The following is a 57230-nucleotide window of genomic DNA, read 5'->3' as shown; positions in this document are numbered from 1 at the left end:
CCAACTGCAGCATCGCCCGCTCGCCCAACTCGGCGATGCTGACCTGCATCGTTGTCAAAGCAGGGTGAACAAAGCGCGCCAAGGGAATGTCATCAAAGCCGGCCAGCGCCACTTGCGCAGGCACTTTCATGCCCGCCTGCGAGAACGCGTACAGGCACCCCAGGGCCATCATGTCGTTGGCGGCAAACACCGCATCAGGAAGTGCAGCGCCTGCCAACAATGCCAATCCGGCCTGATGACCGGAGGCTTCATCGAAATTGCCAGGCAGCTCGATAGCTTCCACCTCGCCATCGAACGCCGCCATCGCCTCACGGAAACCGAGCAGGCGCTGCTGCGCATCATGGTTGTGCGCCGGCCCGCAGATGAAGGCGATGCGGCGATGCCCGCCTTCAAGCAGATGTCGGGTCATGCTCAGCGCACCGGCATGGTCATCGATGCTGAAGAGCGGGTACTGCGCATTGGCCAACGGCGTGTTGATCAAGACCGTTGGCAACGCTGGCGGCAGGTTGTCGACCAGGAAATCGGAGTCACCTGCGTAAGGCGAAAGGACCAGCAAGCCGTCAACGCGCCCGCGCATGGCCTGCAGCACCGAACCTTGCTGTTGCTGGTCGCCGTGATAGCTGGACACCAACAGGTGCCGGCGATGGGCGCTGGCCACACCGTCGATGCCGCGCATCAGCTCGGAAAAAAACTCACCGTACAGGTCGGGAAGTACCACACCGACTGTCTGGGTACTGCGGCTGCTCAGGCTGCGGGCCGCAGCGTGCGGGGTGTAGCGCAGCCGGCTGGCCACTTCCAGCACCAGCTTGCGGACCGGCGCGGCGACATTGTCATGGCCATTGAGGGCACGTGACACGGTTGCGACGGAGACATTCGCCTCACGGGCAACATCCTTGATCGTTATTGCCGACTTCGCCACTGGCCTACCCACCGCAGTACAGGGTCGGGCGGACTGTAAACGTTTTCAAACGCATTTGTAAACAGTTCGTTAGCTGAACTTGGCCCGCCTGGACAACATCTGTCCCGACCACTTCCACGGGAACCCTGCAATGACCCATTCCCTTCAGCCAGCCCCGCCCAGCTCCTGCGGCGTCAACGCCTTGATCGACAACGCGTGGATATCCGTCTCCATCATCTCGCCGAGTGCGGCATACACCGCACGATGCCTGGCGAGCGGCGCCTTGCCGGCGAAGGCCTCACTGACCACCATGACCTTGAAATGACCACGTCCATCGCTGGCCCCGGCATGGCCGGCATGACGGTGGCTATCGTCCTTCACTTCCAGCTGCAGCGGCGCAAAAGCGGCCTGCAGGGCCGCCTGGATCCGCTCGACCCGGCTCATGGCAGCACCTTGCGGAATGGACGCACGTCCACACGGGTGTAGACATCAGCAGCCACATACGGGTCGGCATCGGCCCAGGCCCTTGCGGCGGAAAGGTCTTCAAAACTGGCGATCACCACGCTGCCACTGAAACCAGCCGGACCCGGGTCTTCCGCGTCAATTGCAGGACAGGGACCGGCCAAAAGCAGTCGCCCCTGGTCAAGCAATGTCTGCAACCGCGCCAGGTGTGCCGCCCGCGCCTGCAACCGCGCCGCCAGCACATCCTCTCCGTCATAGCCCTCGATTACGTACCACACTGGCCTTTCTCCGCTTGTCTGCTGAATGGAAGGATGCCAAGTCTAGCGTCACAAGGCTGGACACCGCCCTGCCCGGGCGATTACTCTTTAGTCCATTGCACGCAGTCGGCCAGTAGCCGCCCGGTGCGGTAGTGGGTCAGGCCCGCCACCCAACCACTGGAGCGCATCACTTCCCGGACCGCGTAGACGACCTCCTCGTAATGACGTTGCCGCTGATCCTGCGGCGCGCCTTGTTGTTCATGTGTGGAAGCGCGCCAAACAAGCGCGAGTAGCTCGTAATACATGGGCTGGAATGCTCCCGGGCGGGAACCTGGGGCGCGTCCGGTTCGCAATACCCCGAATGTCGACCTGATGACTTCCGAACTCGCGCACGACGCGAACCCGCCAGCGCAGCATCCCTTACCGCAGCAGCAGGAAATGCCGCTGGCGATGGTGCATGGCCAACCGGTACTGCAGATCCCACAGGATCTGTACATTCCACCGGATGCACTGGAAGTCATTCTCGACGCCTTCGAGGGCCCGCTGGATCTACTGCTTTACCTGATCCGCCGGCAGAACCTGGACATCCTGGATATCCCGGTCGCCGAGATCACCAAGCAGTACGTGGAATACATCAATGTCATGCAGGAGCTGCGCTTCGAACTGGCGGCCGAATACCTGGTGATGGCGGCGATTCTTGCTGAAGTGAAGTCGCGCATGTTGTTGCCGCGCCCACCCAGCATCGAAGGCGAAGAAGCAGATCCACGCGCCGAACTGGTGCGCCGTCTGCAGGAGTACGAACGCTTCAAGCAGGCCGCCGAGGATATCGACAGCCTGCCCCGGCAGGACCGCGACACCAGCCTGGCGCACGCCTTCGTGCCAGAGCGTGTACTGGTCAAGACTCCGCCGCCGGTGGAATTGAAGGAAATGCTGCTGGCGCTGCATGACGTACTCAAGCGCGCCGAGCTGTTCAGCGGCCACGCGATCAAGCGCGAGGCGCTGAGTGTGCGGCAGCGCATGGGTGACGTGCTCGGCCTGCTGGAAGGCGACAAGTTCTACCGTTTTGAAAGTCTGTTCACCGCCGAAGAAGGCAAGCTCGGCGTCCTGGTCACCTTCCTTGCAGTACTGGAGTTGGCCAAGGAGCAACTGCTCGACATCGTGCAGGAAGCCCCGCTCGCCCCGATTTATGTGAAGTCCCTGGCCACTGGCAACACCAACGCACCGCTGCAGTTCTCCAGCGAGTTCGATGACGCTGACACTCCCGCCTGAGCAACCGACCCAACGCATGGATCAACCGCTGATCAACCGCATTGTCGAAGGCGCCCTGCTTGCTTCCAGCCAGCCGGTCACCTTGGCGCAACTGCAGGGGCTGTTTCCCGAAGATGAGCCGGCACCGCCGGGCAGCATCGAACGGGCATTGGAACTGCTGCGCGAAGGCTGCGCGGGCCGCGGCGTGGAACTGACGGAGGTGGCCTCTGGCTACCGCTACCAGATCACCAGCGAAGTGCACGGCTGGGTGTCGCGGCTATGGACCGAACGCAAGACCCGTTACACCCGTGCCACGCTGGAAACCCTGGCCTTGATCGCCTACCGGCAGCCCATCACCCGCGGCGAGATTGAACAGGTACGCGGCGTGGCAGTGAGCAGCAACATCATCCAGGCCCTGGAAGAGCGCGAGTGGATCCGGGTCATCGGCCACCGTGACGTGCCTGGCAAGCCCGCCTTGTTCGGCACCACCAAGGGCTTCCTGGACTACTTCGGGCTCAAGCGCCTGGACGAACTTCCGCCACTGTCCGAACTGCGCGACATCGGCGAGCTGGAACCGCAACTACCGCTGGATGGCGACGGCCAACCAGCTGCCCCGCTTGCCGCTGGTGCCGCCTCGCCGCAAGGCCTGGATGCCGCCAACGACAGCGACCCCACACCCGCAGCTACGCCAGGATCCCCGGATTCGAACGCAGCTGCATCCAACACCGCCTTCACCGGCGAACCCGACGCCGCGCCGGGAGAGCGCGCGGCGGAAGTGGAAAAAACTGAAAACAACGCCGTCGCGACGACGACCGTGGCTGTTGATGTAGCCGATTCCGAACCACAGGCCGACGCGGAAAACGCCGGCCGGAGCCAAACAGATGAGTGACACCCCGCGTAAATCTTCGTTGAACAAGCTCTCGCTCAAGCGCGAAGCCGACACCGACCAACAGCCCAAGCTCGAAGAGCGCCTGCACAAGGTCCTGGCCCAGGCCGGCCTCGGCTCGCGCCGTGCGCTGGAACAGCGCATCGCCGATGGCCTGGTCAAGGTCAACGGCGAAGTCGCCAAAACCGGCATGTCGATCAAGAGCGGCGACAAGATCGACCTCGACGGTCGCAGCTTCGTCGCCAGCGCGCTGACCGACCCGTCGCGCGTGCTGATCTACAACAAGCCCGAGGGCGAAGTCACCACCCGTGACGATCCCGAAGGCCGCCCAACCGTATTCGAAGCGCTGCCGCCGTTGAAGGGCGCACGCTGGATCGCCATCGGCCGCCTCGACATCAACACCACCGGCTTGCTGCTGGCTACCACCGACGGTGAACTCGCCAACGCGATGATGCACCCGTCGTTCGAGGTAGAGCGCGAGTACGTGGTACGTGTGCGTGCGCCGGAAGGCGAAGAGAAGGTCTCCGACGAAATCGTCGAACGCCTTGGCCGCGGCGTGCTGCTGGAAGACGGCGGCGCCAAGTTCGACGAGGTCGAGCGCATTGGCGGCACCGATTCACACGACTGGTTCCGCGTGGTCGTCAAGGAAGGCCGCAACCGTGAAGTGCGCCGCCTGTGGGAATCGCAGGGCTGCCAGGTCAGCCGCCTGAAGCGCACCCGCTACGGCAAGATCGAGCTGCCGCGCGACCTGATGCGCGGCAAGTCGGTGGAACTGACCACCCAGCAGGTCGACGCACTGCGCGCCCAGCTGAAGCTGGAAGAAGGCACCCCGTCGGCACTGACCCTGCAGCCGGTGATCGGCCAGCGCAAGGCGGTCAAGACCACCCTGCGCGTGTCGCGCGATGGCGGCCGCGGCAATGCCTACGTCAACGGCCACAACACTGCCGATGAAGGCCGCGAACTGCGTCGCTTCGACAACGTGCGCGAAGACCGCGGCGGCCGTGGCCGTGGCAACAGCGGCGGCTACAAGGGCGGCCTGACGGTCAGCGGCGAAGCCGCAGCCAAGCAGTCGCAGAAGCCGTTCAAGCAGCGCAAGCCCGCAGGCGACCGCAGCCTGCCGGACGGCAACCCGGCCGCGTTCCGCACCTGGTACGTGCCGGACGGTGTCAGCACCGGCCCGAGCGGCCACCGCAATGCAGGTCCGGGCGCAGCGCGCGGCGCGGGCGGCAATCGTGGTCCGGGCCGTGGTCCGGCCGCCGATGGCCAGGCCCGTCCCTACGGCAAGCCGCGTCCGGGCGGCGCCCCGGGTGCCAGCCGTGGCGGCCCCGGCCAGGGTCGCCCGCAGGGCGCAGGCCAGGGCCAGCGCAAGCATCCGTACGGTCACCCGGGCAATGCCCCGAGCTTCCCCTCCGATCACGCCACCCCGAGCTACAGCCCCTACGGCGCACGCCCGGCCGGCGGCCGTCCGAGTGGTGGCAACCGTGGCCCAGGCGGCCCGGGTGGTCGTCCCTCTGGCGGTCCGCGTCCGGGCGGCAACCGTCCCGGTGGCGCAGGCCGCCCGGGTGGCGGCGGCCGTCCTGGCGGCGGCAACCGCGGTCCGCGCGGCGCCTGATCCACAACGCAGCTGACGCGCCTCACCGCGCAACGCCGCAAGCAAACGCCCGGTGCAACTTGCACCGGGCGTCTGCGTTTCAGGCCCGCAAACGAACGGTCAATGAACGCGCCCTGGCAAAAATACCCAAAATGGGAAATTTGGTATATTTTGCGAACACACAGCCCGGAAACCGCCATGGACCTGTCACTGAACCTGCTGGATCTGGAAAAGACGCCCGCCAGTGACGTCAAAGCCAAAGGCTGGCCTGATCTGATGCGCAAAGTCGCCAAACGCGGAGCCGTGGTGGTTACCAACCACAACCATCCGCAAGCGGTGGTGGTCTCTGCCGAGGAATACCAGCGGCTGGTCGCGCAGGCGTCCGGCGCGTCGACGGCAGCGCAGCGCGCGCAGTCACTCCAGCAACTGCAGGCCGAGTTCGATGCCCATCTTGCCGTACTCGATGACGGCACGGCCTTGAGCAGGGCCCTGGGCCGCCCTGGCCGCCGCGGCTTGAAGATCACCCCGGGCCAGTCGCGCTGATCGATGGCGCGCATCCTGGTACTGGCCGGCGTCAATGGTGCCGGCAAAAGCTCCCTGCTGGGCATGATGCTGGCGCATGATGGCGCCACCTGGTTCAACCCCGACGCCTTCACCCGGCAACTGGTGGAACGGGATTGGCCGTTGGCAGAAGCCAACGCAGCCGCATGGCAGGAAGGCACCCGCCGCCTGCGCGAGGCAATGCAGTCCAATCGTGACTACGCTTTCGAAACCACGCTCGGCGCCAACACCATTCCCAAGCTGTTGCACGAAGCCTGCAAACAGCATGAGGTATCGGTTTGGTTCTGCGGCCTGGAAAGCATCGAACTGCACCTGCAACGCGTGGCCCAACGCGTTGCAGCCGGCGGCCACGATATTCCCGAAGACAAGATCCGCCAACGCTACGACAGCTCGCGCCTCAACCTGATCGAGCTATTGCCGCACCTGACGACGCTGCACGTGTATGACAACAGCCGTCCGCCCGATCACGACGGTCTGGTCGAGCCGCTGCTTGTGCTGGAAATGGACAAGGGGCGGATTCTCTGCCCGGTCAGCCAGGGCGAGTTTGCACAGGTGCCGGAGTGGGCCAAGCCGGTGGTGTGGGCGGCACTCAAGGCTTTCCCCGTTGCAGCTGAAGAATGAAACCCAAAACAGGGCATTGGGCCAGCCCATTGCTTCGGCCCTGGGCACTGCTTCCAAGCTCTCCCTTCTCCCGTACGCGGGAGAAGGTATCCCGCAGCGGCGGCTGGGGGCGAGCGTCCTCCAACCGCCCTGGCGTTCATCGCCTGGGCCTCAGCGGCGTTCGATCACGAACTTTCCGAAGCCGATGCCCAGACTCCAGCCACGACCGGTACCCGCCAGCGCCAGCGAAATATCGCCCTTGGTCATCGCCTGCGCATCGGTCGCCCGTGAGGCACTGGCATGCACCTCGGCCGCCGCATAGGTGCCCAGCAAGTCATTGAGCGCATAAGCACCGGTAAACCTGCCGCGACCGTCAGTGATGGTGGTGCGGCCCACCGTCAGGCCACCGCCTTTGGCGGTGATCTTTACCGGAATGCTTGCACCATTTTCACAGGTGATCGTGCCAGTGCCGCTGGAAGTCTTGTAGAACGCCGACCAACCACTCAGGTTGTAGCGCAGCTCGCAGTCGATATTGCCCGCAGCCTGCGCCGCCGGGGCAAGGCCCAACGCCAGCACTGCAGCCATCGCCATCATCTTCTTCATCGCGCATCCTCTGCTTGATTGAACCGGCATCGAGCCTGACAGCCCCCCTGCGCCTTGCAAAGAGCCTGCAGACCCGACGCGCGGCCGGCGTTCAGCGAAGCACTACCGGCCCGCCCAAGGTAAACGCATCGGCATCCAGCATTGCCGGGAAGCGCTCGCGATGCGCCGCCAACGCCTGCGCCGAGATGGTGGTGGTGACCACCTGCTCGCGCTCGCGGATCTCCAGCTGCGGCTGGCCGAGGAAATCGATCACCGCGCTGTCGCCGGAATAATGCAGGCCATTGCCGTCCACGCCAATGCGGTTCACCACTGCCACGTAGCAGAGGTTTTCAATCGCCCGTGCACGCGCCAGGGTCTGCCACGCATAGGCACGCGCCGACGGCCAGTTGGCGACGAAGATCTGCAGGTCGAAATCCATCCGCCCTGCCCGCTCCACATCAAACCGGTTGCGGCAGAACACCGGGAAACGCAGGTCGTAGCAGATCTGCGGATTGATCCGCCAACCCTTCCACTCCACGCATAGCCGTTCGTTGCCGGCCGCATAACGCTTGTGCTCGCCGCCAAAACGGAACAGGTGGCGCTTGTCGTAGTAGTGCAACTCGCCTTCGGGCGTGGCCCACAGCAGACGGTTGTAGACGCAGCCATCCACCCGCAGCTGCACGCTACCGGTCACTACCGCGCCCAACGCGCGGGCCTGTTCGGCGATCCATGCAACGGTCGGGCCGTCCATGTCTTCAGCCTGGTCAATCGCGTCGTTGGAAAAACCACTGGTGAAGGTCTCCGGCAGGATCACCAGATCGGTGTTGCCCGCCAGCGGCGCCAGCAGCGCACCGTAATAGTCGCGGTTACCCGCCGGGTCGTGCCAGCGGGTGTCACCCTGCACCAGGGAAATACGCAGGTCCTGCATTGTCGTCATCGTCCTGAAAGCCATGAAGAAAGAACAGCGCTGGTCGCCACGGCCGCGCCCAGTACCGGCACCCACCACTGCAACCGCGCGATCCAACGATTGACCGGCTGGCACCGCTCGACATCATCAAGCAACGCCAGATACGCACGGGTATAGCGACCAAAACTGCCACGAAACGCCAAGCGCCCCTCATCCACCGATACGCCACGCGCCTGCAAGCCGGGTTGAACCACGGAAAGGAACAGATAGCCCTTCACCACACCCGCAAGCAGGAACGTGCAGAACGCCACGAGGAAAACGAACAAACCGGTATCCATGGTGGTTTCGAATATCAGAGCGCGCGCAGGCGCTCGATGGCCGCATCCAGCGTCGCATCGTTCTTGGCGAAGCACAGCCGCACCAGACGCTGGCCAGCCGGCGGGGTTTCGTAGAACGGCGACAACGGGATCGCGGTAACGCCCTTCTCGATGGTCAGCCAGCGCACGAACTCATGGTCCGGCAGGTCGCTGATCGCCGAATAGTCCACCAACTGGAAGTAACCGCCCGGCACCGGCAGCGGCTTCAAACGCGTACCCAGCAACTGCTCGCGGAAGCGGTCGCGCTTGGCCTGGTAGAACGCGCCCAGCTCCAGGTGATGCTCGGGCTCGTCACGAATCATCGCGGCAAAACCGTACTGCGCCGGGCTGTAGGTGGTGAAGGTGTTGTACTGGTGGACCTTGCGGAACTCGGCGGTCATTGCCGGCGGCGCGATGGCGTAGCCGATCTTCCAGCCGGTGCAGTGATAGGTCTTGCCGAAGCTCGAGATCACGAACGCACGCTCACGCAGCTCGGGGTAGCGCAGTGCCGACTCATGGCGGGCACCGTCATAGATGATGTGCTCGTACACTTCATCGGAGATCAGGTAAATGTCGGTGCCGCGCAGCACGTCTGCCAGCGCCTGCATGTCGTCGGCAGTCAACATCGCGCCAGATGGGTTGTGCGGCGTATTCACCATCAACATGCGCGTCTTCGGGGTGATGGCCGCGCGTACACGGTCCCAATCCACCGCGAAGGTCTGCGGGTCGAGCGGCACGTGCACAGCGCGCGCGCCGGCCAGGTCGATCGCCGGCTCATAGCAGTCATAAGCAGGGTCCAGCACGATGACTTCCTCACCGGCACGCACCACGGCATGGATGGCATTGAAGATCGCCTCGGTGCCGCCGGAGGTGACGGTGATCTCGCTGTCCGGATCAACCTGTGCGCCATAGCAATCCAGCGCCTTCTGCGCGATCGCCTGGCGCAACGGCGCCACGCCGGTCATCGGCGCGTACTGGTTCAAGCCCTCGCGCATGGCCTTCGCGGTTTCGTCGATCAAACGCTGCGGGGCGGAAAAGTCCGGAAAGCCCTGGCCAAGATTGACCGCGCCATGTTCGGCGGCCAGCTGCGACATCACGGTAAAAATGGTGGTGCCCACCTTGGGCAACTTGGTCTGCGGATGCATGGGTACGTACACGCCGGGGGAGAAAACCCCGAGTGTACGCAAAGCTGGCACGCCAGGCTTCCCAAACCATGCCCTCAGGCCCCGGGACAACACCCTGGCAGCGCTATACTGCGCGGCCCGATGCGCCGCCCTGCCTGCGCCACCTCTCCAAGGACGGAAGCGCCCGATCCGATGATTGACACCACGAACACCCTGCCGCTGCTCGATGCCCGCGGCCTGCGCTTCACCCGCAATGACGATCCGGTATTCGGGCCGCTGGACCTGCACGTGGATGCGGGCGAAGCGCTGTTGGTGCAGGGAAGCAATGGCGCCGGCAAGACCACCTTGCTGCGCGTGCTGGCCGGACTGCTGCGCCCGGACGAAGGCAGGATCGAGATCGACGGCCGTCCCGCCAACAGTACCGACCGCTCCCGCTATATCGCTTACCTGAGCCACCTCACCGCGCTCAAGCAGGACCTCGGTTGCCTGGAGAACCTGCACTTCCTGTGCGGACTGCAAGGCCGCCGTGCGCGGCAGATGCCGGGCAATGCCCTGGCAATCGTCGGCCTTGCCGGCTACGAGGACACCCTGGTCCGGCAACTGTCGGCCGGCCAGAAAAAACGCCTGTCGCTGGCCCGTATCTGGTTGTCACCGGCGCCGATCTGGCTGCTGGACGAGCCCTACGCCAACCTCGACCTGGATGGCATCAACCTGGTCAACCGGATGATCTCCGCGCATCTGCGCGGCGGCGGCGGTGCGCTGGTGACCACCCACGGTGCCTACGCGGCACCACCGGTCCGCAATCGCACGCTTACCTTGGGCAACGCAGCAGCACCGGAGGACGCAGCATGAGCCTGCCCGGTCCACAACCAACGCTGTTCTCTGCCGCGCGTGCCCTGTTGGCCCGCGACCTGAAGCTGCTGTGGCGTCGCCGCGGCGATGCTGCGCAACCGATCCTGTTCGCCTTGCTGGTGGTAGCGCTGTTCGCGCTGGCACTGGGCGGCGAACCCCGGTTGCTGCAGAGCGTTGCCTCGGCGGTGCTGTGGCTGTCGATTTTGCTGGCCGGCCTGCTGTCGCTGGATACCTTGTTCCGCAGCGACGCCGAGGATGGTTCGCTGGAGCAATGGCTGTTGTCGCCGGTACCGCTGGCCTGGCTGGTCGCCGTGCGGGTCTTCTCGCATTGGTTGACCACCGCCTTCCCGCTGGTCCTGGTCAGCCCCTTGCTGGCCGAACTGATGCACCTGCCGCGCGAGCAGCTGCCGGTGCTGCTTGCCGCGCTGGCGCTGGGTACCCCCCTGCTGAGCCTGCTCGGGGCGGTGGTAGCCGCATTGACCGTGGGCATGCGCCGCGCCGGCATCCTGCTGGCGCTGCTGGTGCTGCCGCTATACGTCCCGGTACTGGTGTTCGGTGCAGGCGCGGTGGCGGCAGCGGCACAGGGTTTTGATCCCGGTGGTGCGCTGCTGATGCTGGCGGCCGGTTTGCTGGTCAGCGCAGTGCTCGCCCCTCTGACCGCGGCAGCGGCAATCCGCATCGCCAACTCCTGAGCCCAAAACAGCGCTATTCTTGACGTTGACTTCACAAATCAAACCAAGCACATGGCTGAGCGGCCCGACACGGAAGTTCCGAGCGTAGACAAGCCTACCTTGCCGCCCCGTCCCGTGGTCGAGCTGCAACGCCGCGGCGAACTGCGGGTGGAGAAGTTCCTGGCGGCCGCCACCGAGGTCTTCAACGAAAAGGGCTACCAGGCGGCACGCCTGTCCGACATCGTGAAGCGCGCCGGCGGTTCGATGGCCACCCTCTACCGCGCCTTCGGCGACAAGGAAGGCCTGATCCACGCCCTGATGGAGCAGAGCATCAACGACTTCGGCCGCAGCCTGGACACCTTGCTGCAATCGCCGCTGCCGCCCGCCGAGGCGCTGGAGGACGCCGCCAGCCAGATGGCCGAGGAAGTCCTCTCGCCCAGACGCCTTGCCTGCCATCGCGTGGTGATTTCCGAAGGCATGAACCAACCCGCGCTGCGTGATTGGTTCCATGCCCATGGCGTGGCGCCAATGGAAGTGTTGCTCAGCCAGTACTTCGCCCGCGAAACCGCAGCCGGTCGCATGTATATCGAAAACCCGGAACAAGCCGCGCATTTCTTTTACATGCTGGTGATCGGCGGCCTGGTCCTGCGCTCGGTCAATGGGCGCGTTGTCCTCAGTGACCTGCCCAAGGCACAACAACAGGCGCGAGACGCAGTCCGTCTGTTCATGGCCGGTGCGCTGCCGCGAAACTGATGCCAAGCCGGCTTCACTCGCGCCAGCAAACGACGCACCTGCAGCAATTGGAAGATGGGCGGGCGGGACTCGATCCTCACCCGCCCCTTTTGTGCAAAGCATCAAAACAGAATCGATACGGCATGCGTGAGCACCTTGAGCCGCATGACACGAGGCATGACCCTGCCGTGTAGATGCACCCACCTGCGACGCTGCTGATCAGCGGCGCGCCGCAGGCACCGGATCAGCCTGACGCACGTCGGCCACGACCCGCCGGTTTTCTGAATTTGCGGTATCTTGCGCTAGTCTGAAAACAGCAACGGTGGTGCAGCCCGCACCGCCCAGCCGGTCGGGCCGCTGATCGCGGCCCGGTCATCGTCTTCCTCAGCGAGCGAGCGGATGTTCAAAGGTTTAGTTGGTTGGTTTCACAAGCTGGGCTCACCGCCCTACTTCGACACCTTCGCCGCCCGTTGGTCCACCTGGTGCTATATCGCCGCGCTGCCTCTGTTCGGCTTCGGCCTCTGGCAGGCCTTGGCGGTGGTCCCGGCTGACTACCAGCAGGGCGACAGCTTCCGCATCCTGTATATCCACGTGCCATCGGCATGGATGAGCCTGTTCGTGTTCGGGCTGATGGCCCTCTACAGCGCAATCGCGCTGATCTGGCGGATCAAGCTCTGCGAGATCCTGGCCATGGCCTGCGCTCCCATCGGTGCAGCGTTCACCCTGATCACCCTGCTCACCGGCAGCATCTGGGGCAAGCCGATGTGGGGTACCTGGTGGGATTGGGACCCGCGCCTGACCACCGAACTGATCCTGTTGTTCATTTATCTGGGCGTGATGGGGCTGTACGGCGCCATCGATGATCGCCGCGCGGCCGCCCGCGCCGCCGGCCTGCTGGCCATCGTCGGCGTGGTGATGTTGCCGATCATCCGCTACTCGGTGGTGTGGTGGAACTCGCTGCACCAGGGCCAGACCATCCGCGTGTTCGGCGACTCCAGCATGGACAGCAGCATGATCCTGCCGCTGTGGATCATGGTGCTGGCTACCAAGTTCTGGTTCGTCGGATCGCTGCTGTCGCGCGCCCGCGCCGACAACCTGCGCCGCGAAATCGGCAAGGCCTGGCTGCGCGAACGGCTGGAGAAGTCGGCATGACCTATTTCAAATACGTGGCACTGGCCTACGCCGTGTTCTTCATCGTATTGGCCTGGGACTTCATCGTGCCACGCCTGCAGATCCGCCAGCAGTTGCGCGAGGCACGTGCGCGCATCACTCGTGCCAGCCGTGGCAGCGCAGCAGCCGTTGATGAGGAACTGAGCCGATGAGCCCCACCCAGCGCCGCCGCCTGTTGCTGGTGTTGCTGGTCCTGCTGGTTGCCGGCGCAGCGGTCGCCCTGGTCAGCACTGCCCTGCAGCGCAACATCGCCTATCTGTACACGCCCGCCGAGGTCAACGCCGGCCAGGTTGCCCCGGACGCACGTTTCCGGCTTGGCGGCATGGTGGCCAAAGGCTCGTTCAAACGCGAACCCGGTGCGCTGCTGGCGCGCTTCGAGGTCACCGACGGTGACGCGATGCTGCCCGTCACCTACGACCGCATCCTGCCCGACCTGTTCCGCGAAGGACAGGCGGTGGTCGCCACCGGGCGCATGGTCAACGGCGTATTCGTCGCCGAAGACGTGCTGGCCAAACACGACGAGACCTATATGCCCAAGGAGCTGGCCGACAAGATGGGTGTGGCGCACGACAAGCACCAGGTTCCGGCCACCACCCCAACGACGGAAACGCCCTGAGTGCTCGGTGAAATCGGACAGGTATTGCTGATCCTCGCCCTGCTGGCAGCCCTGCTGCAAAGCGTCCTGCCACTTGTCGGCGCCCAACGCGGCATCCCCGCACTCACCGCGATCGCCCGCCCGGCAGCGATGCTGCAGCTGAGCACGGTGCTGGCCGCCTTCGTGGTGCTGACGATTGCCTTCGTGCGCCAGGATTTCTCGCTGCGCTACGTCGCCGACAACTCCAACACCCTGCTGCCGATGATCTACCGCTATTCGGCGGTATGGGGAGCACACGAAGGCTCGCTGCTGATGTGGTCGCTGGTGCTGGCGCTGTGGACCGCCGCGGTGGCCGCGTTCTCGCGGCAGCTGCCACCCGAAGTGATGGCGCGTGTGCTGTCGGTGATGGGCATGATCAGCGTCGGCTTCCTCGCCTTCCTGCTGTTCACCTCCAATCCGTTCGCACGCCTGCTGCCAGCACCGGGTGAAGGCCACGACCTCAATCCGCTGCTGCAGGACCCCGGGCTGATCATCCACCCGCCCCTGCTCTATCTGGGCTACGTCGGTTTCGCGGTGCCGTTCGCCTTCGCCATCGCAGCATTGATCGACGGCCGCATCGACGTGCGTTGGCTGCGCTGGACCCGGCCGTGGACCAACGCGGCCTGGGGCTTCCTGACCATCGGCATCGCGCTGGGCAGCTGGTGGGCGTACTACGAGCTGGGTTGGGGCGGCTGGTGGTTCTGGGACCCGGTGGAGAACGCCAGCTTCATGCCATGGCTGGTTGGCGCGGCCCTGCTGCACTCGCAAGCGGCCACTGAAAAGCGCGGCGTGTTTGTCGGCTGGACCCTGCTGCTGGCGATTGCTGCGTTTGCGCTGTCCCTGCTCGGCACCTTCCTGGTGCGCTCGGGCGTGCTGACCAGCGTGCATTCGTTTGCCGCCGATCCCTCGCGCGGCCTGTTCATCCTCATTTTCCTCGGCATCGTGGTCGGCGGCTCGCTGCTGCTCTATGCACTACGTGCACCCGGCATGGGTGGCAACAGCAACGACCCGCGCCGCGCGTTCGCGCTCAACTCGCGCGAAAGCCTGCTGCTGGCCAACAACCTGCTGCTCAGCTGCGCCTGCGCGATGGTCCTGCTCGGCACCTTGTATCCGTTGTTGGCCGATGCGCTGGATCTGGGCAAGGTCTCGGTGGGACCACCGTACTTCGGCACCCTGTTCGTGCTGTTGATGGCACCGATGATCGTGCTGCTGCCATTCGGCCCCCTCAGCCGCTGGCAACGCGAGCAAGGCCTTCGCACCCTTGCGCTGCTCGCACCGTGGGCGGGATTGGCGGTCGTGCTGGGCATCATCGGCTGGTGGATGGCCCCGCAAGGCAAGTTCAAGACTGCAATGGGCATTGCCAGCGCCGCCTGGGTCGCTGGCGGCACCGGCTATTACCTGTGGATGCGTCTGCGCAAAAGTGGCCGGCCCAATGCCGAAACCTGGGGCATGCTGATCGCCCACTTCGGTGTGGCCGTGTTCCTGGTCGGCGCCTTGCTGGTGGAGGCGCTGCATGTGCAGCATGAAGTCGCGCTGGCACCCGGCAAATCCATCGACGCCGGCGGTTATACGCTGCTGTTCGAAGGCGTGGATGCCAGCGATGGACCGAACTATCACTCCGACCGCGGGCACCTGCAGGTATTGCGCGGCGACACGCTGATTACCCGCCTGCACCCGGAAAAGCGCATGTACGCCAGTGGCGGCCAACCGATGACCGAGGCCGGCATACACCGCACGCTGGGTGGCGATATCTATGTCGCACTGGGAGAATCACTGGGCGACGGCTCCTGGGCCGTGCGTGTACAGATCAAACCCTTTGTCCGCTGGATCTGGCTGGGCGCGGCGCTGATGGCGCTGGGCGGTTTCATCACCGCCGTCGACCGCCGCTTCCGCAGGCTGCCTGAGAAATCGAAATGAATAATCCTGCGCCCGAATCCAAAACCAAGCATCGCCTGCCGCCAGTCGCCATCGTGCTCGGTGCGTTGTTCTTCCTCGGCCTGATGGGCTTGATGCTGTACGGCGTCAGCCGCTCCGGCAAGCCCGACCGCGACAGCCTGCCGTCAGCGCTGATCGACAAACCGGCGCCCGCGTTTTCCTTGCCCGTGCTGCACGACCCCAGCGTGCATGTCACCGACAAGCAGCTGCGTGGTGCGCCCTATCTACTCAATGTCTGGGGCAGCTGGTGCCCGACCTGCCGCGATGAACACCCCATCCTCACCCGCTTCGCCGAAACCAAGCGCGTGCGCGTGATCGGCTACAACTGGAAGGACGAGCCCAGCGAAGCACTGCGCTGGCTGGAGCAGTTGGGCAACCCCTACATGGTGGTGCTGGCCGACCAGGAAGGCCGCGCCGCGCTGGATTGGGGCATCGCCGCCGCACCGGAAACCTTCCTGGTCGACGGCAGCGGCATCGTGCGCTGGAAGTACAGCGGCGCCATCACCCAGCAGGTCATGGATGAGCAGCTGATTCCGGCACTGGAGAAAGTCGAAGCCGCTGCCGGTGGCAAACACGGTGCGCCGGACCTCGGGGCCGCCCGATGAGAGCCTGGGCTGTGGTCCTGTTATGGCTGTGCCTGGCGTTCGCCGCCAGCGCGCAGCCAGCCGGCGACCCCAGCCCACTGCAATACCGCGACCGCGCCGAGGAAGTACGCTTCCACGCACTCACCGCCGAGCTGCGCTGCGTGCAATGCCAGAACCAATCGCTGGCCGATTCCAACGCGCAGATCGCCCACGATCTGCGCCGCGAAGTGCTCAAGCTGATGCACGAAGGCCGCAGCGATGCCGAGATCAAGCAATTCCTGGTCGACCGTTACGGCGAGTTCGTGCTGTACCGCCCGCAACTGGAGGCCAGCACCGCCCTGCTCTGGTTCGGTCCCGGCCTGTTGTTGCTGGCCGGCGCCGTGCTGTTGATCGTGCATGTACGGCGGCGTGGCCGCACCGTCCCTGTTGCCAGCAATGACGACGCCAGCCAGGAAGAACGCGAATGGTGAATACCGGGTTCATGGTAGGTGCTGCAGTGCTGGCGGTAGTGGCAACCGGCGTCACCTTGTGGCCACTGTGGCGCGCCGGCAAACGGCGGATCTGGGGCAGCCTGGTTGCGATGGCGATGGTCGCCACGCTGGGCCTGTACCAATTGTTGGGAACCCCGGCGGCGATGCAGCCGCAACCTGAAGCCGCCGCAGCGCCGCAGACCATCGAAGAAGGCATCGCCCAGCTGCAGGACGCCTTGAAGCAGAACCCCGAGCGCGTTGACGGCTGGGTACTGCTGGCCCGCTCGCAGCTGGAGATCGGCAAGGTCGCCGATGCCGCCACTGCCTACCAACGCGCCGTACAGCTGGCGCCGGACGAACCAGGCCTGCTGCTCGAAGCCGCACAGACCCGCGCCCAGGCCGATCCGAAATTCCTGTTCGACGATATCGCCCAGCAGTGGCTTGCCCGCGCCCGCCAGATCGCACCGGACAACGAGCGGGTAATCTGGCTCACCGGCATCGTGCAGCGCCAGCAAGGCCAGAACGACGCGGCCGCGCGGACCTGGGAAAGCCTGCTGCCAAGGCTGGAGCCTGCCGCCGCAAACGCGATGCAGGCGCAGATCGACATCGCCCGTGGCAAGGCACCGACCACCGCGCAGACTGACACAGCGGCAACAACAGCGGCTCCAGCAAGCGCTGCTGGTGATGGCATCGCCATAACGGTAACCCTGGCCCCGGCCTTGGCCGAACGCGCCGCCTCCGGCAAGGAAACCGTGTTCGTCATCGCCCGCATCCCCGGCGGCCCGCCAATGCCGGTCGCCGTCGAGCGCCACCCTGCACAGGCGGCGCCGCTGACCGTCACCCTCGACGATGGCGACAGCCCGATGCCCACGCAAAAGCTGTCGGCGCTGCAGGAAGTTGAGGTATTTGCCCGGCTGTCCGCCAGTGGCGATGCGATGCGCGGCGAAGGCGACGTCGAGTCGGTACCGGTCAAGGTCAAACTGCCAACTGACAAGCCCTTGGCGATCATGCTGGGTCAATGACCCAACCGGCTTCTTTGTAGGAGCGGCGTAAGCCGCGAAGCAAGCACATCCCGCAGACGGCAGAGATGCCATGTGCTTCAGCAACGTCAGCTTCGCGGCTTACGCCGCTCCTACAAACAGCCCACTCTGGCCGGTATCTACATCACAGCGGCCAACCGTGGCCGTTCACGTACCGCGGGAACCACCACCAGATCACTGCCTCCCGGATGCGCTTCGCGTCCGCCAGCAATACCCAGATAACCACTGGTTATCATCCATGCGAAGATGCGCCCGGCATCCCCGTTAAAATTGGCAGATGACTGAATTCACCCCTGTCGGCAGCCGCTTCCATGCGCTGTCTTCCCCATTCCCGATGAAGCGCGGTGGCAGCCTTGTCGGCGCCCACGTCGCCTACGAAACCTGGGGCAAGCTGGCCGCTGATGCCAGCAACGCCATCCTGATTGTCACCGGCCTCTCGCCGGATGCACACGCCGCCAGCAATGCCGACAACCCCGCCAACGGCTGGTGGGAACCGATGCTTGGCCCCGGCAAGCCAATTGATACCGACCGCTGGTTCGTCATCTGCGTGAATTCGCTGGGCAGCTGCAAAGGCTCTACCGGCCCGGCCTCGTTGGACCCCGCCACCGGCAAGACCTACCGGCTGTCCTTCCCCGAGTTGTCGATTGAAGACGTGGCCAACGCCGCCGCCGAAGTCGTGCGCGCACTTGGCATCACCCAGCTGGCCTGCCTGATCGGCAACTCGATGGGCGGCATGACCGCACTGGCGGTGTTGCTGCAACACCCGGGCATCGCCCGCAGCCACATCAACATCTCCGGCAGCGCCCGCGCCCTGCCGTTCTCGATCGCCATCCGTTCGCTGCAGCGCGAAGCAATCCGCCTCGATCCGGCATGGAACAACGGCGATTACGACGAAGTGCACTACCCTGAATCGGGCATGCGCATGGCGCGAAAACTCGGTGTCATCACCTATCGCTCGGCGCTGGAATGGGATGGCCGTTTCGGCCGCGTGCGACTGGACTCGGACCAGACCGACGAAGACCCGTTCGGCCTGGAATTCCAGGTCGAGAGCTATCTGGAGGGCCACGCCCGCCGCTTCGTGCGCCACTTCGACCCGAACTGTTATCTCTACCTCGGTCGATCCATGGACTGGTTCGACCTGGCCGAATACGCCGATGGCGACGTACTGGCCGGGCTGGCGAAGATCCGCGTTGAGCGCGCACTTGCCATCGGCGCAAATACCGACATCCTGTTCCCGGTGGAACAGCAGCAACAGATCGCCGACGGCCTGCGCGCAGGCGGCGCCGACGCGCAGTTCATCGGCATGGATTCACCACAGGGCCATGACGCCTTCCTGGTGGACTACGACCGCTTCGGGCCGGCGGTAGCGCAGTTTCTGCAGGGACTGCCGACGAACGCATAGCCAGCACACCGACCTTGGATGCAGGTGGCCGCTGATGGCCGCCTGCATTGACTGCAACGCACGCTTGAGCTTCCGACAACCGGGGGCCGAGCATGCAACGTTTCCTGCTGATTCTATTTTTCTTGCTGGCCAGTTCGCTCAACACAGCGCTCGCTGCCGCGCCACCCTTGATGCTGGCCAGCAGCTGGCAGGACGGGCCGGATGTATCCCTCTATCTGGTCAGCGAGAAACTCGACGGCGTGCGCGCACGCTGGGACGGTCACGCGCTGTGGACCCGCGCCGGTCACCGCATCCCCACGCCGTCATGGTTTACCCGGGGCTGGCCCAAGCAGGCGATCGACGGCGAATTGTGGATGGCGCGCGGCCAGTTCGAAGCCACCAGTGCGCTCATCCGCAGCAGCACGACCGACGAAGCGCAGTGGCGCACCCTACGCTTCATGGCCTTCGACCTGCCCAGTGCAACCGATGGCTTCGCCCGCCGCCACGCCCAGCTCAGCCGGATCATCGCCAATCAGGCCAATCCCCATCTGCTCGCCATAGAGCAACGCCGTCTGCCCGATACCGAGAGCCTGCACCGACACCTGCGCAGCGTCGTCCAGGGTGGCGGCGAAGGCCTGATGCTGCATCATCAGGACAATCGCTACAGCGACGGCCGCAGCGTTGGCTTGTTCAAACTCAAACTGTATGACGATGCCGAAGCGCGCGTGATCGGCCATGTCCCTGGCAAGGGCAAGTACGCCGGCATGGTCGGTGCGCTGCTGGTGCGTGCCGACAGCGGTGCACAGTTCCGCCTCGGCAGCGGCCTGAGCGATGCGCAGCGTGCCGATCCACCGCCGATCGGCAGTCAGGTGACCTATCGCTACAACGGCCTGAGCGTGCACGGCCTGCCCCGCTTTCCGCGCTTCCTGCGGGTTCGAGATGATCGCTGATCAGTGCAGTCACCACTTGTAGGAGCGGCGTAAGCCGCGAAGCACATACATCATCAGATGGCACAGGCACATGGGGCTTCAGCAATGCCAGCTTCGCGGCTTACCCCGCTCCCACAAAAGCAGAACCGGTGCAGGGCTTCACAGTCCCTCGTGTTTGCGCTGCAATAGCGCCGACAAACCGGAGGCAAGCTCAGTGCGCTATCAAGGTCGGCTGCAGGATTGGAACGATGACAAGGGCTTCGGATTCGTGGTTCCGAACGGCGGTGGTGACCGCGCCTTCGTCCATATCAAGGCCTTCGAGCAGCGCACGCAGCGCCCGACTGACAGCATGCTGATCAGCTATGCGCTGCGCAAGGATGAACGCGGCCGTTTCAATGCCATCGCGGTGCGCTCGGCAAACGCCACCCAAACCGTCACTTCCAAGCCAAAGCGTCCTCCGGTCACCGCCCGCCTGCCGCATGTCTTACTGGGCGTATGTGCCCTGCTCTGCGTGCTGGGACTATGGCTTGCCAAGCTGATACCCGAATGGACCTTGCCGGTGATTGGCGGGATGAGCGTCGTAGCGCTGGGCTTCTATCTCTACGACAAGGGCGCAGCTGCCCGCGGTGAGCAGCGCACGCCCGAAAACACCTTGCACCTGATCTCCCTGCTCGGTGGCTGGCCGGGCGCGCTGATCGGCCAGGGGCTGTTCCGCCACAAGACCAGCAAGTCCAGTTTCCAGGTCATGTTCTGGCTGACGGTCGTGCTCAATGTCACCACAATCTGGCTCCTTGCCAGCGGCAGACTGAGCCTTCCCCACTAAGCACGCAGCCGCAATGCCAGCGCACCCGGGAACTCCGGCCGAGCACCCAAATGCAGCCACCGCATACTCAGGCTTGGAGGTGCAGCGCTTTCTCCGGGCCAGCAAGTCGCCGACCATGCCAATGGATTCTGCGACTTCCAGCCCAAAGACCGATCATGGCCTGACTGTGCAGCCGAGCCGTACAGATGCCGGTCGCTTATCATCTGCGCTCCCAAGCTCCAACACGGCATCATGGATCGAGCCCGTATGAAGTCCGCACTCCGCCTCGCCTGCCTGCATCTTGTCGCCCTCAGCGCCGTCCTCCTCGCTACGATGCCGACCGCACTGGCGCAAACCGCACGCAAGCCCTCGCCTTACGAGGCCAGGCAGGGCACCACCGCATCCTCCGTCGACAACGCCCAGGCCCCTGCGCAACTGCCGCGCATTGCCAACCGTGACGATTTCATGCGTCTGGCCCGGGTTTACAACCCGGGCACGCCGTTGGAAATGCCCCACCTGATATTCACCATCGACCGTCGTGATCCGGCCCGTATCCATTACATCAATACGCCGCGCTACGAGCTGCACGAGAACTTCGTGCGGCGCGAACGGTTGCTGCCGCACCTGGACAAGGCCACGCTCAACGCGCAGTACAAGGACCCGCAGCGGCGCTTCCTGTTCGGCACGGTGAGCTGGCAGCGCGATCTGCCCGGCTATACCTACGAGTTCTGGGAAGGCGACCAGCTGACACCCGCACTGCTCAGGCAGACCGATCAGCTGGTGCGGGGATCGTTCTACGAGGCGATCCGTTTCAAGACCAATTCCACGCTGCACGAGCAGACCGCCCGCTCCGCTGGCCTGCCCTTCATCACCCAGGAAGCACTGCTGCGCGAGCAGTCCTTCCTGCCCTTGAACACGGGTATCGCACGGGGCCGCCTGCGCATCGTCCGCTCGATCGAACAGGCAAGCGACCTGTCGCCGCAGGACATCGTGGTACTGGACGAGGTTCCGATCTCGCTGTCGCCGGTAGCCGGCCTTGTCACCCAACGCCCATCGACGCTGTTGTCGCACGTCAACCTGCTGGCCAAGGGGTGGCGTATCCCCAACGTCTATGTCCGCGACGCGCAGGCTGCATTGCGCGTCTACGACGGACAATGGATCGAGCTGGAAGTCACGAACAATGACTACAAGGTGCGGCCAGCCCTTCGCCCGGCCAACACGTCCTCCACAACCACGCAGGCAGCCGTGCGCAATCTGCCACGGCCCGACGTATCGATAACCGCACTGAAGCCGCTTTCGGCGCTTCGCGCCAGGGACAGCAGCCATTGCGGGGTCAAGGCGGCCAATCTGGGCACATTGAAATCCGCATTGCCGCCCTCCGCGCGGGTCCCGGATGGATTCTGTGTCCCCTTCTCGCATTACCAATCTGCAATGCAGAAACTGCGCATCAGCGAGCGGCTGGCCGCATTGCAGCAGCAGCCCGGCTTCGCCAGCGATGCCAAGGTCCGCCGCGAAGCGCTTGCCGCGCTGCGGGCGGAGATCAGCGGCGCCACCCCGGACCCGGCACTGGTCCGCAGCCTGCAATCGCAGTGGCAGAGCCAATTGCAGGGCCGCGGCGTGTTCGTGCGCAGCTCTTCCAACTCGGAGGACCTGCCGAATTTCAGCGGCGCCGGCCTGTACACGACCGTGCCCAACGTGATCGCTGCCGATGCGCTGGTGCGCGCAGTGCAGACGGTATGGGCGTCGGTCTACAACTTCGAGGCCTACGAAGCACGCCGCGCTGCTGGTTTGGGCCAGGATGCAGTGGCGATGGCGGTACTGGTGCAGCTGGCCGCGCCCTCGGACAGTTCCGGGGTGATGATCACCCGCGACCCATTTGATGCAGGACGTCGCCACATCACCTATATCTCGGCCAAGCGTGGCCTCGGCATCCGCGTGGTGGAAGGCAAGCGACAGGCCGAGCAGGTGATGTATTCGAACTGGTCCAAGGCCGTACAGGTGCTCAGCCGCTCCGCGGAGGACACCCAACTGGTCGCCAATGCCAGCGGCGGTGTCCGCGAGGTGGCGCTGACAGGCTCCCGCCAGGTGTTGACCGACGCCCTGATCGCGAGGCTGGCAGCCGTAGGCAACCGTACCAAACAGGCATTGGGCGGAGTCGACCAGGACATCGAATGGGCCGTGGTTGGCGATGACATACTCATCCTGCAATCGCGCCCCTATGTGGATGGAAGCAGCCGCTAGGGACCGCCCCAACCTCTCCGTCGCCCAGTATCAACTGATCCGGACGTGCTCATGGACAAGATCGATCTCAAGCGCCAGCTGAAGCACCTCTACCAGCCCTCGGCCAAGGCCATTGCCGAGATCGACGTGCCTGCCTTCAACTTCCTGATGATCGACGGCGCTGGCAATCCGAATACCTCGCAGGATTACAGGGATGCCGTGGAGGCGCTGTTCTCCGTCGCTTACACCATCAAGTTCGCACTCAAGAAAGCCGGGCGACTGGACTACGCCGTGATGCCGCTGGAGGGACTGTGGTGGGCCGATGACATGGCGGCCTTCCAGCGCGATGAGAAGCAGCAGTGGCTGTGGACCATGATGATCATGCAACCGCCGGAGGTGTGTAAGAAGGACGTGGAATCTGCGATCACCAGCTTGCAGAAGAAGTCGCTTGCCGCCCTGTCAAAGCTGCGTTTTGAGAATTTTCATGAAGGACGCTGCGCGCAGCTCTTGCATGTCGGTCCTTTCGCCGATGAAGGACCGACGATCGAGCGCCTGCATGCTTTCATCGGCGAGCGATCCGCATTGCGCGGCAAGCACCATGAGATCTACTTGAGTGACATCAGAAGGACCGCGCCGGAGAAGTGGAAAACCATCATCCGCCAGCCCATGCAGTGAGTCGCAATGATGACCAATCCGACCAACACTCCGCACAGCAGGAACCCATCATGACCTTCTGGCTGGTCGCAATAGTAGTCAGCGTCGTCTTTGGCTTGGCGACTGGTGCCATGTGTCGCCGCACCTGGATTGCGGTGCTGTTTGCCGCCCTGCTCGGCGGCCTGCTCGCCCCCTATCTTGGCCTGCGCTTTGTATGGGATGTGACCGGCCATCGCGATGCACAGGATGGGCTGGCCTTCCTGTTCGGGCCGATGGTTACCGTACCGACAGCCAGCATTGTCGCCTACGCTTTCAAACGCTTGCGTAGAAACAAACGCAGCTGACGACGCACGCCTGCGCATCGCAACCCATAGGTCTAAAAAGCCGAGCACAACCCGGCTCAACGCTCGCTACTGCAGGCTCAACCGCCCCTGCTGCAGCCGGTACTCGCGCTGCACCACGCCTTCCGGCAGTCGATCGTGGGTGATCATCAACAGGCTGCGCTGCCCCAGCGCTGCCGCCAGATCGAGCAACAAGGCATGTGCGGTATCCACGTCCAGGCCTTCGGTCGGCTCATCCAGCACCATGATCGGCGCGTTGCGCAGCAAGGCGCGCGCCAAGGCCAAACGCCGCGCCTGACCCGCCGACATGGTGGCACCGTTCTCGCCCACCCATGCGGCGAGCCCGCCTTGTTGCTGCGCCCAATCGCTCAAGCGCACCTGCGCCAGTACCGCCCACAACGCGTCGTCGCCGGCCTGTGGATCACCCAAGCGCAGATTGTCCGCAATGCTGCCGGCAAACACCGGCGCCCCTTGTGGCAACCAGGCAATCTGCCGATACCAATCATCCTGGGCGAACTCACGCAGATCGACACCACCGAAGCACACTGCCCCCTGCTGCGGGTCCCATAGCCGCAGCAGCAGGGCGGACAAGGTCGTCTTGCCGCAGCCGCTGTCGCCACGGATGGCGATGCGCTCGCCCGGCGCCAGCTGCAGATCCACGCCATCCAGCAGACGCCGCGTCTCGCCCGGCCAGGAAAACACCACCTGCTCAAACACAACCGCGGCCGCATCCGCAGCCACGGCGCGGGGCTGGGCCGGGTCCTGCACGGCTGGCGCCTGATCAACAATCTGCCGCAGACGCTTGCCGGCCACCCGCGCCGACTGCAGGGCCTGCCAGGCAATGCCGCTGCCTGCCGCGACTTCCAGCAGCGCCACGGTCAGGAACACCAGCGTTGCGGCGAATGGTGCTTCCACCTCGCCAGCCTGGAACGCCGTCAATGCCAGCCACAGCATCGCCAGCAGGCCGAGCCCAGCCAGTGCCGAATGCAATACGTTGCCACCGATCAAACGGCCACGCCGTCGTTGATCGCTGCGCGCCAACTGCTGCGCGGCTGCATCCACACGCAACGCCCAATCATCGCGGGCATCCAGGGCAGTGAGATCAGCAGCGCCCTCCAAGCCTTCGAACGCCAAGGTGCGCAGGCTGGCGCGCTGCTGCGCGCGCTCGGCCTCGACCGCATCGCCACGGCGCACCGCGAACACCGGAACGCCGATTCCAACCAACACCGCGAGCACCAGCAACAACAGTGCCGCCGGCCAATGAATGAGTCCGGCCGCGACCACGCTCGCCACGGCGGCGCCCGCCAGGGCCAGCAAGGGACTGATCGCCCGCACCATCAAACCATCGACTTCGCCGATATCGGTGATCAACCGCGCCAGCAACTCACCGGTACGACTGCTGCCCAATCGGGCAGGCGCCAACGGCAGTGCACGCTGGAAGAACCACACGCGCAGGTCACGCGCAATCCGCAAGGTCGCATCGTGGCCGACCAGCTTTTCGAAATAGCGCGACACAATGCGCGCCATCGTCAATGCACGAATGCCGGCCGACGGTGAAAAGAAATTGAAAGTGCCGCCCATGCCCAAGGCACCGGCCAACGCTGCGGCGGTGAGGAAGCCACCAGACAAACCCAGCAGGCCAACCCCCGCCAGCATGGTGGTGAACAGCAGCGCCGTCGCCAATGCCAGCCGCCAGCGGTGGCGCTTGAATACATCACGCATCGTCTGCGGGCTCATGCGCGCACTCCCTGCACTGCAACCTGCACGCTGTCCTGCAGATCGATGATCTTGTCGGCCCAGCGCATCGCCGCTTCGCTATGGGTGGCCATCAGCACCGTGCGACCACGCGTATGCGCCGCCAGGGCCTGCAATAGATCCGCTTCGGTCTGCGGATCGAGGAAGGCTGTCGGTTCGTCAAGCAGGAACAGATCCGGCTCCAGCAGCAATAGCCGCGCCAGTCCAATCCGCCGCGCTTCGCCACCGGACAGGCCAAAGCCGCGCTCACCGATCACCGTGTTCAAGCCCAAGGGCAGATGCTGGGCAAAGCGCATCACCTGGGCCACTTCAGCCACCGCCTGCAGGCGCGCAGCGCTTACTGCCGGGTCGGCCATGCGCAGGTTGTCGGCAATCGAGCCGTGGAACAGATAGGGACGCTGGCCTGCGTAGCCGATGCGCACGCCGTCGCGGACAACAATGCGGCCTTCGCGCGGCGGCAGCCAGCCGGCCAGGGCTTCCAGCAAGGTGCTCTTGCCACTGCCACTGGGACCGATCAGGGCCAGGCGCTGACCGTCGCCGATCTCCAGCGAGAAATCCTTCAACACATCGTGGGTGGCGCCTTGGGGGCGCAGCACGACATTGCGCACCGACACCAGCGGCGCGTGCAACTGCGCCGGCTCTGGCGCTACCAGGGACGCAGCGACGGAAGTTGCCGCAGCAGCATCCTGATCGTCAGCCAGCAGGCGCTCGACTTCGGCCGCTGCCGCCAACGCATTGGCACGGTCGTGGTAATGCGCGGCCAGCCGCCGCAGCGGCGCGTAGAACTCCGGCGCCAGCAGCAGGCAGAACATGCCGGTGCCCAGGGTCGGCACCACCGAGTGCAAGGACATCAGGCCCAGATAGCTCAACCCCAGGTACAGGGCCACCATCGCCACGCTGACCGAGGCGAAGAATTCCAGCACCGTGGAGGACAGGAAGGCAATGCGCAGCACCTTCATGGTGCGCTCGCGCACGCCATCAGCGGCGGCGGCAACCCCTTCCAGCTCGGCTTCACCGCGCCCGTACAGGCGCAACAGGCCCAAGCCCTTGATGCGATCGGCAAAGTGGCCGCTCATGCGTGCCAGCTCGCCCAGCTGTGCCCGACCGGCGGCCTCGGCACCCCAGCCCACCAGCATCATGAAGAACGGCACCAGCGGCGCGGTGAAGATGAAGATCAGCGCCACCACCCAGTCGACATAGGCCACGGCGGCGGCAATCAGCAGCGGCACCACCACCACTTCCACCCGCACCGGCTGGAATCCGGCGTAATAGCCCTCGATGGCATCGCCATGCGACAGCAGCAGCTCGCCCAGCTCGCCCGTGCGCTGGCGGCGCAGCCACAGCGGTCCGCGTGCCAGCAAACGCCGGTACACCTGCTCACGCAGCGCCAGTTTGGCACTGTCGGCGACCTTGCCGGCGGCGGTCTGGGCGACCCCACCGAGCAGGCTGCGCAGCACCAACACGGCCGCCAGTATCCAGAAACCGTGAACTACCTGTACCCAATTCAGCCGTTCCACGACTATGCTCTGGATCAACCAGGCAATGGCGCCAGCCTGCACGATCAGCAGCGCACCTGAAGTACAGACGGCCAAGGCCGCCAAACGCTGCTGTGACCGGGCGCCGGACGCCAGGGCCGCCAGCCATTGCTGTTGCTGGCGACGTTGCTGCTGCACCGCGTTGGAATGTGGAACTTCGCTCAAGACTGACAACTCAGGTGAAGGAGAACCAAGTGATTGTAAGCAAGCCGTACCCAGCCTGCCGGCCCTGCACGATCGGCGTTGGACAGCCAGCCCACATTGATCCAGATCAAGGCATTGGCAGGCCTGAACGGGGAGTATCGCTGCCATAGAACCCCTCCCAGCCACTCCATGACGCCCAATTCCCACGAGGTAGCCAGGCCATGATCGACTCAACAGTCGTAGAACTGTCACGTCTACAGTTCGCGCTGACCGCGATGTACCACTTCATTTTCGTCCCGCTCACGCTGGGGCTCTCTTTCATGATCGCGATCATGGAGAGTGTCTATGTGATGACCGGCAAGGATGTCTGGCGCCGGATGACCCTGTTCTGGGGCGTGCTGTTCGGCATCAACTTCGCCATGGGTGTGGGTACCGGCATCGTGATGGAGTTCCAGTTCGGCATGAACTGGTCCTATTACAGCCACTACGTAGGTGACATCTTCGGCGCACCGCTGGCCATCGAAGGCCTGATGGCGTTCTTCCTGGAAGCGACCTTCATCGGCCTGTTCTTCTTCGGCTGGGGCCGTTTGTCCAAGGTGCAGCATCTGACCGTCACCTGGCTGATGGCGCTGGGTACCAACCTGTCGGCCCTGTGGATCCTGATCGCCAATGGCTGGATGCAGTACCCGGTGGGTGCGGTGTTCAACCCTGAAACGATGCGCATGGAGATCGTCGATTTCGCCGCCGTGCTGCTGAATCCGGTCGCCCAGGCCAAGTTCGTGCATACCGTTTCGGCCGGTTATGTGGCCGGTGCGATGTTCGTGATGTCGATCTCGGCCTTCTTCATGCTGCGCGGCAAGCACCGTGACATCGCCCGTCGCTCGTTCGCAGTGGCTTCGGCGTTCGGCCTGCTGGCGTCCATCTCGGTTGCCGTGCTGGGTGATGAGTCCGGTTACGCCACGGCCGAAAACCAGAAGATGAAGCTGGCTGCCATCGAAGGCATGTGGCATACCCATCCGGCTCCGGCACCGTTCACTGCATTCGGCATCCCGAACCAGCAGGAACAGCGCAATGACTTCGAAGTGCAGATCCCGTACGTGATGGGCCTGATCGCCACCCGTTCGCTGGATGAGGAGATCCCGGGCATCCTGGACCTGGTCAAGCAGGCCGAAGGTCGCGTCAAGGGTGGCCAGATCGCCTACGCCGCACTGGAACGCATCCGCGCCGACAAGAACGACGTTGAAGCCCGCGAGGTCTTTGACCGTCATTGGCAGGATCTGGGCCACGGCCTGTTGCTGAAGCGTTACCGCGACGACATCGAGAACGCCACCCCCGAGCAGATTGCACAGGCTGCGCTGGATACTGTGCCGACGGTAGGCCCGCTGTTCTGGACCTTCCGCGTCATGGTCGGCCTCGGCATCTACATGATTGGTTTCTTCGCCCTGGCCTTCTACTACTCCTGCCGCAACAACTTCGAGGACAAGCGCACCTTCCTGCGGGTTGCCCTGTGGTCGCTGCCGGCACCGTGGATCGCCATCGAATGCGGCTGGTTCATCGCCGAGTACGGCCGCCAGCCGTGGGCTGTTGATGGTGTGCTGCCGACGTTCTATGCCGCTTCGGGCCTGGCCGTCTACGAAATCCTGGCAACGCTGGTCGGCTTCACCGCGCTGTACACGGTGCTGCTGGTCATCGAAGTCAAGCTGATGCTCAAGGCCATCCGCAAGGGCCCGGACGACATCCTGCCCTCGCTGCAGCAGTCGGCCGTCGCAAACAACCACGCCAATGCCGCCGGCAACGGCCAGGCATAAGGCAGGAGAACACACATGGAATTCATTCTTCTGGACTACACGACGCTACGCGTGATCTGGTGGCTGCTGCTTGGCGTGCTGCTGATCGGCTTCGCGGTGATGGACGGTTTCGACCTGGGCGTTGGCACCTTGCTGCCGTTCGTGGCCAAGACCGATGAAGAGCGCCGCCTGGTGATCAACACCATCGGCCCGGTATGGGAAGGCAACCAGGTGTGGCTGGTGCTCGGTGGCGGCGCGATCTTCGCCGCCTGGCCGCCGCTGTATGCGGTGAGCTTCTCCGGCTTCTACCTGGCGATGTTCCTGATCCTGTTCGCCCTGATCCTGCGCCCGGTCGGCTTCAAGTACCGCGGCAAGATGCCCAGCCAGCGCTGGCGCAACAACTGGGACAAGGCGCTGTTCATCGGCGGCTTCATCCCGGCGCTGATCATGGGCGTGGCGGTTGGCAACGTGCTGCTTGGCGTGCCGTACCACTTCGATGACACCCAGCGCGTGTTCTATACCGGCAACCTGCTCGGCCTGTTGACCCCGTTCGCCCTGCTGGCTGGCCTGGTCAGTGTGGCGATGCTGGTGTCGCACGGTGCAGCCATGCTGGTGCTCAAGACCAGCGGCCCGGTCGCTGAGCGTTCGGCAAAGATCGGCAGCATCGCCGCCATCGCCTCGTTCGTACTGTTCGCCCTTGCCGGTGCCTGGGTTGCCTTCGGCCTGCCGGGTTACCAGATCACCTCGCAGGTGGTTACCGACGGTGCCAGCAACCCGCTGTTGAAGACGGCTGAGTTCTCGCAGGCCGGTGGCTGGCTGCACAACTACAGCACCATGCCGGCCACGATCCTGGCGCCGGTGGTGGGCCTGCTGGGTGCACTGGCCAGTGCGGTGTTGTTGCGCAAGCGTCGTGGCGGCCTGGCCTTCATCGCCTCCGGTGCCTCCATTGCCGGCATCATCTTCACCGTTGGCTTTGCGATCTTCCCGTTCCTGCTGCCCTCCTCCACCCAGCCAGGCTCCAGCCTGACGGTGTGGGACGGTTCCTCCAGCCACCTGACCCTGTGGGTGATGCTGCTGGCCACCGTGATCTTCCTGCCGATCATCATCGCCTACACCACCTGGGTGTACCGCGTACTGAAGGGCAAGACCACGCTGGAAGAAATGGGTGAAAACCCGAACGCCTACTGATCCGCAACGACAACACTAAGGAGACAACTCATGTGGTACTTCGCTTGGATTCTGGGTGCTGGCCTCGCTGCGACGGTCGCCATCCTCAACGGCATGTGGTTTGAAGCGCGCGAAGCAAACAAGATCGATGCAAAGCGCTGAAAAACTGCGTGAAGGTATTGCCAAAACGCCGGACTGAGCGTATCTTTCCGGCTCCCTTCGCGGGGTGTAGCTCAGTCTGGTAGAGCGCTACGTTCGGGACGTAGAGGTCGCAGGTTCGAATCCTGTCTCCCCGACCAAAGGGTCGAAACTAGCCTGGAACAACGGCAACGTTGTCCAGGCTTTTTATTCGCCGGTACATGATTACCGGCAGCCAACGCACCACGCCTTGCAGGCAGCGCTGGCCGAACAAAAGAACTTGCAGGGCACGAGGTTCACCGCTATCATAGGCGGCTCCTTCGGGGTGTAGCTCAGTCTGGTAGAGCGCTACGTTCGGGACGTAGAGGTCGCAGGTTCGAATCCTGTCTCCCCGACCAATTTGACAAAAGCCGGCCTCTGGTCGGCTTTTGTTTTTGGTGGGTTTCAAACGACGCCACCCACCGCGTCGGAGTAAGCAATGTCCACGTCCGCCCAGCCCCTTCCCCGGCACCCCCTGCTCAAGGGCCGCCTGCTGGCATTCATCGCCATCGTGCTGGTCTCGGCCAACCTGCGCAGCGCGGTCACCTCGCTGACGCCACTGCTGGACCGGCTTGGCCACATCTTCGATTTCGGCAGCACCATGACCGGTGTGCTCGGCATGATGCCGACCGCCGCCTTCGCCGTGTTTGGCCTGGCCACGCCACGTATCACCCGCGCCATCGGCCTGGAGCGCACTGCCGTGCTGACCATGGTGCTGGCCACCATCGGCCTGCTGCTGCGTGCCTTCTCCGGCAACGTCGGCATGCTGCTGCTGGGCTCGGCGATCGCCCTGGCCGGCATGGGCATGGGCAACGTGGTGGTGCCACCACTGGTGAAACGCTACTTCGCCGACCGCGTGGGCACGCTGAGCACGATCTACATCACCGTGCTGCAGGCTGGCACGATGGTGCCGGCACTGCTGGCGGTGCCGGTGGCTGATCAATTCGATTGGCGCATCTCGCTGGGCATGTGGTCACTGCTGTCGCTGGCCGCGTTGCTGCCGTGGATCCTGCTGGCACGCAGCGCCCCACGCGCGGAAGCAACCACCACCAGCACCGAGCACGCCGCTGGTCGCGTCTGGAAGACGCAACTCGGCTGGGGCATGGCCCTGATGTTCGGCATGACCTCGCTGGGCACGTATTCACTGTTCACCTGGTTGCCCAAGGTAATGGTGGAAGCCGGTGCCAGCGAATCCTTTGGCGGCGTGATGGTGGCGGTGTATTCGGCCATCGGCCTGCTGCCCTCGCTGCTGGTGCCCGCATTGGCGGTGCGCATCCGCAACCCCTTCCCGATCACGGTGATGGTGTTCGTACTGAACATGATCGCCTTCGCCGGCCTGCTGTGGGCGCCGATGAGCGCGCCGCTGCTATGGGCAGTCATCGCTGGCCTTGGCCCATCGACCTTCCCGCTGGGGCTGACCCTGATCAATCTACGCACCCGCAGCCAGGCCGGCTCGGCAGCGCTGTCCGGCTTCATGCAGGGCGTGGGCTACAGCCTGGCCAGCCTGGGCCCGCTGTTGTTCGGCTGGCTGCATGGCATGAGCGATGGCTGGGCATGGTCGTTTGCCTTCCTCGCCTGCTGTTCCGGCGTACTGCTGACCGGTGCGTGGTTTGCCTGCAAACCGCAGCAGCTGGAAGATCACTGGAAGTGAGCTCTTGCTGATACACGAAAGCCGCCGAAGTGATTCGGCGGCTTTTCATACTCGCGCACCAGCACCGGGACTGACCGGTCGTTGTGGGAGCGGCGTAAGCCGCGAAGCTGACGGTGTTGGAAGCATTGAAACTCTGTGCACGCTGAAGCTGCGGAGACTGCGCGGCTTACGCTTACTGCAGAAAACAAAGAGCGATCCCGACCGTTGTAGCCCGGGTAAGCGCAGCGCACCCGGGGAATGCAACGATCGAAACAACGCGTCAACGAATGCTCCGTACCCCCGGGTGCGCTGCGCTTACCCGGGCTACGGCAGTGGCTTACTTCAGCGGATGCCTGACCTGGCCTTCACCGCGCACCACGAAGCGTTCTACCGTGAGCGCCTCCAGACCCATCGGGCCGTAGGAATGCAGGCGTGTGGTCGAGATGCCAATCTCCGCGCCCAGGCCCAGCTCGCCGCCATCGGAGAAGCGCGAGGAGGCATTGACCATCACCACCGCCGAACGCAACGCGCGCACGAAGGTTTCGGCATGCGCCGGATTGCTGGTGGCAATGACTTCGGTGTGATCCGAGGTGTGGGCCTGGATATGGGCAATGGCGGCAGTCAGGTCCGGCACCACGCGGATGGCGAGGATCAGGTCGAGGTATTCGGCGGCATAGTCGTCTTCGCTTGCCGGGACGGTATCGGCAACCAGCGCCTGGGTGGCTGCATCCCCCCGCAACTCGACACCACGTTCGCGCAGCGCCGCCGCGGCCAATGGCAGGAACTCAGCTGCAACGCCTTCATGCACCAGCAAGGTCTCCAACGAATTACAGGCCGCCGGACGTGAGGTCTTGCCATCGATCAGCAGATCCACTGCCAACTGCAGGTCGGCACTGTCATCGACGAACAGGTGGCAGACGCCCTTGTAATGTTTGATCACCGGCACCCGCGCATGCTCGGCGACGAAGCGGATCAGGCCCTCCCCGCCGCGCGGGATCGCCAGATCGATGATGTCGTTGAGCTGCAGCAACTCCAGCATGGTCTCGCGACGCAGGTCTTCGACCAGCGTAAGTGCGGCATCCGGCAAGCCCACCTCGCGCAGAGCGCGCTTGAGGCTGGCGGCAATCGCCGTATTGGAATGGATGGCCTCGGAGCCACCGCGCAGGATCACGCCATTGCCGGCCTTGATGCACAGCGCTGCCGCGTCAGCCGTCACATTCGGCCGCGCCTCGTAGATCATCGCGATCACCCCCAACGGCACCCGCACCTTCTGCACACGGATACCATTGGGGCGGTCGTAGTCGCGGGTCACCTCGCCCACCGGATCCGGCAAGGCGGCCACTTCACGCAGCGCATCGGCCACGCCACGCAGCCGCTCTGGATTCAGAGCTAAACGGTCCAGCATCGCCGAACCCACCCCCTTGTCGCGCGCCGCCTGCAGGTCACGCGCATTCGCGGCGAGGATGCTGCCTGCATCGGCTTCCAACGCAGCGGCCATCGACTTCAGCAGCGTGCTGCGGGCTTGACTGGAAAGCAGGCCCAGTTGCTGCGCGGCATCGCGGCACTGCAATGCAAGGGTGCGGATATCACTCATGTTCTGTCCTGCCGATGATCAAAGGAAAACTCACAGCAACACCAGGTCGTCACGATGGACCACGTTGTCGCCGTAGTTGTAGCCGAGGATGGATTCGATCTCGCTGGTGTGGTGCTGGCTGATGCGGCGGATATCGACGGCGGAATACTGGCTGACGCCACGTGCCACGCGCTGCTGGCCGTGCGGATCGAACAACCGCACTTCCACCATGTCGCCACGGCGGAACTCACCTTCCGCGCCCACCACGCCACCGGGCAACAGCGAGGCGCCCTTGTCGCGCAGCGCACGTGCAGCGCCGGCGTCGATCAGGATCGCGCCCGGTTCAAGCGGTGCGTGCTTCAGCCAATACTTGCGCGCGGCGATACGCGACTGCCCCGCATGTAGGCGCGTGCCATGCAACCTCCCCTGCGCCAGCCCGCGCACGACATCGCCGCTGCGGCCATTGAACAGGAAGGTGTCGATCCCCGCGGCTCCAGCTTTGGCAGCAGCCTGCAGCTTGGTATGCATGCCTCCAGTACCGACCGCACTGCCACTGCCGCCGGCCATGGCAAGGACCTCCGGTGTCAGCTCGGTGACCTCATTGATCGGTTCTGCATCGGGATTGCTGCGCGGATCGGCGGTGTAGAGGCCGTCGATATCGGTAGCGATGAACAAGGCATCGGCATCGACCAGCGCCGCAACGATGGCGGCGAGATTGTCGTTGTCGCCGAGCTTGAGTTCATCCACCGACACGGTGTCGTTCTCGTTGATGACCGGCAGCGCGCCCAGCGCCAGCAGCTCGTTGAGCGTCGCGCGCGCATTGAGGTAGCGGCGGCGGTTGCGCAGGTCGTCATGGGTGAGCAGCACCTGCGCCACCGGGCGCTCGAAGAAGCGCTGCCACAGCCCGATCAGCTGCGCCTGGCCCAGTGCAGCCAAGGCCTGCCTGGCCGCCATGGCCGCGCCGGCTTCGGCGGCCTTGGGTACGATGGCGCGACCAGCGGCCACTGCGCCGGACGAAACGATCACCACTTCGCGCCCGGCCAGTACATTGGCCGATACGAACTGCGCCAGACCGAGTGCGAAACGCGGGGTCAAGCCGCCGCCATCGGCCGCCAGCAGGCTGCTGCCGACCTTGAGGACGGCGCGACGCCACTGCGGCAGCGCTTGTTCGGTGAACGGCGAGAACGATGTCTGGATCATGGGATCAGCGGGTATTCCACTCATGGATGGTCAGCTCGGAGCTGCCGTGGATGGCCAGGGGGTCGCTGGCTACGATGGCTTTGGCAGCTTCGAGGGTGTCGACATTCTTCAGCACGTAGGCGCCGCCGGTGCCGTCGCTGAAGCCGCCGGTCAGGTGAAGCTGATCCTTGCCGCTGAGTACATCGAGAAAGGATTTGTGTGGCGCAATCACCGCGTCGTCGAACGACGGCTTGCGCATGGCCAATACCAGGTAGAGCTTCATTGCATCCTCCTTTAGCTGCATATGACACCACGCCGAAGCGGAAGTTGGCGCGATTGCTTTCGCTTGGAACTTGCCTTGGCTTTGGCTTTGGCTTTGGCTTCTGCTTTGGCTGTCCCTTCTCCCGCCTGCGGGAGAAGGTGCCCGAAGAGCCTGCCCCCGCGAAGGCGGGGGGCGGATGAGGGGGGCTTTTGACTTTACCTAGCTAGAAGCTTCCCCTCACCCCAACCCCTCTCCCGCAAGCGGGAGAGGAGCTTGAGCAAGAGCCAAACCAATACGGGCGCCTTCCGGCGCCCGCATCAGAACATCAACCCTGCAACGCGCTCCAGCGCGCACTGAGCTCTTCCAGTCGCAGATCCGCGGCAGCACCGGGCGACACGCGCGCCGCCAGGCTGCCTTCAGGCGTACGCCCCTGCCCCGCCGTATCCGCCGCCTCTGCTGCGGCCTTGTAAGCATCACGGAACGGCACGCCCGCCACTGCTGCTTCCACCGCAACGTCGGTCGCATACATGCCCGAATCAATCGCCGCGCGGATGTTGTCATCACGCCAATCCAGGTTCGACAGCAAGGCAGGCAGCAGTTCCAGCGCGGCCAGTCCACGGCCAAAGCCGTGCACGATCGCGCCCTTGGAGTTCTGCAGGTCGCGCTGGTAACCGGATGGCAGCGACAGCAGCTGCTCGATCTCGGTGCGCGCGGCAGCGATGCTGGCATGGGTGGCACGCATCAACTCGATCACGTCGGGGTTGCGCTTGTTCGGCATGATCGAGCTGCCAGTGGTGTACTGCGCCGGCAATGCGACGAAAGCGAACTCGCCCGTGGTGAACAGCGACAGATCCCAGGCGATACGACGCAGGTCCAGCGTCGCCCCGCCCAAGGCTTCCAATGCGGCGAGCTCGAACTTGCCGCGCGAGAGCTGCGCGTAGATCGGGCTGATCTGCATGCGCGAGAAACCCAGTGCTGCCGTGGTGTGCTCGCGGTCAAGCGGCAGGTTGACGCCGTAACCGGCGGCCGTACCCAGCGGATTGGTATCGATCAGCGCACGGGTGTCGCGGGCACGGATGGCATTGTCGATGAAAGCCTCGGCCCAGCCGGCCCACCACATGCCAGCAGAGGAAACCACGGCGCGCTGGATATGCGTGTAACCCGGCAAGGGCTGCAGCTGTTCGGCAGCGGCGCGGTCCAGCGCGACCTTCGCAACTTCGGTGCTGATCTGCGCAACACGCTCCAGCCTGTCCTTCAGCCACAACCGGGTAGCAACCAGAATCTGGTCGTTGCGACTGCGGCCGGTGTGGATCTTGCGGCCGGCATCGCCCAGTCGCTCGGTCAGGCGCGCCTCGATGGCCGAGTGGCAATCCTCGTACTGTTCGTCCAGCACGAAGGCACCACTGCGGAAATCCTCGGCCAGGATCGCCAGCTCACGCTCCAGCGCAGCCAACTCGTCGGCACTGAGGATGCCGATGTGCTGCAGGCCTTCGGCATGCGCGGCGCTGGCCTGGATGTCGTGCAGGAAGAACTCGCGGTCCAGGATGACATCGTCACCGGCCAGGAAGGTCTGGATCTTCGCGTCCACCGCAACGCCGGGTTTCTGCCAAAGCAAATTAGTCATGTCGATCTCTATAAGTGCAGCTTTGTAGGAGCGGCGTAAGCCGCGAAGCTGGCAACCTCTCAGCCGCCACTCCACCAAAAATCAATAAGGAACCGCCATCAGCTCATCCAGCCCCAACGCCCGGTTGAGGTTCTGCAATGCCTGCGTGGCCGCACCCTTGAGCAGGTTGTCGATGGTCGCCACCACCACCACGCGCTTGTTGCCCGGCGCCATGGTGAAGCCACCAATCTGCACGCCATGCTTGCCAGCAATGCGGCTGACCCACGGCGCCTCATCGACCACTTCAACCAGCGGCTCGTTGGCGTAACGCTGCTGGTACAGCGCCATTACTTCCTCGCGACTGCGCGGCTGCTGCAGCCACAGGTTGACGGTCATGGTGATGCCGCGGAAATGCGGCGCGACATGCGGCATGAACTCGACCGGCACGCCAAGCTGGGTCGACACCTCGCGCTCGTGCACGTGGTTGGTCAGCGCATACGGCATCAGGTTGTCACGCAGCAGCTCGGGGTTGTTCTTGTCCGACGGCGTGGTGCCGGCACCGGACCAACCGGAAACGCCGAAACAGGTCGGCGGACCGGCCAGCTGGCTCAGCAGTGGCGCGATGGCCAGCTGCATCGCGGTGGCGTAGCAGCCCGGGTTGCTGATCCGCTTCTGCCCGGCATAGCGGGCGCGGGTCAATTCCGGCAGACCGTAGTACCAACTGTTGTCAAAACGATAGTCCGCCGACAGATCAACGATCACCGTATCCGGCGCGTTTGCATCCAGCGCGGCCACAAACGGCTCGCCCTTGCCATTGGGCAATGCCAGCACCACCGCGTCCACACCCTTGGCGGCAACCGCCTCCGGACCAAGGCTTTCGTAGCGCAACTCGCCCTTGTAGTCCTCGTTGTGATCGGCCACGCGTTGCCCATCGAGCTCGCGAGAGGACACGAAGGCCAGCTCGATGCGCGGGTGTGCGGCCAGCAGGCGGATCAACTCGGCGCCGGTGTAACCGCGCGCGCCAACAATGCCTACCGAGAATTTCTTGTCAGTCATGAATGCGAATCCAGAAGGAATTGCAGGTGGGCTTTCACCGCCGGCCACTCCGTGTCGATGATGGAGAACACCACGGTATCGCGGCGCGACCCATCGGCGTGACGCTTGTGGCTGCGCAGCACGCCATCCTGCTTCGCGCCGAGGCGGGCGATGGCGGTGCGCGAGGCATGGTTGAACCAGCTGGTCTCGAAGCCAACGCTGATGCAACCGAGGGTTTCAAAGGCGTGAAGCAACAACAGCAGCTTGGCTTCGGTGTTCAGCCCGCTGCGCTGCACGCGCGGGTGGTACCAGGTGTAGCCGATGTTCAGGCGTGGCACGTCGGCTTCCAGCGCGTAGAAGCGGGTGCTGCCAACCACCTCGCCGCTGGCATCGCGGACCACGAACGCCAGCACCCTGCCCTGCGACTGCGCTTCCAACGCAGCGACGACGTAGTGACCGGCGTGCTCGGGGGTCGGCACATTGGTGTACCAGCAGCGCGACAACTCGCCTTCACCCAAGGCGCGCTGCAGCGCCGGCACATGCGCAAGCTGCAACGGCTCCAGCGTCACATGCCGCCCCTTCAGGATGGGCACCTGACCCCAGTGTCCGGCGGCGGCCAGATCCATGTTCATCCCTGCAGGCTCGGCTTGCGCTCGCCGCAGTGCGCGACGTAGCCCTTGATGCTGTCGAAGTCATTGGCGCCGAACCAGAACACCTTCCAGTGATCGAGCTTGTAGCAGCCATCCGACTCGGAATAGTAGAAATGGTTGACCGGGTTGCCGTTGCGCGAGCGCCAGAACAGCTGCGGGGTTTCTTCCAGCATCACGTTCCACACCGCGCGGCCCAGGCCTTCGCCCTGCGCGTCATCGAGCACGGCGAACTTGTCCAGGTACACGCCCTCGGCTTCATCGGTCAGCACCACCGCAGTGCGATAGTTCTCGCTGACGTAGGCGCGCAGCAGCTTGGTTTTCTCGAAATAGTCCGGCACCAGGGTGCGCCCGAAGCTCGACTCGATCAGCGACTTCAATCGCGCGGTATCCAGCTGGTCCCACGACGTCGCCTTCAGCACCTTTTCACCACGGCGTACCAGCGTGCCGGAACCCTTGTGGGTGAACAGCTCCTTGGCCAGGTCGGCCGGGCGCGTGATCGATACCGAGGACTCTTCCGGCAAACGATCCAGCAGGTCCTTGATCTGCTCGATCTTGACCCGCATGCCGCCGTGGATCCACGGCTGCTGCATCAGCTGGTCGTACTCGGTGGACAGGTTGATCGAGTCGATCAGCTTGCCTTCCTCGTCGAGCAGGCCGCCGGTACCGGTCAGGAAGATGATCTTGTACGGCTGCAGTTCCTGCACCAGCTCGTTGGCGGCGAAGTCGGCGTTGACGTTGAGGATCTGTCCGCTCGGGGTTTCGCCCAGGCTGGTGATCACCGGGATCGAGCCGGCACGCAGGCTGGCTTCGATCGGCGCCAGGTTGACCTTCTTCACTTCGCCGACCAGGCCGTAGGTATCCACATCCAGGTACTCCGCCTCGAACACACCACCGGTGATCGAGGTGGCGCGCGCACCGTTCTGCTGCAGCGCTTCCACCAGCTTGAGGTTGGACTGCTGGAACACCTTGCGCACGATCGCCAGTGCCTCGGGCGAGGTCACGCGCAGGCCATCGACGGTCTTTTTCTCGATGCCTGCGGCCGACAGCTCGGCATCCAGCTGCGGACCAGCGCCGTGCAGCACGATCGGGGTCAGGCCGACTTCCTGCAGGAACGACAACGACGAAGTCAGCGCTTCCAGATCGTCGCGCAGCACGGCGCCACCGACCTTCACCACGGCAAAGCGCTTGGCATCAAGCTGCGAGAAGCGCTTGAGGTACTGGCTGATTTCCTTCGCGCTGGCCATGCTCGAAAGCAGGCGGACGATGGTCTGGCGGGTCTGGCGGTGCGGCTGCATGGCTGGGGACATTGCTTGTATCTACATGGCGACCTTGAAGGTCGCGGAAAGGAGCCGGCGGCAAGCCGCCGGGCCACGGGCGGCTCAGGCGCCGCGTTGCAGGATCTGCAGCACCGATTCGGCGTAGCGCTGCAACTGCTCCAGCGTGACGAACTCATCGGCGGTGTGGGCCTGGGCGATATCGCCAGGGCCGTACACCATGGTTGTGTAGCCACCGGCCGAGAACAGCGAAGCCTCGGTCCAGAAATCCACGGCATTGCCGATCGGCAGGCCGAGCTCGTCGGCGATGTCGCGCGCGGCCAGGCGACGTTCCTCGGCGCGGGCGATATCACCGGACGGCAGACTCGGGCCGCGGAAGGTTTCTTCAAAATGCGCGGCCTGCGGCTCGGCGAAGCCGGCAAAGGTGCCGAGCAGCGCGTCGATATCCATCGACGGCAACGGCCGGAAGCCAAAGCGCAGCTCGGCCTCGGGCGCGATCATGTTGGCCTTGATGCCGCCTTCGACGCGGCCGATGTTGAAACGCAGGCCGGTCAGGCCACCAAAGCGCGCATGCGCCAGTGACTCGACATGGTCCAGCGCCTTGCCGCCCCAGCGCATCGCCTGGTGCAAGGCACTGGCGGACGGATCCTGCTTGCCCGAGGCGTGGCCGGCACGGCCCTGGAACTTCATCAGCACCGAGCTGATGCCACGGTGCGCGAGTACCGCCTCGCTCATCGTCGGTTCGGCGACGATCACCGCTTCATAGGCGATGCCACGCGCCAGGAAGGCGGCGATGCAACGCGGATCATTGGCTTCTTCGTCACTGGAGAACAGGAAGGCCGCATCGCCATCGCTCAGGTTGGCGGCGGCCACCAGCGCTGCGGCGGCGCCCTTGATGTCGCAGACGCCAAGGCCGACAACGCGGTCATCGAGACGACGCATCACGTGCGGATCGGCCGACCAGTGCGGCGAATCCGGCACGGTGTCCAGATGCACGTTGAACAGGTATTTCGGCGTGCCACGCACAGCGTAGAAGCTGACCGCACCGGCACCGTGGTCGATCACCTCGACATTGAAGCCCGGCAGGTTGTCGCGCAGGTAATCAAAGATGCCACCGGTGGTGATGGCACGCGGCGGATTGCGGGTGTCGTAGGACACCAGCTTTTCCAGGTGGTCGAGGGTGGATTGGAGCAGCTTGGTCATGGTTTCAGTTCATGGCGGAGGCGGACGAAGCTCCCTTCTCCCTGCGGGAGAAGGTGCCCCAAAGGGGCGGATGAGGGTAAGGCTGCGCCGCCGTTGCATGCAGCTGCGCCCCTTCCCTCACCCCAACCCCTCTCCCGGTGGGAGAGGGGCTTTGTGCGCTTAGCGATTTACCTGCGCGTACAGCGTCGAGCTCATGCCGAACAGCTTGATGAAGCCTTCAGCTTCTTCCACGCCCCAATCGGCCGACTGCGCATAGGTTGCGCCCTTGGCGTTGAGGATGTGCTCCGAACGCACCGCCACCGCATCAACGCGGCCGCCGCGGGTTTCCAGCACCACCTCGCCGGTGACCTTGGCCTGCGAGGCCTTCAGGAAGGCTTCGATGTCGGTCTTGAGCGGGTCGTGGTAGAAGCCTTCGTACACCAGCTCCACCCACTTGCGCGCGACTTCGGGCTTGAAGCGGTTCTGCTGCTTGGTCAGCACGGTGTCTTCCAGCGCGCGGTGCGCCGCCAACAGCGAGACCAGGCCCGGGGCTTCGAACACGATGCGGCCCTTCAGGCCGATCACGGTGTCGCCGGTGTAAACACCACGGCCGACGCCGTACTGCGCGAACAGCTTGTTGAGCTTGGCCAGGATCTGCTCACCCGGCAGTTCCTTGCCGTCCAGCGCAACCGCTTCGCCTTCGACGAACTTCAGGGTCACGGTCAGTGGCTCGATCGGCCAGGCGCTGCGCGGTGCGCACCAGCCACGGGCGCCTTCGCCCGGGGCTTCCCACTTGTCGATCTCGCCACCGGACATGGTCAGGCCCAGCAGGTTCTCGTTGATGGTGTAGGCCTGCTGCTTGGCGCGCACGCCGAAGCCACGCGCTTCCAGGTACTTCTGCTCGTAGGCGCGGGTCTGGGTGTGTTCCTTCTGGATTTCACGGATCGGCGCGACGATCTGGTAGTCGCCCAGCGCCTTCACTGCCAGGTCGAAACGCACCTGGTCGTTGCCCATGCCGGTGCAACCGTGGGCGATGATGTTGGTGCCCAGCTCGGCGGCGCGCTTGAGCGCGGCATCGACGATCAGGTAACGGTCGGAGACCAGCAGCGGGTACTGGCCCTGATAGCCCTCGCCTGCCCACACGAACGGCTTGACGAAACCATTCCAGATGGCCGGGCCGCCATCGACGGTGACGTGGCTGGTGACGCCCAGCTCGGCCGCACGCTTTTCGATGAAGTCACGTTCGTCGGCATCCACGCCGCCGGTGTCGGCGAACACGGTGTGCACGTTGTAACCGCGCTCCTGCAGGTAAGGCACGCAGAAGCTGGTGTCGAGGCCGCCGGAGAAGGCGAGGACGATGTCTTTGCTCATGGGGAAGGAATCTCTGCTTTTGATCTTTGAGCCCCTCTCCCTCCGGGGGAGGGGTTGGGGAGGGGGTTGGCGTATATGAGGATGCATCTGGAGTGAGGAGCTTTACCCTCACCCCAACCCCTCTCCCGGAGGGAGAGGGGCTTCGAGCATTACTTGCCGATCACTGCCGCCATGATCGCCTTCTGCACGTGCAGGCGATTCTCGGCTTCGTTGATTGCAATACATTGCGGCGAATCCATCACGCCGTCGGTGGCCTTGACGTTGCGGCGCAGCGGCAGGCAGTGGCTGAACACGCCATTGTTGGTCAGCGCCATCTTGGCTTCATCGACGATGAAGTGCTTGTACTGGTCACGGATCGGCTTTTCCGGCTCCCAGTTGCCGAAGAACGGCAGCGCGCCCCAGCTCTTGGCGTAGACCACGTCGGCGCCAGCATAGGCACTCTGGATGTCGTGGCTGACCTGCAGCGAACCACCGCTTTCGGCCACGTTCTGCTCGGCCCAGCCCATGTAGCGCTCGTCCAGGATGTAGTCCGGGGTCGGGCACAGCAGGGTCACGTCCATGCCCATGCGGGTGGCAATGGTCAGCGCCGAGTTGGCCACGGCGGTGTTCAGCGGCTTGGGGTGATAGGTCCAGGTCAGCACGTACTTCTTGCCACGCAGGTCGCTGGTGCCGAAGTGCTCCTGCAGCGCCAGGATGTGCGCCAGCTCCTGGCACGGATGGGTGATGGTCTCCATGTTGATGACCGGCACCGGCGAGTACTTGGCGAAGCTCTTGAGCACCTGGTCCTCGCGGTCCTTGCTCCAGTCCACGAACTTCGGGAACGCGCGCACGCCGATCAGGTCGACGTAACGGCCCAGCACCTTGGCCACTTCGGCAATGTGCTCTTCGGTATCGCCGTCCATCACCGTGCCGAGGTTGAACTCGATCGGCCATGCGTCCTTGCCCGGCTGCAGCACCACCGCGTGGCCGCCCAGCTGGAACGCGCCCAGCTCGAAGCTGGTGCGGGTGCGCATGGACGGGTTGAAGAACACCAGGGCGATCGACTTGCCCTTCAGGTCATCACCCAGCTTGTTCTGCTTGAACAACGACGCTTGGGTAAGCAGCGCGTCGAGCTCGGCGCGGCTCCAGTCCTGGGTGTTCAAAAAGTGCTTCAGAGACATCGATCCATCCTTTATTGCGGAGATCCACCGTCGCCGGTGGGCGGATGCGCATGCGCGCGGCTCATTGCGTTTGAAACTTTTGCCGAACCAGAAACGAAAAAACCCAGCCTGGGCTGGGTTTTCCGAACAGACAGCACGAAGCTCCGGTCACCCAGCGAATATGTGGGATTCCGGTCGGCGGGCACGCGAGGTCATGCCGGTGGCCATCCGGGCGGTGCTGGTTTCGTGCTGGAAGCTGGTTGCTTTCATCGTCGCGCATACTCGCACGCGGGTCAGGCCGGCGCAAGTGTCGCGGTGCAACATCACGGAACGCTGTTCGCGGCCGGCGGCGCCTGGCCGATATCCGGGGTGATCGACACCCGCAGCTTGAGCCGGTTACCGGGGTCCTCCGGCAGCCGTGAGCGGAATTTGATGCCCTTGTAGACGTAATCCACGTCGTAGGCGATGGGCCGGCGGAATTCACGCCCAACCTCGACGATCTTGCACTCCGGGGTCAGCAGCGCGGGAGAACCGCCTGAACCCTGTGGGGCAAGCGCCATCTCCTCTTCCCGGGCCTGCCCTTCGTGCTGGCTGAAAATGCCACGCACCGAGTCCCAGAAGCGGCGGAAACCGCCTTTGTCTTCCTCACCCTTCACCTGCACAGGCGCCAGCGTGCGGGTCGACACCGGCTCGCAGTGCTCCTCGGTACGACTTGCGCGCAGGGTCTGGAAGACCGGCTCGACATTGAGCACCTGCGCGTAGTCGTAGCGCACGTTTTCCACGATCACCACGCGATTGCGCTGCTCCGGCTCCTGCGCGAACGCGGGCACGGCGGCACCAGCCAACAGGCAGATCGTCGACAGCAATGGAGCAGGTTTCATCAAGATATCGGCAGGAACAGGGCGCGGGTGACGGGTACTAGTGTAGGCAGCACAGCTGCCCCGGGCCTGAACATTACCCATCCGTACGCGTATTGCCCAGCCCGGGGATGCCCGACCCGGCCCGGACCGCTAGAATTGGCGGGTTCGTTTACCCCCGGATTGCCATGACCCTGCGCCTGCACAACAACCTGACGCGGCAGCTGGAGCCGTTTGCTCCGCTCGACCCCGCCGCCCCCACCATGTATGTGTGCGGCCCCACGGTCTACAACTATGTACATATCGGCAATGCGCGCGGCCCGGTGGTGTTCGGGGTGCTGGCCGACCTGCTGCGTCGCCGTTACGGAAAACTGCGCTACGCCCGCAACATCACCGACGTTGACGACAAGATCAATGCCGCGGCCAAGGATCAGGAGGTGCCGATCTCGGCCATCACCGACCGTTTTGCCGCCGCCTACCGCGAGGACATGGCCGCGCTGGGCGTGGTGCCGCCGGAGATCGAGCCGGAGGCCACCGCGCACATGCCGCAGATCATCGCCATGATCGAGCAGCTGATCAGCACCGGCCACGCCTATGCCGCCGAGGGCCATGTGCTGTTCTCGGTCAGCAGCTTCGCCGACTACGGCAAGCTCTCGCGCCGCGACCCGGAGGAAATGCTGGCTGGCGCGCGCGTCGAGGTAGCCCCCTACAAGCGTGACGCCGGCGACTTCGTGCTGTGGAAGCCCTCCAGCGACGACCTGCCGGGCTGGGACTCGCCCTGGGGCCGCGGCCGCCCGGGCTGGCATATCGAGTGCTCGGCGATGGCAGCGGCGCACCTGGGCCCGACCATCGATATCCACGCGGGCGGCGTCGACCTGCAGTTCCCGCACCACGAGAACGAGATTGCGCAAAGCGTCTGCGCCCACGGTGGGCAGACCTTCGCCCGCTTCTGGCTGCACAACGGCATGCTCAACTTCGGCGGCACCAAGATGAGCAAGTCGATCGGCAACATCGAGCGGGTGCACGACCTGGTCCGCCAGCACCCGCCAGAGGCGCTGCGCTATGCGCTGCTGTCGGCGCATTACCGGCAGCCGCTGGAGTGGTCCGATGCGCTGATCGAGCAGTCGGTGCGCACGCTGGACCGTTTGTACGGCACCTTGCGTGACCTGGTTGATGTCAGCGTTGAGGGCGCTATTCCAGCCGGCGTCGAGGCGGCGCTGGACGATGACCTCAACACACCGTTGGCACTGGCCGAAGTGGCCCGTATCGCCAGCGAAGCGCGCAAGGCCGAGTCCAGCGAAGAGAAGTCGCGCCTGAAGCGTGAGCTGCTCGGCGCAGGTCTCGCTCTTGGCCTGCTGCAGCAGGCGCCGGCCGAATGGTTCGGGCGTGGTGCTGAAGCCGGCGACGATGCACGTATCCAGGCCCTGATCGACGAACGCATCGCCGCCAAGCAGGCACGCGATTTCGGCCGTGCCGATGCCATCCGCGACCAGCTGGCTGCGGAGAACATCGTGCTGGAAGACACGCCGCAGGGTGTGCGCTGGAAGCGGGGTTGACGCCTCCTTTCGCCGCACCCTCACCCCAACCCCTCTCCCGGAGGGAGAGGGGCTAAAGCGAAAGCTGCAATCGCACACATGGCGTCGGCTCGCGGCGCACTGAGCCCCTCTCCCACCGGGAGAGGGGTTGGGGTGAGGGCAACAACGCCCCGACCCACTCCAAAGCCCCTCGCCGCCAACGCGACCGGCCAAGCACAGGACCAACGATGATCAACTCCCCCTTCCCGCTCGAACCCAGCCCCGCCGAAGCCCAGGCCGCCATTGCCGAGGAGTTTTCCTTCTTCGGTGACTGGTCCGAGCGCTACCAGTACCTGATCGACCTCGGTCGCAAGCTGCCCGCCTTCCCGGAGGAATGGAAGACCGAAGAACACCGCCTGCTCGGCTGCCAGTCCATGGTCTGGATCGTCCCCGAAGGCGATGCCGACAAGCTGGTGTTCCATGCGATCAGCGACTCGGCCATTGTCTCGGGCCTGATCTACCTGGCGCTGCGCGTGTACTCGGGCCGCTCGGCCACTGAGATCCTCGCCACCGATCCGGACTATGTGTCCGCCATTGGCCTGGCCAAGCACCTGTCGCCGACCCGCAGCAACGGCCTTGCCGCGATGCTGGCCTTCATCCGCGATACCGCCCAAGCCAAGCAGTGAACAACACCGGTTCCATCTCCGAGTTGTTGCGCCAGCCCGGCTACGTCCAGCTGCTGCTGTACCGCATCGCTGGCATGCTGTCCTACCAGATCGTCGCGGTCACGGTCGGCTGGCATATCTATGAAGTCACCCGCAATCCATTCTCGCTGGGCCTGATCGGCCTCGCCGAGGTACTGCCCTACTTCTGCGTGGCACCGTTCGCCGGCTACCTGGTCGATCACCTGCCACGCCGCAAGCTGGGCATGACCGCCTGCCTCGGGCTGATCGCCACCGCCTTGATGCTGGTCGCCGTGGCTACCGGCTGGTTGCCGGTCAAAGGCGTGTGGCCGATCTATCTGGCGGTGGCCTTGACCGGCATGGTCCGCGCCTTCCTGTCGCCGGTCTACAATGCATTGTTCGCGCGGGTGCTCAAGCGTGAGCAGTTTGCGCGTGGTGCCGGTTTCGGCACGGTGGTGTTCCAGATGGGCATGGTCATTGGCCCTGCGCTGGGCGGCGTACTGGTCGCCGTTGGCGGCAAGGGCTTGTCCTATGGCGTGGCGGCGACGATGGCAGTGCTGGCACTGCTTGCACTGGCCTCGCTCAAGGTCAGCGAGCCCGCTCCGCCGCAGACCCGCGCGCCGATCTTCACCAGCATCGCCGAGGGCGCACGCTTCGTGCTGTCCAACCAGATCATGCTTGGCGCGATGGCGCTGGACATGTTCTCGGTGCTGCTGGGCGGCGTGGTGGCGATGCTGCCGGCCTTCATCCAGGACATCCTGCACTACGGCCCGGAAGGCCTGGGCATCCTGCGCGCGGCACCGGCACTGGGCTCGATCGCGGTCGGCCTGTGGCTCGCCCGCCATCCCCTGCGGCGCAATGCTGGCCGTGTACTGCTGTTTGCAGTGGCGGGTTTCGGCCTGTGCGTGATTGCCTTCGGCCTGTCCAGGAGCTTCTGGCTGTCGGCGGCGATCCTTGTGTTCTACGGTGCCTGCGACGGCGTGTCGGTGGTGGTGCGCTCGACCATCATGCAGCTGGTGACACCGGATGAAATGCGCGGCCGGGTGTCGTCGATCAACGGCATCTTCATCAGCTCGTCCAACGAGCTGGGCGCGTTCTACGGCGGCAGCATGGCACGTCTGCTGGGCCTGGTGACAGCCGTGGTGATCGGCGGTTGCGCGGTACTGGGCGTGGCCGCGGTCACCGCTTGGAAAGCGCCGCAGCTGCGCAAGCTGGACAACCTGCAGGATCTCTAGCCCGATCGACGCCGGGGCAAGCAGCACACCTGCCCCGGCGCATCCCTCTCAAGCAGAAGCACGCATCAGGGTGCGTAGTCGCTGGCCTGGGCTTTCTCGAAGGCCTGCTGCGCACGGATATCACGCGATGACGCGCCTACACGCAGATTGTAGGTACCCGCGTCCGCCACCCAGCGGCCGCGGCCTGTGTCGAACGAGGCCAGATCCCTGCCTTCGATCTCGAACTGCAGCACCTGCGACTGACCCGGTTGCAGCACGCCCGTTTTTCCGAATGCGCGCAACTCCTGACTCGGCTTCTCAAGCACGCCCTGCGGCGCGCTGACATAAACCTGTGCGACTTCGCTGCCCGCCACCTTGCCGGTGTTGGTGACTTTCACACTGGCCCGCACCGTTCCGGTGCCACTGACATCCACTTTCAGGTCGGTATAGCCGAACGTGGTGTAAGACAGGCCGAAACCAAATGGATAGGCCACCTCCACCTTGCGCGTATCAAAGTGGCGATAGCCCACCCAGATACCGTCGGTGTACTCCACCTCGGCAGCACGCGCGACGTGACCGAAGATCGAGTTCGCGTTTGGATCCGGGCCCAACAATTCCTTGCCTGGAAAACCTTTGCTGGCCGGATAGTCATCCAGTTCCATCGCAAACGTATCGACAAGTTTGCCCGACGGGTTCACCGCGCCGGACAGCACATCAGCAATGGCATTGCCTGCCTCCTGGCCGGGCTGCCACGCCAACAGGATGGCATCGGCGAAGTGGCTCCAGCTGGCTGTCTCGATCACACCACCGATGTTGAGCACCACCACCAGCTTCTTGCCTTGCGCATGGAATGCCCTGGAAGTGCGTTCCAGCAGTGCGTATTCGACAGCGGTCAGTTTGAAATCACCTTCAGCCTTGCGATCAATGAACTCGCCCGAGCCACGGCCGATGGTCACCACAGCCACATCCTGCTGCCGCGCCAGTGCCTGCAACTCGTCATCACTTACGCCCTTTTCTGCGATACGTGGCTTGCTCAGGTACCACTCGGTCTTCGGAAGCTTCGACACCTCTTCATCGATGTAACGCGTGTAGTCCTGCTCCAGCCCACCTGCATTGCTGAAGCCTGCGTTTTCCAATCCACGGGCAAGCGTGATGGCATATGCCTCGTTGACGTCACCGCTGCCGGTCCCGCCGATGTTCACTTCGTAGCTGCCGTGGCCAAGCAAAGCCAGCCGGGCTTTGCTGGCAAGCGGCAGCGCCGCCGCGTTGTTCTTCAGCAACACCATGCCTTGCGTGGCCGCATTCCGGGAAATCGCTGCGTTGGCCGGTAAATCCGGCTGGTCCGAGCGTGGCAGCTGTTTGAAGGCACGACTGCGCAACACCAACTCCAGCACGCGCTGCACATTGCGATCCAGCACCGCCTCGTCCAGCGCACCGCTGCTCACCGCGGCCAGGATCGCGGCACGCTGCTTGCCCGTACCTGGCATCAGCATCTCGTTGCCGGCCTGCATCTGCGCGACCGCATTCGAGCCACCGAACCAATCGGTCATCACCACCCCCTGGTAACCCCATTGGGCGCGCAACACATCCGTCAGCAGCCATTTGCTCTCCGAGGTGTAGCTGCCATTGAGCTTGTTGTAGCTGGTCATCACCGTCCATGGCTGGCCTTTGCGTATTGAGATCTCGAAACCCTTCAGGTAGATCTCACGCAACGACCGCTCATCTACTTTTGCATTGATGGTGTTGCGGTTCCATTCGTGGTTGTTGACGGCGAAGTGCTTGAGGGATGCGCCGACACCGCGAACCTGCAACCCACTCACCAGCGCTGCCGCCATTTCGCCGCTGACCACCGGATCTTCGGAGTAGTACTCGAAATTTCGCCCGCCCAACGGATAGCGATGGATGTTCTGCGCCGGTGTCAGCATCACGTCGATGCCATAGGCAGCAGCCTCATCGCCGATGGCGGCACCTACCTTGCGCACCAGAGCAAGGTCCCAGGAACTGGCCAGGGCGCTGCCAATCGGGAATGCGGTGGCATGGAAGGTTCTGCCCGGGGCATCCTTTCGGGCAGGTTCGATACGCACCCCCGCCGGACCATCAGCCAACACCAGCGAAGGAATGCCAAGCCGTGGTACCGCCACGGTTGCGCCCGCAGCACCGGGCACCTTGTCCTCCATCGCACCCACTACCGGGGCCTGCATGTCCTCGGACAGACCAGGAATATTCATGCCCTGCCCAGTCGCCAGCTCGACCTTCTCCTGCAGGGTCAATGCCGCTATCACCTGCGCCATTGGTGCTTTGCCCAATTGCGGGAGCTCCGTGGCCTGCGCCGCGTTCATCACCAAGGCCGTTATCACGGTGCTGATCAACAGCGGCGTGAATCCAGGATTTTTCTGCATTGTTGCCATTCCACGTGCTCCGGTTCTCACCTGGCTCTTTGCGCCAGGTGCTGCGTTTTGGAAGTGAAGCGCCCACAAACAGGCAGCGCACAATCATTCAGGTGAAACTGCAGGCAACACTCCACCGCCAACGCCGTCTTGGCGCTGCCTGCCCTGTTGCGGTACGAAAGTCCTACCAGCGAAGCTGCCGAGGACGAGGCAGTAAACCTAGCTGCAAGTACGCTTGTCAAAAACTGTGATAGGGGTACAGTTTCCTGGCAGATGACGCGAGCGGACGGCATCACTACACCGGGCGCTGTTCCGCAATCGGGCCGAACGTTGCCACGCGCCATACCGACCTTGCCCATCACCTGCACGCCGATGCTCGCCCAAGGGCGACAAGCGGCATCAACAGATTCTCTATGCCGCAACGCGCGTGTTCGCCCGCGATGGCTACAGCAACGCATCCATTGCCGAGGTCGCAAGCAATGTCGGCCTCACCCTGCCCGGCCTGTTGCATTGCTTTCCCCGCAAGACCGACATGCTGTTGGCGGTTCTGGAGGTCCGCGATCAACGCAGTCCGCGCCTGCCGGACTATCCGCAGGACTACACGCTTGAGGACGCTGCCACAGGACCGCCGCTTCCTTGGTCGCAGGTGGTGGATCAATTGCGTCTGGTCAATCGCGCCAATGCCGAGATACCCGGCGTGATCCGCGCATTCTCGCTGCTCAGCGCCGAGAGCCTTGGCGAGGATCATCCTGCACAGGGTTGGTTCCACCAGCGCTCAGGACTGATGCTCCAACACATCGCGCACAGCCTGCGCCACGGTCAGGAATCCGGAGAGATAAAACCCACCATCGATCCGGACCAGATCGCAGCCGAACTCATCGCGATGATGGATGGTTTGCAATTGCCATGGCTGCGCCCCCCGACAAGGTCCAGCTCGTCAGGTACTTCGAGGACTACCTTCACCGACTGGGGCAAGCATTGGCATCGCGTTGATGCGACAGCTGCGAATCCCAAACGGGCAATACCCAACACGCACGCCATGACACGGCAGGAGTTATCGCGCCAAGAGCAATCCGATGTCACGAATTGCTGGTTGCATCTCCAATCCGGCAAGAAAAAGCGCGCTGGTTGCAAGGAAAATCGACGAGAACGACTGCACACGCCCCCATCCAGCCGGGAAAGCATGAATACCGACGAGGCTGCTCATGAGGAGGGTGAGCGCTGCCTGAGCACGGCATGGGAACGGGCATCCAGTGCATCGATACCTGCAGCGAGCGAACTGAAGTCACCTTGACCAAGAAGCCGCTCAAGATCACCGCAGGCATCAGCAACCTCTGTCGCATGAATCATCGCAAATGCGCCACGGATCGAGTGCAGCTCCGCGCCAATCCGCGCCCGGCCGGTGTTGGTCATCGCCGCAGCCGCGGTGAAAGCCGCCAACTCGTCATGCAAGCTGTGCAGCGAATCGTCCAGCGAATCGAGCAGCGCCTGATGCACTTCCACAGGCAGGGGACCTTTCATCAAGCCGCCCTCCTTCCTAGCTTCAAGTGACGACTGCCTGCCATGCAGGTGCCGCCGAATCATCTTGTCCAGCGCGTCCAGCAGAATAGGCTTGGTAGCGACCTCATCGATGCCGATGTCCTTGCAGCGCTGGCGATCGCGTTCGGAGGCATGCGCGGTGATCGCAATTATCGGGATGCCAGTACCCTGTTCCCGCAATTTGCGCGCCAATGTATAGCCGTCCATGCCCGGCATGTTGAGGTCCGTCATCACCAGGTCGTACTCCCGTTCAGCGAGCAGGATGAGTGCCTCATGACCATCCCCTGCCTGATCCGACACATGGCCCAATGTCTGCAACTGAAGGCGTATCAGCTGCCGGTTGGCCGGATGGTCATCAACCACCAACATCCGCAAGCCCGATGATGCAACGGCCTCGGATGGCTTGGCCGCGGCAGCGGCTTCGAGCTGCACGGGAGCGTCCTCACTCGCCGGCAGAGGCAGGGTAACCAGGAACGTGCTACCGGCACCGGCCTCGCTGTGCACGCTGATCGTCCCGTTCATCAGGTCGGCCAGACGACGGCACAGCGCCAAGCCCAGGCCGCTACCACCATAACGACGGGTGATGGTTGAGTCTGCCTGGCTGAAGGTCTGGAACAGCGACTTCTGCTGTTCAGGAGTCATGCCTATGCCGGTATCACTGACGCCGATAACAATATCCGAATCCCGTCGATGCTCGTCCCGCAGATAGATCTCCAGCAACACGTCACCTTGTTCCGTGAACTTGATGGCATTGCCGAGCAGGTTATAGATGATCTGCCGAATGCGGATGGGGTCGCCGATATACGCCGCCGCAAGTGAATCATCCATGCTCAGGTCCAGCTGCAGCCCTTTTGCGTGTGCAGATGGCAGAAAGAACTCAACTGCCTGTTGTGCCAGCGCTTTCATATCGAAGCTGATCGCCTCGATGCTCATCTGGCCGGATTCGACTTTCGAGAAGTCCAGAATGTCGTTGATGACGCCCAGCAAGGTCGAAGACGATGACGCCACGATTCGCAGCTGCTGCAGCTGATCTTCCGAAAGCGGCGTGCGCTCCAGCAACTCGAGGTTCCCAAGAATGGTATTGAGCGGCGTCCGTATCTCATGGCTCATCGTTGCCAGAAATGCGGACTTCGCATGGCTGGCATCCTCGGCCAACTGGCGGGCTTGCTCCAGCTCGTGCTGGGTTTTCTTGCGCAGGGTGATGTCCTTGAAGTTGCACAGAAGGACATCCAGACCCAGGTACTTGGTACGCACGCTGCTGACCAATAGATCGCAGCTGGACCCATCTTCCAAGGCAAGCTCGAACTCCCGCTCACTATGACCGCCACCCGTGACACTGTTGAACAGCGCAAGAAAGCGCTTATGCAAGGGCGGATCGCCTCGCCGCGCGGCTTCCGCATAGTCAAGCATCGTGGCGTTCTGCAACAAAACCTGACCACTGGAGACGGAAAGCAAAGCCAAGCCAAAGGGCGCGGTGGTCACAATCGTTCGATTGAGATCCTCACTCTCGATTATGCGCTGTGAGCGCGCGAAGCCTGGCTTGAACACCTTCCGGTCAATGAGCAGCAGCACCGTCCATACAAAACCAATCATCAACAGCATTGCACCGATGTAGCTGACCAGGCGAGGCCACAATGCCGCCATGACCGTGCGCCATGAGAAGGCATGCAACAACCTCCAGCCCGAACTGGATATTTCGTCACTGACGATGAAGTAGCCGTCGCGATAGCTCAGCCTCTGCAACGCCTCGTGCGGAACGCCACTCGAAATACGCAGCACGTCAGCCGTGGTGCCCTCCTTTGCCGAGCCGAGCAGAAGCTCCCCTGTTGGGCCGACAATGAGCGATGCCTCGTTCGGATCCTCGCCAGCCACCAACGGTGCCAGCATCTGGGTCGGATAGGACGCCACGAACACGGCAAAAAGCTTGCCTTCCGACGCCGCGCCCTGCACGAGCCGTATCGAGGAGATGCCGGTCAGTGGATCCGGCTCAGGTGGCAACCACAGGGGGACCTTGGTATCGAGCAGGCGAGCTTGGGCCGCCGGCGTGCCCAGATCCCCGAGGTCCGGCACGATGCGCTCAAGCAGACTGGCAGCGCTCGCCTCCTTCATCTGCTGCGCTACCGCACCGTCAGGTAGCGGCCCCAGGACGACGAAGCGCCGATCGGGGCTGAAGAGGTAGCCCGCTGCTGCCAGCTCCTGGGAATACGCACCCGACTGGTAACTCACATCGTCCGCCATCCGCAGGTAGGCACCGAAACGCTCAGCCGGGTAATCCAGGCTGATGTCGCCGATGACAAGTGCAGGCGGGAGGCTGCTGTTCCGTTGCAGGACCATCCGTCCGTTGGCATCGGCGAAGCGCTTCATCAGCGAGGGATCCGGCTCCTGCCGCATCGACCACACGTATTCCTCCTGCCGCACACCGATACGGAGTGACGCTTCACGTACCGCAAACATCGCCCGCAGGGTTGTCCTGCGCAGCACATATTCGGTATGGCGACCGGCGACATAGTCCTTTACCTGCGATTGCACCATCACCACGGTGACGGCAATCAGTACCAATGACGTCACCAGCCCGCCAACGTACAGCAGCAACCGCTGATGTCGGCTCAGGAGGCTGAGCGGGCTGCCGCCCGAAGACGTCCCGCTCTCTGTGCCGGGAGCGTGCGAAGGCCCAACTGAGTGCGCTGCCATCTATCCATGCCTTGGCCAGGAGTTGCTCCATCATAGTTTCCCACAGCGATATTCTGACGATCCGCAGCGGGCAAGCAGGCGGGACGCGCCAGTCAAATACCTCTTGAACTGGATGCCCGCGGGGGGCCAGCCCGGTCCTGCGCCCTCGTAGCCGACGCGCTACCGCGCCGGGAGCAGCTACTCGCCACGCCCGATTCGAGCTCCAGCAACCAGACAGGCTGACGCAGCGGCCAACAAAAACCCCGCCGAAGCGGGGTTCCTGTGGTCAACAGCTGCGGCAGGCCTCAGTCGCCCTGCTGCTTCTGCAGGTGCTCCCAACGCTCCTGCGCATCAATCGTGCGCTCGGCGGTGAGACGGGCTTCCAGGCGATCCAGACCGATGTCCTCGCCGGTATCCACGCAGAAACCATAGTCGCCGGCTTCCAGACGCTTCAGCGTGCTGTCGATCTTGCCGATCAGCTTGCGGTAACGGTCGCGGGTACGCAGTTCCAGCGAATTTTCCGTCTCACGGGTTGCACGCTCGGCTTCATCGCCGATGTCACGCACTTCCTCGCGCAGGTTCTCGATGGTCTGCTTCGATTCCTCGACCAGGTCCGCACGCCAGTTGAGCAGGCGCTGGCGGAAGTACTCCTGCTGCAGCGTGCTCATGTACTCCTCATCTGCAGACGGCTTGTAGCCAGCCGGCAGGATCGGACGGCCAGTGGCCTCGTCGACGTTGTATTCGACAACCTTGTACTTGCTGCGCGGTGCCGGGGCGGTCGAACGCGCGGTTACAGCGACTGCAACCTTGCCCACGGGACGGACGGCAACAGGAGCGGTGGATTTGACGGGAGTTTTGACGTTGGATTTCGAAACAGGCACGGGATTCTTGGATTGCGGGGCCTTGGCCGCTGGAGCCGGCTTGGCAGCAACCGGCGCAGGTGCCGGAGCTGGGGCCGTCTTGGCGACTTCGACCGGGACAGACTTGGCCGCCGCCGGCTTTGCAGCAGGCTTCGGTACGGACTTGACCACGGGTTTGACAGCAGTCTTGAGCGGTTTGGCAGCCACTGGTTCGGCCACCTTCTTGACTACGGGTTTGGCAACGGGCTTGGTGGCCTTGGCAACCGGCGCAGCTGCTTTCTTGGCAACTGGCGCGGCAACCGGCTTGGTCACCTTCTTGACCGCCGCCTTCTTGGCAGGGGCCGCCTTTTTAGCGACTGCCGTCTTAACCGCAGCCTTCTTGGCGACGGGTTTGCTGGCAGGTGCTGCTGGCTTGACCGGCGTTTTCTTTGCAACCGCCTTGGTGGCGGGCGCTTTCTTCGCGGCCGGCTTGGCAGCCTTGGCCACCGGCTTGCTTGCAACCGGCTTGGACACCGCCTTCTTGACTACAGGTTTGGCGGTTTTCTTGGCGACCTTGACGGCCTTTTTTGCAGGTTTTTTAGCAGCCACGAAACGCTCTTCCTTGTTTCCCCCGGGGCCCGGGAAAGCGGGCCTTTATAGCCTACCCGACCAGCAGCAGCAACCGCGCCGGGCACCGTATGTGAACGGATGCCCGACCCGTGCAGTCCAGGTCCGGTGGCGTCACCGGACCGTTTCGCGCAGTTCGGAACGTAACCAGGCGCGCCATCGCCCCTGGCTGGCAGCGGAAAGCACGTCGTCTTTACCGGCGCCATCCCGCATCCTGCGACAAATCCTGCTCGCTTGCCAAGTGGCTTATCATTCAACCGTGATCGGCCGACTCCTCATTGCCGTACTGCGCTCCTACAAGCGCTTCATCAGCCCCCTGCTCGGGCCGCGCTGCCGTTTCTATCCCAGCTGCTCGGAATACTCCATGGACGCGATCCGTATACACGGTCCGCTACGGGGGTGTTGGCTTACCCTGCGCCGGCTGGGGCGTTGCCATCCGTTCCACCCGGGCGGACTGGATCCGGTCCCGGAGCGCGCCGATTCCCCCTCTTGCCGCTGCACAGGAAAACACTGACATGTCCTCCACGCTTATCCGCAATGCCCGCATGGTCAACGAAGGCCGTACCTTCGACGGCGACCTGCGCATCGAGAACGACCGTATCGCGCAGATCGGCAGCGGCCTGACCCCGCGCGACGGCGAGCAGGTGGTGGACGCGGCCGGCCGTTGGCTGCTGCCGGGCATGATCGACGACCAGGTGCACTTCCGCGAACCCGGCCTGACCCACAAGGGCGACATCGCCAGCGAGTCGGCTGCCGCGGTGGCCGGCGGCCTGACCAGCTTCATGGACATGCCCAACACCAACCCGCCGACCCTGGACTCGACCATCCTCGAAGCCAAGTACGAGCTGGCCAAGGGCCGTGCCTGGGCCAATTACGGCTTCTACCACGGCGCCAGCAACGACAACCTGGAAGCAATCCGCGTGCTCGACCCGAAGAAGGCGCCGGGCGTGAAGGTGTTCATGGGGGCCTCCACCGGCAACATGCTGGTCGACAACCCGGAAACCCTGGACGCGATCTTCCGCGAATGCCCGACCCCGATCATCACGCACTGCGAAGACACGCCGATGATCGACGCCAACATGAAGGCGTTCCAGGAGAAATACGGCGACGCCTTGACCCCGGACATGCACCCGGACATCCGCTCGCGCGAGGCCTGCATAAAGTCCACCCGGCTGGCGATGTCGCTGGCACGCAAGCACGGCACCCGCCTGCACGTGCTGCATATCTCCACCGCAGATGAATTGGCGCTGTTCGAGAAGGGGCCGCTGATCCGGGCCGACGGCAGCCGCAAGCAGATCACCGCCGAGACCTGCGTGCACTTCCTGCATTTCGCGCGCCCGGACTATGCCACCAAGGGCAACCTGATCAAGTGCAACCCGGCGATCAAGGAAGTGTCCGACCGCGAGGCCATCACTGCCGCCCTGGCCGATGACGTGCTCGACGTACTGGCCACCGACCATGCCCCGCACACCTGGGAAGAGAAGCAGAAGCCGTACGCTCAGGCGCCGTCCGGCCTGCCGCTGGTCCAGTACGCGCTGGTTGCCGCGCTG

55 protein-coding genes and 2 tRNA genes (2 of these 57 cut by a window edge) are annotated in these 57230 nt (G+C 64.0%); 33 read left to right on the top strand and 24 right to left on the bottom strand.

The window, feature by feature from the left end; genetic code table 11:
- The 4 genes from ACVOLI_RS00520 to ACVOLI_RS00505 form a co-directional block, all read right to left on the bottom strand.
- A protein-coding gene (locus ACVOLI_RS00520; RefSeq protein WP_481533072.1) for a LacI family DNA-binding transcriptional regulator crosses the window boundary here: on the bottom strand, nt 1–919 show its 5' portion. It extends 101 nt beyond the left edge of the window; only the first 919 of its 1020 coding nucleotides appear in the window; its start codon is at nt 917–919; its stop codon lies off the left edge, out of view.
- A 144-nt stretch (nt 920–1063) separates the two neighbouring features.
- Nucleotides 1064–1342 carry a BolA family protein gene (locus tag ACVOLI_RS00515; RefSeq protein ID WP_481533071.1) on the bottom strand — a complete coding sequence of 93 codons (279 nt, stop codon included), beginning with the start codon at nt 1340–1342 and terminating at the stop codon, nt 1064–1066.
- Complete coding sequence (locus ACVOLI_RS00510; protein WP_481533070.1) at nt 1339–1638, bottom strand: YciI family protein; 300 nt, start codon at nt 1636–1638, stop codon at nt 1339–1341. Before ACVOLI_RS00510 ends, ACVOLI_RS00515 begins: the two co-directional genes overlap by 4 nt.
- A gap of 80 nt (nt 1639–1718) precedes the next feature.
- Entirely contained in the window at nt 1719–1922 is a 204-nt protein-coding gene (locus ACVOLI_RS00505; protein WP_282270220.1) for a hypothetical protein, read from the bottom strand.
- Nucleotides 1923–1989: 67 nt separating this feature from the next.
- On the opposite strand from ACVOLI_RS00505, the gene ACVOLI_RS00500 reads away from it, so the two are divergent.
- From ACVOLI_RS00500 to ACVOLI_RS00480, 5 genes are all read left to right on the top strand, one after another.
- Entirely contained in the window at nt 1990–2886 is an 897-nt protein-coding gene (locus ACVOLI_RS00500; RefSeq protein ID WP_282270218.1) for a segregation and condensation protein A, read from the top strand.
- Nucleotides 2887–2902: 16 nt separating this feature from the next.
- A complete protein-coding gene (gene scpB / locus ACVOLI_RS00495; RefSeq protein WP_481533069.1) occupies nt 2903–3754 on the top strand; it encodes an SMC-Scp complex subunit ScpB in 852 nt (283 codons plus the stop codon).
- Complete coding sequence (locus tag ACVOLI_RS00490) at nt 3747–5363, top strand: pseudouridine synthase (protein ID WP_481533068.1); 1617 nt, start codon at nt 3747–3749, stop codon at nt 5361–5363. The genes scpB and ACVOLI_RS00490 overlap by 8 nt, the downstream gene beginning before the upstream one ends.
- A gap of 177 nt (nt 5364–5540) precedes the next feature.
- The gene (locus ACVOLI_RS00485; protein WP_481533067.1) at nt 5541–5885 is read left to right on the top strand and encodes a type II toxin-antitoxin system Phd/YefM family antitoxin; all 345 of its coding nucleotides are present in this window, start codon (nt 5541–5543) and stop codon (nt 5883–5885) included.
- A gap of 3 nt (nt 5886–5888) precedes the next feature.
- On the top strand, nt 5889–6524 hold the full coding sequence (locus ACVOLI_RS00480) for an ATPase (RefSeq protein WP_481533066.1): 636 nt from the start codon (nt 5889–5891) through the stop codon (nt 6522–6524).
- A 150-nt stretch (nt 6525–6674) separates the two neighbouring features.
- Here ACVOLI_RS00480 and ACVOLI_RS00475 read toward each other — a convergent pair whose 3' ends face one another.
- The 4 genes from ACVOLI_RS00475 to ACVOLI_RS00460 all read right to left on the bottom strand — a co-directional run bounded on the left by ACVOLI_RS00475 (nt 6675) and on the right by ACVOLI_RS00460 (nt 9493).
- Nucleotides 6675–7106, bottom strand: coding sequence for a peptidase associated/transthyretin-like domain-containing protein (locus ACVOLI_RS00475; RefSeq protein WP_481533065.1), 432 nt, complete (start codon nt 7104–7106; stop codon nt 6675–6677).
- Between the two features lie 91 nt (nt 7107–7197).
- Complete coding sequence (locus ACVOLI_RS00470) at nt 7198–8013, bottom strand: amidohydrolase (RefSeq protein ID WP_481533076.1); 816 nt, start codon at nt 8011–8013, stop codon at nt 7198–7200.
- 5 nt (nt 8014–8018) lie between these two features.
- A complete protein-coding gene (locus tag ACVOLI_RS00465; protein WP_481533064.1) occupies nt 8019–8330 on the bottom strand; it encodes a hypothetical protein in 312 nt (103 codons plus the stop codon).
- Between the two features lie 14 nt (nt 8331–8344).
- Complete coding sequence (locus ACVOLI_RS00460) at nt 8345–9493, bottom strand: pyridoxal phosphate-dependent aminotransferase (protein ID WP_282273094.1); 1149 nt, start codon at nt 9491–9493, stop codon at nt 8345–8347.
- Nucleotides 9494–9664: 171 nt separating this feature from the next.
- On the opposite strand from ACVOLI_RS00460, the gene ccmA reads away from it, so the two are divergent.
- The 16 genes from ccmA to ACVOLI_RS00380 all read left to right on the top strand — a co-directional run bounded on the left by ccmA (nt 9665) and on the right by ACVOLI_RS00380 (nt 23890).
- Nucleotides 9665–10324 carry a heme ABC exporter ATP-binding protein CcmA gene (gene ccmA / locus ACVOLI_RS00455; RefSeq protein ID WP_481533063.1) on the top strand — a complete coding sequence of 220 codons (660 nt, stop codon included), beginning with the start codon at nt 9665–9667 and terminating at the stop codon, nt 10322–10324.
- Entirely contained in the window at nt 10321–11016 is a 696-nt protein-coding gene (ccmB, locus tag ACVOLI_RS00450; RefSeq protein ID WP_296253208.1) for a heme exporter protein CcmB, read from the top strand. Before ccmA ends, ccmB begins: the two co-directional genes overlap by 4 nt.
- 99 nt (nt 11017–11115) lie before the next feature.
- Nucleotides 11116–11748, top strand: coding sequence for a TetR/AcrR family transcriptional regulator (locus ACVOLI_RS00445; RefSeq protein WP_296253207.1), 633 nt, complete (start codon nt 11116–11118; stop codon nt 11746–11748).
- A 378-nt stretch (nt 11749–12126) separates the two neighbouring features.
- Nucleotides 12127–12879 carry a heme ABC transporter permease CcmC gene (ccmC, locus tag ACVOLI_RS00440; protein WP_481533062.1) on the top strand — a complete coding sequence of 251 codons (753 nt, stop codon included), beginning with the start codon at nt 12127–12129 and terminating at the stop codon, nt 12877–12879.
- Entirely contained in the window at nt 12876–13049 is a 174-nt protein-coding gene (gene ccmD, locus ACVOLI_RS00435; protein ID WP_296253203.1) for a heme exporter protein CcmD, read from the top strand. The genes ccmC and ccmD overlap by 4 nt, the downstream gene beginning before the upstream one ends.
- Nucleotides 13046–13513 carry a cytochrome c maturation protein CcmE gene (gene ccmE, locus ACVOLI_RS00430; RefSeq protein ID WP_296253201.1) on the top strand — a complete coding sequence of 156 codons (468 nt, stop codon included), beginning with the start codon at nt 13046–13048 and terminating at the stop codon, nt 13511–13513. The genes ccmD and ccmE overlap by 4 nt, the downstream gene beginning before the upstream one ends.
- On the top strand, nt 13514–15448 hold the full coding sequence (locus ACVOLI_RS00425) for a heme lyase CcmF/NrfE family subunit (protein WP_481533061.1): 1935 nt from the start codon (nt 13514–13516) through the stop codon (nt 15446–15448).
- Nucleotides 15445–16071 (top strand): DsbE family thiol:disulfide interchange protein, encoded by a 627-nt coding sequence (locus tag ACVOLI_RS00420; RefSeq protein ID WP_296251480.1) that lies wholly within the window; start codon nt 15445–15447, stop codon nt 16069–16071. Before ACVOLI_RS00425 ends, ACVOLI_RS00420 begins: the two co-directional genes overlap by 4 nt.
- Entirely contained in the window at nt 16068–16520 is a 453-nt protein-coding gene (locus tag ACVOLI_RS00415; protein WP_481533060.1) for a cytochrome c-type biogenesis protein, read from the top strand. The genes ACVOLI_RS00420 and ACVOLI_RS00415 overlap by 4 nt, the downstream gene beginning before the upstream one ends.
- Nucleotides 16514–17542 (top strand): tetratricopeptide repeat protein, encoded by a 1029-nt coding sequence (locus tag ACVOLI_RS00410; protein ID WP_481533059.1) that lies wholly within the window; start codon nt 16514–16516, stop codon nt 17540–17542. Before ACVOLI_RS00415 ends, ACVOLI_RS00410 begins: the two co-directional genes overlap by 7 nt.
- 295 nt (nt 17543–17837) lie before the next feature.
- Complete coding sequence (gene metX, locus ACVOLI_RS00405; RefSeq protein WP_481533058.1) at nt 17838–18962, top strand: homoserine O-acetyltransferase MetX; 1125 nt, start codon at nt 17838–17840, stop codon at nt 18960–18962.
- A 92-nt stretch (nt 18963–19054) separates the two neighbouring features.
- Nucleotides 19055–19891 (top strand): DNA ligase, encoded by an 837-nt coding sequence (locus tag ACVOLI_RS00400; RefSeq protein WP_481533057.1) that lies wholly within the window; start codon nt 19055–19057, stop codon nt 19889–19891.
- 193 nt (nt 19892–20084) lie between these two features.
- Entirely contained in the window at nt 20085–20693 is a 609-nt protein-coding gene (locus ACVOLI_RS00395) for a DUF1294 domain-containing protein (RefSeq protein WP_481533056.1), read from the top strand.
- A 246-nt stretch (nt 20694–20939) separates the two neighbouring features.
- On the top strand, nt 20940–22913 hold the full coding sequence (locus ACVOLI_RS00390) for a PEP/pyruvate-binding domain-containing protein (protein WP_481533055.1): 1974 nt from the start codon (nt 20940–20942) through the stop codon (nt 22911–22913).
- Between the two features lie 51 nt (nt 22914–22964).
- Nucleotides 22965–23567, top strand: a complete 603-nt coding sequence (locus ACVOLI_RS00385; RefSeq protein WP_481533054.1) for a GyrI-like domain-containing protein — start codon at nt 22965–22967, stop codon at nt 23565–23567.
- A 50-nt stretch (nt 23568–23617) separates the two neighbouring features.
- The gene (locus ACVOLI_RS00380; protein WP_481533053.1) at nt 23618–23890 is read left to right on the top strand and encodes a hypothetical protein; all 273 of its coding nucleotides are present in this window, start codon (nt 23618–23620) and stop codon (nt 23888–23890) included.
- 66 nt (nt 23891–23956) lie between these two features.
- Here the strand turns inward: ACVOLI_RS00380 and cydC are convergent, their stop codons facing one another.
- Together cydC and cydD are read right to left on the bottom strand one after the other, a co-directional pair.
- Nucleotides 23957–25624 carry a thiol reductant ABC exporter subunit CydC gene (cydC, locus tag ACVOLI_RS00375; protein ID WP_481533052.1) on the bottom strand — a complete coding sequence of 556 codons (1668 nt, stop codon included), beginning with the start codon at nt 25622–25624 and terminating at the stop codon, nt 23957–23959.
- Nucleotides 25621–27351: a thiol reductant ABC exporter subunit CydD gene (gene cydD / locus ACVOLI_RS00370; protein ID WP_481533051.1), complete on the bottom strand. Its 1731-nt coding sequence runs from the start codon at nt 27349–27351 to the stop codon at nt 25621–25623. The genes cydC and cydD overlap by 4 nt, the downstream gene beginning before the upstream one ends.
- A 191-nt stretch (nt 27352–27542) precedes the next feature.
- On the opposite strand from cydD, the gene ACVOLI_RS00365 reads away from it, so the two are divergent.
- From ACVOLI_RS00365 to ACVOLI_RS00340, 6 genes are all read left to right on the top strand, one after another.
- Nucleotides 27543–29129: a cytochrome ubiquinol oxidase subunit I gene (locus ACVOLI_RS00365; RefSeq protein WP_481533050.1), complete on the top strand. Its 1587-nt coding sequence runs from the start codon at nt 27543–27545 to the stop codon at nt 29127–29129.
- Between the two features lie 15 nt (nt 29130–29144).
- On the top strand, nt 29145–30296 hold the full coding sequence (cydB, locus tag ACVOLI_RS00360; protein WP_313169661.1) for a cytochrome d ubiquinol oxidase subunit II: 1152 nt from the start codon (nt 29145–29147) through the stop codon (nt 30294–30296).
- Nucleotides 30297–30326: 30 nt separating this feature from the next.
- Entirely contained in the window at nt 30327–30437 is a 111-nt protein-coding gene (cydX, locus tag ACVOLI_RS00355; protein WP_282269734.1) for a cytochrome bd-I oxidase subunit CydX, read from the top strand.
- 60 nt (nt 30438–30497) lie between these two features.
- Nucleotides 30498–30574, top strand: a tRNA-Pro gene (locus ACVOLI_RS00350).
- 160 nt (nt 30575–30734) lie between these two features.
- Nucleotides 30735–30811, top strand: a tRNA-Pro gene (locus ACVOLI_RS00345).
- 80 nt (nt 30812–30891) lie between these two features.
- Complete coding sequence (locus tag ACVOLI_RS00340; RefSeq protein WP_481533049.1) at nt 30892–32103, top strand: CynX/NimT family MFS transporter; 1212 nt, start codon at nt 30892–30894, stop codon at nt 32101–32103.
- A 316-nt stretch (nt 32104–32419) separates the two neighbouring features.
- Here the strand turns inward: ACVOLI_RS00340 and ACVOLI_RS00335 are convergent, their stop codons facing one another.
- The 11 genes from ACVOLI_RS00335 to ACVOLI_RS00285 form a co-directional block, all read right to left on the bottom strand.
- A complete protein-coding gene (locus ACVOLI_RS00335) occupies nt 32420–33676 on the bottom strand; it encodes a glutamate-5-semialdehyde dehydrogenase (RefSeq protein WP_481533048.1) in 1257 nt (418 codons plus the stop codon).
- A gap of 30 nt (nt 33677–33706) precedes the next feature.
- Complete coding sequence (gene proB, locus ACVOLI_RS00330) at nt 33707–34855, bottom strand: glutamate 5-kinase (RefSeq protein ID WP_481533047.1); 1149 nt, start codon at nt 34853–34855, stop codon at nt 33707–33709.
- 4 nt (nt 34856–34859) lie between these two features.
- Nucleotides 34860–35117, bottom strand: coding sequence for a YciI family protein (locus tag ACVOLI_RS00325; protein WP_481533046.1), 258 nt, complete (start codon nt 35115–35117; stop codon nt 34860–34862).
- A 304-nt stretch (nt 35118–35421) separates the two neighbouring features.
- Entirely contained in the window at nt 35422–36720 is a 1299-nt protein-coding gene (argH, locus tag ACVOLI_RS00320) for an argininosuccinate lyase (RefSeq protein ID WP_481533045.1), read from the bottom strand.
- Nucleotides 36721–36801: 81 nt separating this feature from the next.
- Nucleotides 36802–37755 (bottom strand): N-acetyl-gamma-glutamyl-phosphate reductase, encoded by a 954-nt coding sequence (argC, locus tag ACVOLI_RS00315; RefSeq protein ID WP_481533044.1) that lies wholly within the window; start codon nt 37753–37755, stop codon nt 36802–36804.
- The gene (locus ACVOLI_RS00310) at nt 37752–38366 is read right to left on the bottom strand and encodes a GNAT family N-acetyltransferase (RefSeq protein WP_481533043.1); all 615 of its coding nucleotides are present in this window, start codon (nt 38364–38366) and stop codon (nt 37752–37754) included. Before ACVOLI_RS00310 ends, argC begins: the two co-directional genes overlap by 4 nt.
- Complete coding sequence (locus ACVOLI_RS00305) at nt 38363–39691, bottom strand: acetylglutamate kinase (RefSeq protein ID WP_282269811.1); 1329 nt, start codon at nt 39689–39691, stop codon at nt 38363–38365. The genes ACVOLI_RS00310 and ACVOLI_RS00305 overlap by 4 nt, the downstream gene beginning before the upstream one ends.
- Before the next feature lie 72 nt (nt 39692–39763).
- On the bottom strand, nt 39764–40861 hold the full coding sequence (locus ACVOLI_RS00300; protein ID WP_481533042.1) for an acetylornithine deacetylase: 1098 nt from the start codon (nt 40859–40861) through the stop codon (nt 39764–39766).
- Between the two features lie 159 nt (nt 40862–41020).
- Nucleotides 41021–42211, bottom strand: coding sequence for an argininosuccinate synthase (locus tag ACVOLI_RS00295; protein ID WP_282269815.1), 1191 nt, complete (start codon nt 42209–42211; stop codon nt 41021–41023).
- Nucleotides 42212–42360: 149 nt separating this feature from the next.
- On the bottom strand, nt 42361–43371 hold the full coding sequence (locus tag ACVOLI_RS00290) for an N-acetylornithine carbamoyltransferase (protein WP_481533041.1): 1011 nt from the start codon (nt 43369–43371) through the stop codon (nt 42361–42363).
- A gap of 302 nt (nt 43372–43673) precedes the next feature.
- Entirely contained in the window at nt 43674–44231 is a 558-nt protein-coding gene (locus tag ACVOLI_RS00285; RefSeq protein ID WP_481533040.1) for a hypothetical protein, read from the bottom strand.
- Between the two features lie 164 nt (nt 44232–44395).
- Between ACVOLI_RS00285 and cysS the strand changes: the two genes are divergently transcribed.
- The 3 genes from cysS to ACVOLI_RS00270 all read left to right on the top strand — a co-directional run bounded on the left by cysS (nt 44396) and on the right by ACVOLI_RS00270 (nt 47639).
- On the top strand, nt 44396–45763 hold the full coding sequence (cysS, locus tag ACVOLI_RS00280) for a cysteine--tRNA ligase (protein ID WP_481533039.1): 1368 nt from the start codon (nt 44396–44398) through the stop codon (nt 45761–45763).
- Between the two features lie 206 nt (nt 45764–45969).
- On the top strand, nt 45970–46407 hold the full coding sequence (locus ACVOLI_RS00275; protein ID WP_481533038.1) for a SufE family protein: 438 nt from the start codon (nt 45970–45972) through the stop codon (nt 46405–46407).
- Nucleotides 46404–47639 (top strand): MFS transporter, encoded by a 1236-nt coding sequence (locus ACVOLI_RS00270; RefSeq protein WP_481533037.1) that lies wholly within the window; start codon nt 46404–46406, stop codon nt 47637–47639. The genes ACVOLI_RS00275 and ACVOLI_RS00270 overlap by 4 nt, the downstream gene beginning before the upstream one ends.
- Nucleotides 47640–47704: 65 nt before the next feature.
- On the opposite strand, the gene ACVOLI_RS00265 is transcribed toward ACVOLI_RS00270, so the two are convergent.
- Complete coding sequence (locus tag ACVOLI_RS00265) at nt 47705–50017, bottom strand: beta-glucosidase family protein (protein ID WP_481533036.1); 2313 nt, start codon at nt 50015–50017, stop codon at nt 47705–47707.
- A gap of 295 nt (nt 50018–50312) precedes the next feature.
- Between ACVOLI_RS00265 and ACVOLI_RS00260 the strand changes: the two genes are divergently transcribed.
- Nucleotides 50313–51299: a TetR family transcriptional regulator gene (locus ACVOLI_RS00260; RefSeq protein ID WP_481533075.1), complete on the top strand. Its 987-nt coding sequence runs from the start codon at nt 50313–50315 to the stop codon at nt 51297–51299.
- Here the strand turns inward: ACVOLI_RS00260 and ACVOLI_RS00255 are convergent.
- Both ACVOLI_RS00255 and dksA read right to left on the bottom strand, forming a co-directional pair.
- Nucleotides 51209–54112 (bottom strand): ATP-binding protein, encoded by a 2904-nt coding sequence (locus ACVOLI_RS00255; protein ID WP_481533035.1) that lies wholly within the window; start codon nt 54110–54112, stop codon nt 51209–51211. The genes ACVOLI_RS00260 and ACVOLI_RS00255 overlap by 91 nt on opposite strands.
- A 407-nt stretch (nt 54113–54519) precedes the next feature.
- Nucleotides 54520–55662 (bottom strand): RNA polymerase-binding protein DksA, encoded by a 1143-nt coding sequence (gene dksA, locus ACVOLI_RS00250; protein ID WP_282269831.1) that lies wholly within the window; start codon nt 55660–55662, stop codon nt 54520–54522.
- Nucleotides 55663–55921: 259 nt separating this feature from the next.
- On the opposite strand from dksA, the gene yidD reads away from it, so the two are divergent.
- Nucleotides 55922–56194, top strand: a complete 273-nt coding sequence (gene yidD / locus ACVOLI_RS00245) for a membrane protein insertion efficiency factor YidD (protein WP_282269833.1) — start codon at nt 55922–55924, stop codon at nt 56192–56194.
- 1 nt (nt 56195) lies between these two features.
- Nucleotides 56196–57230, top strand: partial view of a dihydroorotase gene (locus ACVOLI_RS00240; RefSeq protein WP_481533034.1) — the 5' portion only. The gene runs 312 nt beyond the window's last position; the window shows 1035 of its 1347 coding nt (coding positions 1–1035); it begins with the start codon at nt 56196–56198; its stop codon lies off the right edge, out of view.

This window comes from Stenotrophomonas sp. STEN029 (assembly GCF_056760015.1).
The sequence above is the reverse complement of the archived record's forward strand: the minus strand, read 5'-3'. Positions and strand labels throughout refer to the sequence as shown.

Bases quoted from the DNA above. Each gene is read 5' to 3' on its own strand.
- ACVOLI_RS00515 (WP_481533071.1), bottom strand. From the start codon at position 1,342: ATGAGCCGGGTCGAGCGGATCCAGGCGGCCCTGCAGGCCGCTTTTGCG.
- ACVOLI_RS00465 (WP_481533064.1), bottom strand. From the start codon at position 8,330: ATGGATACCGGTTTGTTCGTTTTCCTCGTGGCGTTCTGCACGTTCCTG.
- ACVOLI_RS00365 (WP_481533050.1), top strand. From the start codon at position 27,543: ATGATCGACTCAACAGTCGTAGAACTGTCACGTCTACAGTTCGCGCTG.
- ACVOLI_RS00325 (WP_481533046.1), bottom strand. From the start codon at position 35,117: ATGAAGCTCTACCTGGTATTGGCCATGCGCAAGCCGTCGTTCGACGAC.
- ACVOLI_RS00275 (WP_481533038.1), top strand. From the start codon at position 45,970: ATGATCAACTCCCCCTTCCCGCTCGAACCCAGCCCCGCCGAAGCCCAG.
- scpB (WP_481533069.1), top strand. From the start codon at position 2,903: ATGGATCAACCGCTGATCAACCGCATTGTCGAAGGCGCCCTGCTTGCT.
- metX (WP_481533058.1), top strand. From the start codon at position 17,838: ATGACTGAATTCACCCCTGTCGGCAGCCGCTTCCATGCGCTGTCTTCC.
- ACVOLI_RS00305 (WP_282269811.1), bottom strand. From the start codon at position 39,691: ATGTCCCCAGCCATGCAGCCGCACCGCCAGACCCGCCAGACCATCGTC.
- ccmE (WP_296253201.1), top strand. From the start codon at position 13,046: ATGAGCCCCACCCAGCGCCGCCGCCTGTTGCTGGTGTTGCTGGTCCTG.
- cydC (WP_481533052.1), bottom strand. From the start codon at position 25,624: ATGAGCCCGCAGACGATGCGTGATGTATTCAAGCGCCACCGCTGGCGG.
- ACVOLI_RS00335 (WP_481533048.1), bottom strand. From the start codon at position 33,676: ATGAGTGATATCCGCACCCTTGCATTGCAGTGCCGCGATGCCGCGCAG.
- ACVOLI_RS00385 (WP_481533054.1), top strand. From the start codon at position 22,965: ATGGACAAGATCGATCTCAAGCGCCAGCTGAAGCACCTCTACCAGCCC.
- cydB (WP_313169661.1), top strand. From the start codon at position 29,145: ATGGAATTCATTCTTCTGGACTACACGACGCTACGCGTGATCTGGTGG.
- ACVOLI_RS00290 (WP_481533041.1), bottom strand. From the start codon at position 43,371: ATGTCTCTGAAGCACTTTTTGAACACCCAGGACTGGAGCCGCGCCGAG.
- ACVOLI_RS00390 (WP_481533055.1), top strand. From the start codon at position 20,940: ATGAAGTCCGCACTCCGCCTCGCCTGCCTGCATCTTGTCGCCCTCAGC.
- ACVOLI_RS00485 (WP_481533067.1), top strand. From the start codon at position 5,541: ATGGACCTGTCACTGAACCTGCTGGATCTGGAAAAGACGCCCGCCAGT.
- argC (WP_481533044.1), bottom strand. From the start codon at position 37,755: ATGACTGACAAGAAATTCTCGGTAGGCATTGTTGGCGCGCGCGGTTAC.
- ACVOLI_RS00400 (WP_481533057.1), top strand. From the start codon at position 19,055: ATGCAACGTTTCCTGCTGATTCTATTTTTCTTGCTGGCCAGTTCGCTC.
- ACVOLI_RS00470 (WP_481533076.1), bottom strand. From the start codon at position 8,013: ATGCAGGACCTGCGTATTTCCCTGGTGCAGGGTGACACCCGCTGGCAC.
- ACVOLI_RS00490 (WP_481533068.1), top strand. From the start codon at position 3,747: ATGAGTGACACCCCGCGTAAATCTTCGTTGAACAAGCTCTCGCTCAAG.
- ACVOLI_RS00380 (WP_481533053.1), top strand. From the start codon at position 23,618: ATGACCTTCTGGCTGGTCGCAATAGTAGTCAGCGTCGTCTTTGGCTTG.
- cysS (WP_481533039.1), top strand. From the start codon at position 44,396: ATGACCCTGCGCCTGCACAACAACCTGACGCGGCAGCTGGAGCCGTTT.
- ACVOLI_RS00500 (WP_282270218.1), top strand. From the start codon at position 1,990: ATGACTTCCGAACTCGCGCACGACGCGAACCCGCCAGCGCAGCATCCC.
- proB (WP_481533047.1), bottom strand. From the start codon at position 34,855: ATGATCCAGACATCGTTCTCGCCGTTCACCGAACAAGCGCTGCCGCAG.
- ACVOLI_RS00460 (WP_282273094.1), bottom strand. From the start codon at position 9,493: ATGCATCCGCAGACCAAGTTGCCCAAGGTGGGCACCACCATTTTTACC.
- ACVOLI_RS00410 (WP_481533059.1), top strand. From the start codon at position 16,514: ATGGTGAATACCGGGTTCATGGTAGGTGCTGCAGTGCTGGCGGTAGTG.
- ACVOLI_RS00310 (WP_481533043.1), bottom strand. From the start codon at position 38,366: ATGAACATGGATCTGGCCGCCGCCGGACACTGGGGTCAGGTGCCCATC.
- ccmC (WP_481533062.1), top strand. From the start codon at position 12,127: ATGTTCAAAGGTTTAGTTGGTTGGTTTCACAAGCTGGGCTCACCGCCC.
- ccmB (WP_296253208.1), top strand. From the start codon at position 10,321: ATGAGCCTGCCCGGTCCACAACCAACGCTGTTCTCTGCCGCGCGTGCC.
- argH (WP_481533045.1), bottom strand. From the start codon at position 36,720: ATGACTAATTTGCTTTGGCAGAAACCCGGCGTTGCGGTGGACGCGAAG.
- ccmA (WP_481533063.1), top strand. From the start codon at position 9,665: ATGATTGACACCACGAACACCCTGCCGCTGCTCGATGCCCGCGGCCTG.
- ACVOLI_RS00285 (WP_481533040.1), bottom strand. From the start codon at position 44,231: ATGAAACCTGCTCCATTGCTGTCGACGATCTGCCTGTTGGCTGGTGCC.
- ACVOLI_RS00505 (WP_282270220.1), bottom strand. From the start codon at position 1,922: ATGTATTACGAGCTACTCGCGCTTGTTTGGCGCGCTTCCACACATGAA.
- ACVOLI_RS00340 (WP_481533049.1), top strand. From the start codon at position 30,892: ATGTCCACGTCCGCCCAGCCCCTTCCCCGGCACCCCCTGCTCAAGGGC.
- ACVOLI_RS00300 (WP_481533042.1), bottom strand. From the start codon at position 40,861: ATGACCAAGCTGCTCCAATCCACCCTCGACCACCTGGAAAAGCTGGTG.
- ACVOLI_RS00415 (WP_481533060.1), top strand. From the start codon at position 16,068: ATGAGAGCCTGGGCTGTGGTCCTGTTATGGCTGTGCCTGGCGTTCGCC.
- ACVOLI_RS00295 (WP_282269815.1), bottom strand. From the start codon at position 42,211: ATGAGCAAAGACATCGTCCTCGCCTTCTCCGGCGGCCTCGACACCAGC.
- cydX (WP_282269734.1), top strand. From the start codon at position 30,327: ATGTGGTACTTCGCTTGGATTCTGGGTGCTGGCCTCGCTGCGACGGTC.
- ACVOLI_RS00480 (WP_481533066.1), top strand. From the start codon at position 5,889: ATGGCGCGCATCCTGGTACTGGCCGGCGTCAATGGTGCCGGCAAAAGC.
- ccmD (WP_296253203.1), top strand. From the start codon at position 12,876: ATGACCTATTTCAAATACGTGGCACTGGCCTACGCCGTGTTCTTCATC.
- ACVOLI_RS00475 (WP_481533065.1), bottom strand. From the start codon at position 7,106: ATGAAGAAGATGATGGCGATGGCTGCAGTGCTGGCGTTGGGCCTTGCC.
- ACVOLI_RS00420 (WP_296251480.1), top strand. From the start codon at position 15,445: ATGAATAATCCTGCGCCCGAATCCAAAACCAAGCATCGCCTGCCGCCA.
- ACVOLI_RS00265 (WP_481533036.1), bottom strand. From the start codon at position 50,017: ATGCAGAAAAATCCTGGATTCACGCCGCTGTTGATCAGCACCGTGATA.